The 55117-nt window shown below is 70.8% G+C and carries 59 protein-coding genes and 4 tRNA genes (2 of these 63 running past the window's edge); 17 read left to right on the top strand and 46 right to left on the bottom strand.

The genetic code is table 11. From position 1 onward, the window contains the following. The 3 genes from rplJ to DEI96_RS12370 form a co-directional block, all read right to left on the bottom strand. On the bottom strand, positions 1-200 hold the beginning of the coding sequence (rplJ, locus tag DEI96_RS12360; RefSeq protein ID WP_017888663.1) for a 50S ribosomal protein L10. 316 nt of this gene lie to the left of the window's left edge; 200 of the gene's 516 nt are visible here — the first part of the coding sequence; its start codon is at positions 198-200; its stop codon lies off the left edge, out of view. A gap of 279 nt (positions 201-479) precedes the next feature. Next, the gene (locus DEI96_RS12365; RefSeq protein WP_111022258.1) at positions 480-2000 is read right to left on the bottom strand and encodes a sensor histidine kinase; all 1521 of its coding nucleotides are present in this window, start codon (positions 1998-2000) and stop codon (positions 480-482) included. Then, positions 1997-2737 (bottom strand): response regulator transcription factor, encoded by a 741-nt coding sequence (locus DEI96_RS12370; RefSeq protein WP_017888661.1) that lies wholly within the window; start codon positions 2735-2737, stop codon positions 1997-1999. Before DEI96_RS12370 ends, DEI96_RS12365 begins: the two co-directional genes overlap by 4 nt. A 103-nt stretch (positions 2738-2840) precedes the next feature. Between DEI96_RS12370 and DEI96_RS12375 the strand changes: the two genes are divergently transcribed. The 5 genes from DEI96_RS12375 (at position 2841) to DEI96_RS12395 (ending at position 8390) form a co-directional block, all read left to right on the top strand. Continuing rightward, entirely contained in the window at positions 2841-3875 is a 1035-nt protein-coding gene (locus DEI96_RS12375) for an acyl-CoA dehydrogenase family protein (protein WP_111022257.1), read from the top strand. Continuing rightward, on the top strand, positions 3872-5227 hold the full coding sequence (locus tag DEI96_RS12380; RefSeq protein WP_258372679.1) for a bifunctional PIG-L family deacetylase/class I SAM-dependent methyltransferase: 1356 nt from the start codon (positions 3872-3874) through the stop codon (positions 5225-5227). The genes DEI96_RS12375 and DEI96_RS12380 overlap by 4 nt, the downstream gene beginning before the upstream one ends. Continuing rightward, positions 5224-5934: a glycosyltransferase family 2 protein gene (locus DEI96_RS12385; RefSeq protein ID WP_181440431.1), complete on the top strand. Its 711-nt coding sequence runs from the start codon at positions 5224-5226 to the stop codon at positions 5932-5934. The genes DEI96_RS12380 and DEI96_RS12385 overlap by 4 nt, the downstream gene beginning before the upstream one ends. Before the next feature lie 129 nt (positions 5935-6063). Continuing rightward, positions 6064-7611: an ABC transporter permease gene (locus DEI96_RS12390; RefSeq protein WP_111022254.1), complete on the top strand. Its 1548-nt coding sequence runs from the start codon at positions 6064-6066 to the stop codon at positions 7609-7611. A 101-nt stretch (positions 7612-7712) separates the two neighbouring features. Continuing rightward, on the top strand, positions 7713-8390 hold the full coding sequence (locus DEI96_RS12395) for an ABC transporter ATP-binding protein (protein WP_111022362.1): 678 nt from the start codon (positions 7713-7715) through the stop codon (positions 8388-8390). Positions 8391-8501: 111 nt separating this feature from the next. Here DEI96_RS12395 and DEI96_RS12400 read toward each other — a convergent pair whose 3' ends face one another. The 6 genes from DEI96_RS12400 to DEI96_RS12425 all read right to left on the bottom strand — a co-directional run bounded on the left by DEI96_RS12400 (position 8502) and on the right by DEI96_RS12425 (position 14910). Next, positions 8502-9455, bottom strand: coding sequence for a TolB family protein (locus DEI96_RS12400; protein WP_111022253.1), 954 nt, complete (start codon positions 9453-9455; stop codon positions 8502-8504). Positions 9456-9592: 137 nt separating this feature from the next. Then, on the bottom strand, positions 9593-10432 hold the full coding sequence (locus DEI96_RS12405) for a carbohydrate ABC transporter permease (protein ID WP_017888647.1): 840 nt from the start codon (positions 10430-10432) through the stop codon (positions 9593-9595). Beyond that, a complete protein-coding gene (locus DEI96_RS12410; RefSeq protein WP_017888646.1) occupies positions 10425-11420 on the bottom strand; it encodes a carbohydrate ABC transporter permease in 996 nt (331 codons plus the stop codon). Before DEI96_RS12410 ends, DEI96_RS12405 begins: the two co-directional genes overlap by 8 nt. A gap of 179 nt (positions 11421-11599) precedes the next feature. Next, a complete protein-coding gene (locus DEI96_RS12415; RefSeq protein ID WP_111022252.1) occupies positions 11600-12901 on the bottom strand; it encodes an ABC transporter substrate-binding protein in 1302 nt (433 codons plus the stop codon). A 114-nt stretch (positions 12902-13015) separates the two neighbouring features. Next, positions 13016-14167: a Gfo/Idh/MocA family protein gene (locus DEI96_RS12420; RefSeq protein WP_111022251.1), complete on the bottom strand. Its 1152-nt coding sequence runs from the start codon at positions 14165-14167 to the stop codon at positions 13016-13018. Next, the gene (locus DEI96_RS12425) at positions 14164-14910 is read right to left on the bottom strand and encodes a sugar phosphate isomerase/epimerase family protein (RefSeq protein WP_111022250.1); all 747 of its coding nucleotides are present in this window, start codon (positions 14908-14910) and stop codon (positions 14164-14166) included. The genes DEI96_RS12420 and DEI96_RS12425 overlap by 4 nt, the downstream gene beginning before the upstream one ends. Positions 14911-15054: 144 nt before the next feature. Here DEI96_RS12425 and DEI96_RS12430 point away from each other — a divergent pair, with 144 nt between their 5' ends. Next, the gene (locus tag DEI96_RS12430; protein ID WP_027466368.1) at positions 15055-16266 is read left to right on the top strand and encodes an ROK family transcriptional regulator; all 1212 of its coding nucleotides are present in this window, start codon (positions 15055-15057) and stop codon (positions 16264-16266) included. A gap of 67 nt (positions 16267-16333) precedes the next feature. Continuing rightward, positions 16334-17017: a YqaJ viral recombinase family protein gene (locus DEI96_RS12435; protein WP_110861533.1), complete on the top strand. Its 684-nt coding sequence runs from the start codon at positions 16334-16336 to the stop codon at positions 17015-17017. On the opposite strand, the gene DEI96_RS12440 is transcribed toward DEI96_RS12435, so the two are convergent. The 6 genes from DEI96_RS12440 to DEI96_RS12465 all read right to left on the bottom strand — a co-directional run bounded on the left by DEI96_RS12440 (position 17014) and on the right by DEI96_RS12465 (position 20633). Next, positions 17014-17622: a Pr6Pr family membrane protein gene (locus tag DEI96_RS12440; RefSeq protein WP_071406320.1), complete on the bottom strand. Its 609-nt coding sequence runs from the start codon at positions 17620-17622 to the stop codon at positions 17014-17016. The genes DEI96_RS12435 and DEI96_RS12440 overlap by 4 nt on opposite strands. Before the next feature lie 85 nt (positions 17623-17707). Further along, a complete protein-coding gene (gene rplA / locus DEI96_RS12445) occupies positions 17708-18397 on the bottom strand; it encodes a 50S ribosomal protein L1 (RefSeq protein WP_017888639.1) in 690 nt (229 codons plus the stop codon). 90 nt (positions 18398-18487) lie between these two features. Continuing rightward, positions 18488-18919 (bottom strand): 50S ribosomal protein L11, encoded by a 432-nt coding sequence (gene rplK / locus DEI96_RS12450; RefSeq protein ID WP_017888638.1) that lies wholly within the window; start codon positions 18917-18919, stop codon positions 18488-18490. 158 nt (positions 18920-19077) lie between these two features. Continuing rightward, positions 19078-20127, bottom strand: a complete 1050-nt coding sequence (gene nusG / locus DEI96_RS12455; protein ID WP_111022249.1) for a transcription termination/antitermination protein NusG — start codon at positions 20125-20127, stop codon at positions 19078-19080. Positions 20128-20261: 134 nt separating this feature from the next. Further along, positions 20262-20525 (bottom strand): preprotein translocase subunit SecE, encoded by a 264-nt coding sequence (secE, locus tag DEI96_RS12460; RefSeq protein WP_371830607.1) that lies wholly within the window; start codon positions 20523-20525, stop codon positions 20262-20264. 35 nt (positions 20526-20560) lie between these two features. Further along, positions 20561-20633: transfer RNA gene (locus tag DEI96_RS12465), tRNA-Trp, on the bottom strand. A gap of 151 nt (positions 20634-20784) precedes the next feature. Here DEI96_RS12465 and DEI96_RS12470 point away from each other — a divergent pair. After that, positions 20785-22011, top strand: a complete 1227-nt coding sequence (locus tag DEI96_RS12470; RefSeq protein WP_111022248.1) for a pyridoxal phosphate-dependent aminotransferase — start codon at positions 20785-20787, stop codon at positions 22009-22011. 117 nt (positions 22012-22128) lie between these two features. Here the strand turns inward: DEI96_RS12470 and DEI96_RS12475 are convergent, their stop codons facing one another. Genes DEI96_RS12475 through DEI96_RS12485 form a run of 3 tightly spaced genes read right to left on the bottom strand, consistent with a single transcriptional unit; the run spans position 22129 to position 24031 of the window. Then, a complete protein-coding gene (locus DEI96_RS12475) occupies positions 22129-23157 on the bottom strand; it encodes a UDP-N-acetylmuramate dehydrogenase (protein ID WP_111022247.1) in 1029 nt (342 codons plus the stop codon). Positions 23158-23159: 2 nt separating this feature from the next. After that, positions 23160-23585: a MaoC/PaaZ C-terminal domain-containing protein gene (locus tag DEI96_RS12480; protein WP_111022246.1), complete on the bottom strand. Its 426-nt coding sequence runs from the start codon at positions 23583-23585 to the stop codon at positions 23160-23162. Next, positions 23582-24031 (bottom strand): FAS1-like dehydratase domain-containing protein, encoded by a 450-nt coding sequence (locus tag DEI96_RS12485; protein ID WP_082047026.1) that lies wholly within the window; start codon positions 24029-24031, stop codon positions 23582-23584. The genes DEI96_RS12480 and DEI96_RS12485 overlap by 4 nt, the downstream gene beginning before the upstream one ends. 131 nt (positions 24032-24162) lie before the next feature. On the opposite strand from DEI96_RS12485, the gene DEI96_RS12490 reads away from it, so the two are divergent. Then, the gene (locus DEI96_RS12490) at positions 24163-24561 is read left to right on the top strand and encodes a hypothetical protein (protein ID WP_071406316.1); all 399 of its coding nucleotides are present in this window, start codon (positions 24163-24165) and stop codon (positions 24559-24561) included. A gap of 111 nt (positions 24562-24672) precedes the next feature. Next, positions 24673-26568, top strand: coding sequence for an ABC transporter ATP-binding protein (locus DEI96_RS12495; RefSeq protein ID WP_111022245.1), 1896 nt, complete (start codon positions 24673-24675; stop codon positions 26566-26568). A gap of 93 nt (positions 26569-26661) precedes the next feature. Here the strand turns inward: DEI96_RS12495 and DEI96_RS12500 are convergent. From DEI96_RS12500 to DEI96_RS12520, 5 genes are all read right to left on the bottom strand, one after another. Beyond that, positions 26662-26735, bottom strand: a tRNA-Met gene (locus tag DEI96_RS12500). A 32-nt stretch (positions 26736-26767) separates the two neighbouring features. Continuing rightward, a tRNA-Thr gene (locus DEI96_RS12505) sits at positions 26768-26839 on the bottom strand. Positions 26840-26932: 93 nt separating this feature from the next. Then, on the bottom strand, positions 26933-28081 hold the full coding sequence (locus DEI96_RS12510) for a M23 family metallopeptidase (RefSeq protein ID WP_146246837.1): 1149 nt from the start codon (positions 28079-28081) through the stop codon (positions 26933-26935). Between the two features lie 148 nt (positions 28082-28229). Further along, on the bottom strand, positions 28230-29060 hold the full coding sequence (locus DEI96_RS12515) for an inositol monophosphatase family protein (protein ID WP_111022243.1): 831 nt from the start codon (positions 29058-29060) through the stop codon (positions 28230-28232). A gap of 58 nt (positions 29061-29118) precedes the next feature. Next, a tRNA-Tyr gene (locus DEI96_RS12520) sits at positions 29119-29203 on the bottom strand. Between the two features lie 137 nt (positions 29204-29340). Here DEI96_RS12520 and DEI96_RS12525 point away from each other — a divergent pair. Continuing rightward, positions 29341-29829, top strand: coding sequence for a YajQ family cyclic di-GMP-binding protein (locus DEI96_RS12525; protein WP_017888627.1), 489 nt, complete (start codon positions 29341-29343; stop codon positions 29827-29829). Positions 29830-29868: 39 nt separating this feature from the next. Continuing rightward, positions 29869-31329: a cardiolipin synthase gene (gene cls, locus DEI96_RS12530; RefSeq protein ID WP_111022242.1), complete on the top strand. Its 1461-nt coding sequence runs from the start codon at positions 29869-29871 to the stop codon at positions 31327-31329. A gap of 36 nt (positions 31330-31365) precedes the next feature. Here the strand turns inward: cls and DEI96_RS12535 are convergent, their stop codons facing one another. From DEI96_RS12535 to DEI96_RS12550, 4 genes are all read right to left on the bottom strand, one after another. Beyond that, complete coding sequence (locus DEI96_RS12535; protein ID WP_111022241.1) at positions 31366-32481, bottom strand: heparan-alpha-glucosaminide N-acetyltransferase domain-containing protein; 1116 nt, start codon at positions 32479-32481, stop codon at positions 31366-31368. A gap of 5 nt (positions 32482-32486) precedes the next feature. Next, positions 32487-33860, bottom strand: a complete 1374-nt coding sequence (locus DEI96_RS12540) for an FAD-dependent oxidoreductase (protein WP_111022240.1) — start codon at positions 33858-33860, stop codon at positions 32487-32489. Between the two features lie 83 nt (positions 33861-33943). Then, positions 33944-35020 carry a polyprenyl synthetase family protein gene (locus DEI96_RS12545; RefSeq protein WP_111022239.1) on the bottom strand — a complete coding sequence of 359 codons (1077 nt, stop codon included), beginning with the start codon at positions 35018-35020 and terminating at the stop codon, positions 33944-33946. 31 nt (positions 35021-35051) lie between these two features. Then, positions 35052-35843, bottom strand: a complete 792-nt coding sequence (locus DEI96_RS12550) for a demethylmenaquinone methyltransferase (protein ID WP_071406309.1) — start codon at positions 35841-35843, stop codon at positions 35052-35054. 86 nt (positions 35844-35929) lie between these two features. On the opposite strand from DEI96_RS12550, the gene DEI96_RS12555 reads away from it, so the two are divergent. Then, positions 35930-37189 (top strand): isochorismate synthase, encoded by a 1260-nt coding sequence (locus DEI96_RS12555; RefSeq protein ID WP_111022238.1) that lies wholly within the window; start codon positions 35930-35932, stop codon positions 37187-37189. Positions 37190-37273: 84 nt separating this feature from the next. Here the strand turns inward: DEI96_RS12555 and menD are convergent, their stop codons facing one another. Both menD and DEI96_RS12565 read right to left on the bottom strand, forming a co-directional pair. Further along, positions 37274-39022 (bottom strand): 2-succinyl-5-enolpyruvyl-6-hydroxy-3-cyclohexene-1-carboxylic-acid synthase, encoded by a 1749-nt coding sequence (gene menD, locus DEI96_RS12560; RefSeq protein ID WP_111022361.1) that lies wholly within the window; start codon positions 39020-39022, stop codon positions 37274-37276. Beyond that, complete coding sequence (locus DEI96_RS12565; protein ID WP_071406307.1) at positions 39015-39374, bottom strand: PLDc N-terminal domain-containing protein; 360 nt, start codon at positions 39372-39374, stop codon at positions 39015-39017. The genes menD and DEI96_RS12565 overlap by 8 nt, the downstream gene beginning before the upstream one ends. Before the next feature lie 65 nt (positions 39375-39439). Between DEI96_RS12565 and DEI96_RS12570 the strand changes: the two genes are divergently transcribed. Then, a complete protein-coding gene (locus DEI96_RS12570; RefSeq protein WP_111022237.1) occupies positions 39440-39775 on the top strand; it encodes a DUF4229 domain-containing protein in 336 nt (111 codons plus the stop codon). 46 nt (positions 39776-39821) lie between these two features. Here the strand turns inward: DEI96_RS12570 and DEI96_RS12575 are convergent, their stop codons facing one another. The 4 genes from DEI96_RS12575 to DEI96_RS12590 are packed head-to-tail and all read right to left on the bottom strand — an operon-like array spanning position 39822 to position 43308. After that, entirely contained in the window at positions 39822-40823 is a 1002-nt protein-coding gene (locus DEI96_RS12575) for a 1,4-dihydroxy-2-naphthoate polyprenyltransferase (RefSeq protein WP_071406305.1), read from the bottom strand. 40 nt (positions 40824-40863) lie between these two features. After that, positions 40864-42003, bottom strand: coding sequence for an AMP-binding protein (locus tag DEI96_RS12580; protein ID WP_111022236.1), 1140 nt, complete (start codon positions 42001-42003; stop codon positions 40864-40866). After that, positions 42003-42932: a 1,4-dihydroxy-2-naphthoyl-CoA synthase gene (locus DEI96_RS12585; RefSeq protein WP_071406303.1), complete on the bottom strand. Its 930-nt coding sequence runs from the start codon at positions 42930-42932 to the stop codon at positions 42003-42005. Before DEI96_RS12585 ends, DEI96_RS12580 begins: the two co-directional genes overlap by 1 nt. A 31-nt stretch (positions 42933-42963) precedes the next feature. Beyond that, positions 42964-43308 (bottom strand): hypothetical protein, encoded by a 345-nt coding sequence (locus DEI96_RS12590; RefSeq protein ID WP_111022235.1) that lies wholly within the window; start codon positions 43306-43308, stop codon positions 42964-42966. Positions 43309-43628: 320 nt separating this feature from the next. On the opposite strand from DEI96_RS12590, the gene DEI96_RS12595 reads away from it, so the two are divergent. Continuing rightward, complete coding sequence (locus tag DEI96_RS12595; protein ID WP_111022234.1) at positions 43629-44621, top strand: o-succinylbenzoate synthase; 993 nt, start codon at positions 43629-43631, stop codon at positions 44619-44621. Between the two features lie 276 nt (positions 44622-44897). Here DEI96_RS12595 and ccsB read toward each other — a convergent pair whose 3' ends face one another. The 6 genes from ccsB to DEI96_RS12625 all read right to left on the bottom strand — a co-directional run bounded on the left by ccsB (position 44898) and on the right by DEI96_RS12625 (position 51227). Continuing rightward, positions 44898-45917 (bottom strand): c-type cytochrome biogenesis protein CcsB, encoded by a 1020-nt coding sequence (gene ccsB / locus DEI96_RS12600; RefSeq protein ID WP_111022360.1) that lies wholly within the window; start codon positions 45915-45917, stop codon positions 44898-44900. Positions 45918-45922: 5 nt separating this feature from the next. Next, entirely contained in the window at positions 45923-47647 is a 1725-nt protein-coding gene (gene resB, locus DEI96_RS12605; protein ID WP_228513215.1) for a cytochrome c biogenesis protein ResB, read from the bottom strand. Further along, entirely contained in the window at positions 47631-48329 is a 699-nt protein-coding gene (locus DEI96_RS12610; RefSeq protein WP_071247888.1) for a cytochrome c biogenesis CcdA family protein, read from the bottom strand. The genes resB and DEI96_RS12610 overlap by 17 nt, the downstream gene beginning before the upstream one ends. Before the next feature lie 45 nt (positions 48330-48374). Continuing rightward, complete coding sequence (locus DEI96_RS12615; RefSeq protein WP_258370551.1) at positions 48375-49013, bottom strand: TlpA family protein disulfide reductase; 639 nt, start codon at positions 49011-49013, stop codon at positions 48375-48377. Then, complete coding sequence (locus DEI96_RS12620) at positions 49010-49666, bottom strand: histidine phosphatase family protein (RefSeq protein ID WP_111022233.1); 657 nt, start codon at positions 49664-49666, stop codon at positions 49010-49012. Before DEI96_RS12620 ends, DEI96_RS12615 begins: the two co-directional genes overlap by 4 nt. Before the next feature lie 67 nt (positions 49667-49733). Continuing rightward, a complete protein-coding gene (locus tag DEI96_RS12625) occupies positions 49734-51227 on the bottom strand; it encodes a SulP family inorganic anion transporter (RefSeq protein WP_111022232.1) in 1494 nt (497 codons plus the stop codon). Positions 51228-51269: 42 nt separating this feature from the next. On the opposite strand from DEI96_RS12625, the gene DEI96_RS12630 reads away from it, so the two are divergent. After that, positions 51270-51671: a MerR family transcriptional regulator gene (locus tag DEI96_RS12630; protein WP_371830603.1), complete on the top strand. Its 402-nt coding sequence runs from the start codon at positions 51270-51272 to the stop codon at positions 51669-51671. On the opposite strand, the gene DEI96_RS12635 is transcribed toward DEI96_RS12630, so the two are convergent. Then, positions 51648-51875 (bottom strand): hypothetical protein, encoded by a 228-nt coding sequence (locus DEI96_RS12635; protein WP_111022231.1) that lies wholly within the window; start codon positions 51873-51875, stop codon positions 51648-51650. The genes DEI96_RS12630 and DEI96_RS12635 overlap by 24 nt on opposite strands. After that, positions 51872-52210 carry a DUF3176 domain-containing protein gene (locus DEI96_RS12640; protein ID WP_111022230.1) on the bottom strand — a complete coding sequence of 113 codons (339 nt, stop codon included), beginning with the start codon at positions 52208-52210 and terminating at the stop codon, positions 51872-51874. The genes DEI96_RS12635 and DEI96_RS12640 overlap by 4 nt, the downstream gene beginning before the upstream one ends. A gap of 171 nt (positions 52211-52381) precedes the next feature. On the opposite strand from DEI96_RS12640, the gene aspS reads away from it, so the two are divergent. Then, positions 52382-53722, top strand: coding sequence for an aspartate--tRNA(Asn) ligase (gene aspS / locus DEI96_RS12645; RefSeq protein WP_027466337.1), 1341 nt, complete (start codon positions 52382-52384; stop codon positions 53720-53722). A gap of 105 nt (positions 53723-53827) precedes the next feature. Here aspS and DEI96_RS12650 read toward each other — a convergent pair whose 3' ends face one another. The 5 genes from DEI96_RS12650 to DEI96_RS12670 form a co-directional block, all read right to left on the bottom strand. Next, the gene (locus tag DEI96_RS12650) at positions 53828-54121 is read right to left on the bottom strand and encodes a Dabb family protein (RefSeq protein WP_111022229.1); all 294 of its coding nucleotides are present in this window, start codon (positions 54119-54121) and stop codon (positions 53828-53830) included. Then, on the bottom strand, positions 54118-54372 hold the full coding sequence (locus DEI96_RS12655; protein ID WP_071247435.1) for a glutaredoxin family protein: 255 nt from the start codon (positions 54370-54372) through the stop codon (positions 54118-54120). The genes DEI96_RS12650 and DEI96_RS12655 overlap by 4 nt, the downstream gene beginning before the upstream one ends. A gap of 87 nt (positions 54373-54459) precedes the next feature. Further along, entirely contained in the window at positions 54460-54558 is a 99-nt protein-coding gene (locus tag DEI96_RS12660; RefSeq protein ID WP_003792170.1) for a 30S ribosomal protein bS22, read from the bottom strand. A gap of 109 nt (positions 54559-54667) precedes the next feature. Beyond that, entirely contained in the window at positions 54668-54862 is a 195-nt protein-coding gene (locus DEI96_RS12665) for a helix-turn-helix domain-containing protein (RefSeq protein WP_017888579.1), read from the bottom strand. A gap of 159 nt (positions 54863-55021) precedes the next feature. Then, on the bottom strand, positions 55022-55117 hold the 3' portion of the coding sequence (locus tag DEI96_RS12670) for an ArsR/SmtB family transcription factor (RefSeq protein WP_051596885.1). The gene runs 420 nt beyond the window's last position; 96 of the gene's 516 nt are visible here — the last part of the coding sequence; its start codon lies beyond the right edge, outside the window; its stop codon occupies positions 55022-55024.

A 55117-nucleotide genomic window follows, 5' to 3' on the forward strand; every position in this document is an offset into this window, starting at 1 on the left:
AACGACGAGATGCCGGCGTTGTTCGCCGCGATCTTGGTCAGCGTGTTCTTCACCACGGCGTACGTGGCGTGCTCACGGATCGAGTTGCGGAGCTCCTTGAGCTGCGCGACCGTGAGACCGCGGTACTCGGTGAGCAGAACGGCGTTCGAGCTACGGAAGGACTCCGTGAGCTCGGCGACCGCAGCTTCCTTGTTCGCCATGGTTCTCCTTGGGGGTCTTGCCGGCAGCCCCAGGTCCACGAACGAAAAAAGCTCCGGCGCAGAGGCTCGGAGCTGCTCTCACCAGATGGTGGGAGTGGTTCGGAACACCTGCGCGGGATGCCTCACGAGTGAGGACCTTCGGTCACGATGTTCACAAACACGTTGCGAGCAGCACGACATCCGGCGGTCTTTGGCTTCGAGAACTGTACCAGACGCCGTGGGCGTCACCAAACAGCGGTCGGGAGGCGCGGGGCGGGCCCGCACCGCGCCTCCCGTCCGTCAGTGGGTCCGGTCCACCGCAGCGGGTGTCGCCGACCAGTCCGCGGACCCGGCAGGGCCAGCCGACGACGACGCGACAGCCCCGGCCCCGGCCACGGCGGCAGCCGCAGCCGGGTCGCGGGGCAGGTGCACCGTGAACACGGTGTCCCCCGGCTCGCTCGTGACCTCGACCCGGCCGCCGTGCGCCTGCACGACCGCGTCCACGATGGCGAGCCCCAGGCCGGTCGACCCGACCGTGCGGGACCGCGAACTGTCCGCCCGGGCGAAGCGCTCGAACAGCTTCGGGAGGAACTCCGGGTCGATCCCCTGACCGGTGTCGCGCACGGTCAGATCCACGCCGCCGTCGACCGGGGCGAGGCCCACCGTGATGCGGGTGCCCTCGGGCGTGTGGGTCCTGGCGTTCGTGACGAGGTTCACGATGACCTGGTGCAGGCGTGCGGCGTCGCCCGTGATGGTCACCGGCTCCGGCGGGACGTCGACCTCGATGGGGTGTTCGGGCGAGGCGGCGTGTGCGTCGTTCACCGCATCGAGCACCAGGCCGGTCAGGTCGACCTCGGCGAACTGGATCTCGCGGCCCTCGTCGAGCCGTGCGAGGAGCAGCAGGTCCTCCACCATCGAGGTCATCCGGATGGACTCGGACTCGATGCGGCTCATCGCGTAGACGACGTCCTTCGGCAGGTCGCCGCCCATGCGCCGGGTGAGCTCGGCGTACCCGCGCACCGAGGCGAGCGGGGTCCGGAGCTCGTGCGAGGCGTCGGCGACGAACTGCCGCACCTTCTGCTCCGAGCGCTCCCGGGCCTGCATCGCACTGCCGATGTGCCCCAGCATGCGGTTGAACGCGCTGCCGACCCGGCCGACCTCGGTGCGGGGGTCGGTGTCGGGAACGCGGACGCCGTCGAGGGCGTCACTGCGGTCGAGCGGCATGCGCGCGACGGTCGACGCGGTCTCGGCGACGCGCTCGAGCGGCCGGAGTGACTGCCGGACCACGAGAGCGGCGACGACCGAACCGGCGACCAGTGCGGCGGCCAGAACCGAGAGGACCCCGGCGAAGAGCTTCCAGACGCTGTCGTAGACGGGGGCCATCGGGAGCCCGACGACCAGGACGGCCGGGCCGACGTTGACGGCGGCGAGGCGGTAACGCCCGACGTCCGAGCCGAGGTCGATCGTCTCCGGGTCGGCGTCCACGCGGACGGAGCCCAGCGCCTCGGCGCTGGCCTGCGGGATCCCGCTCGGACGGCCGTAGTCGTCGAGCACGTTCGCGATGACGACCTGCCCGTCGACGAAGTACGCCGTCAGGGTGCCGGCGGCCTGCCCGGACGGCCGGGACAGGTCGATGCTCGGCTGCCCCGACTGGTTCTGCTGCAGGTACCGCTGTGCCCGGTGGGTGGCGCTCGTGATCTGCTTGTCGATCGCGCTGGTCTGGATCGAGAAGAGCGCGATGAGGCTCGCCCCGCCGATCACCGCGCTGACGGCGACGACGAGGGCGACGATGCTCAGGACGAGCCGGCGCCGCAGGGTCACGAGGTCGGCTTGATGACGTACCCGACGCCGCGCACCGTGTGGATCATCGGGGTCTCACCGGCGTCGATCTTCTTGCGCAGGTAGGAGATGTAGATCTCGACGACCGACGACTTGCCGCCGAAGTCGTACGACCACACGCGGTCCAGGATCTGCGCCTTCGAGAGCACGCGGCGGGGGTTGCGCATCAGGAACCGGAGCAGCTCGAACTCGGTGGCGGTCAGTTCGATCGGCCGGCCGGCGCGGTGCACCTCGTACGACTCCTCGTCGAGCACCAGGTCGCCGACGACGATGCGGGAGTCGCCGGCCTCGGAGATCGAGATCTGCGAGCGGCGGATGAGCCCGCGCAGCCGCGCCACGACCTCCTCGAGGGAGAACGGCTTGGTGACGTAGTCGTCGCCGCCCGCGGTGAGCCCGGTCACGCGGTCCTCGACGGAGTCCTTCGCGGTGAGGAACAGCACCGGGGTGTCGTCGTTGTTCTGCCGCAGCCGGCTGAGCACCTGCAGCCCGTCGAGGTCCGGCATCATCACGTCGAGCACCATCGCGTCGGGCTTGAACTCCCGCGCGGTCGTCAGGGCGTCCTGCCCGCCGTTCGCGCTCTTGACGTCCCAGCCCTCGTAGCGGAGCGCCATGGACAACAGGTCGGTGAGGCTGGCTTCGTCGTCGACGACCAGGATGCGCAACGGGGTTCCGTCGGCACGCGTGAGGCGCGGGGCTGCTGCGGGCTGGGAGATGGTCACGTCTTCGAGTATCGAGAAGTTCCTATGAGTCGTCTGTGGCACGGCCCAGTGCGTTCTGTGGATCGAGGACACGTCCACGTCTGCCGCTCCGTACGTTGGGAGCATGTTGCGATCTGCAGCCTGGCCCCCGTCGGCTCGGCACCTGGACACCGCGCGGATCGAACGGACGACCGGGAGGCCCGGCTCGCCACCGACGGACCGCCTGACGGTGGCGCGGGCGGTCGCCGCCACCACCCCACCCCTGTCCGCCGGCACCGCCGGCGGGTTCTTCGGCACGCTCGCCGCGGTCGCCGCGGCGGACGTCGCCACCGCCCGCACCGTCGAACCGCACCTGGACGCGCTCGGGATCCTCGCGCAGGCCGGGGTCGACGCCCCGGACGGCTCGACCTGGGGCGTCTTCGCGGCCGAGGGGCCGGGCCTCCGGCTCGACGCCGCGCCCCAGCACGACGGCACGGTCCTGCTGCGCGGCACGAAGCCGTGGTGCTCGCTCGCCTCGACGCTCTCGCACGCCCTGGTCACCGCGCACCTGGGCGACGAGCGGGTCCTCGTCGCCGTGGACCTGCGACAGCCCGGGGTCACCGCGCACGACGAGGCCTGGGCCGCACGAGGCATGCCGGACGTGCCGAGCGGTCCGGTCGACTTCGACGGCGTCCGGGCACGACCCGTCGGGGCGCCCGGCTGGTACCTGCGACGCCCGGGCTTCGCCTGGGGCGGCATCGGCGTCGCGGCCTGCTGGTGGGGCGGTGCAGTCGGGCTCGCCCGGGTGCTCCGTGACACCGCGTCGGCGCACCCGGAGTCCGAGCTGCTGCAGGCCGCCCTCGGCGCCACCGTGGCCGACCTCGCCGACGCGGAGGACGCCCTCGCCGACGCCGCCGCCCGGATCGACGACTCCGACCCGGCCTCCGAGGACACCGACTGGCGGCTGCTCGCCCAGACCGTCCGGTCGCGGGTGCGCCGATCGGTCGACGCCGTGCGCGAGCGGGTGGTCTCGACGATCGGCCCGGCACCGCTGACCGCCGACCCCACCGTCGCCGCGCGGGTCGCCGACCTCGAGCTCTACGTCCTGCAGGACCACGGCGCGCGGGACCTCGCCCGCATCGGCCGGATGGTACTCGAGCGGGGCGGTGTCGCGTGGTGAGCTTCGACCACCGCGAGCCGGGCACCGACCCGGCGGCGTGGACGGGGTTCCTCGACGGCCTCGACGCACCGGCGATCGACCTGGCCGGCACCGGGTCGGTGGTGGTCGTCGCACCCCACCCCGACGACGAGACCCTCGGCGCCGGTGGGCTGATCGGGGCAGCTGCAGCGGCCGGCGTCCCCGTGCACGTGCTGCTCCTCACCCGCGGCGAGCGCTCCCACCCGGACTCCCCCACGACGACCCCGGAGGCACTCGCCACCGCCCGTGACGCGGAGTTCGTGGCGGCCCTGCGCACCCTGCACCCCGACGTGACGTCGACCTCGGTGGGGATCCCGGACGGCGCGACCCGTGAACACCGAGACCGTGTCGTCGAGAGCCTGGACACCGTGCTCGCCGATGCCGCCCGCCCCGTGCTGCTCGTCGCGCCGTGGCGTGGGGACGGGCACCGCGACCACCGCATCGTCGGCGAGGTCGCCCAGGCCGCCGCGGCGAGCGCTCCCGACGTCGAGCTGCTCGCGTACCCGATCTGGGCCTGGCACTGGGACGACCCGGACCACTCCGTCGCCCCGTGGGCCGACGTCCGGGCGCTGTCGCTGCCCGACGACCTGGTCGCCCGGAAGCGTTCCGCCCTGGACGCCTACCCGTCGCAGACCCGGCCCCTGTCGGACGCACCGGGAGACGAGGCGATCGTCGACGACCGGCACGCCGCCCACCACCTGCGGACGACGGAGTGGTTCTTCGCGCCGGGGTCCGCCGCGTCGCGGTCGCGCGAGTCGTTCGACGCCCACTACGACCGGAAGCCCGAGGGGTGGGACTTCGACGGATCCTGGTACGAGCAGCGCAAGCGTGCGGTGACGCTGGCGGCGCTCCCCCGCCCGCGCTACCGATCGGCGCTCGAGCTCGGCTGCGCGACCGGGGTCCTGACCGCTGCCCTCGCCGACCGCGCGGACGACGTCCTCGGCACCGACATCTCGGCGGCGCCGCTGGAGCGTGCTGCCCGCCGCGCCCCGACCGCTCGGTTCGTGCAGGCTGCACTGCCGGCGGAGTGGCCGGACGGACGGTGGGACCTGGTGGTGATGTCCGAGGTCGGGTACTACCTGTCACCAGCCGACCTCGACGCGACGATCGACCGTGTGCTCGGGTCACTCGACGACGACGGCGTGCTCGTTGCCTGTCACTGGCGGCACCCCGACGACGAAGCCGTGTCGAGCGGTGACGCGGTGGACGCACGGCTGACCGAACGGTGGCCGCGTCCCGCTCTGCTCCGACACGTGGAGGAGGACTTCGTCCTGAGCGTCCTGCCCGGCCCGGCGGTCACCTCGGTGGCCCGGGCCGAGGGGATCATCCGGTGACCCGACCGGAACCGCGTGCACGCATCGACGTCGTCGTCCCCGCGCACGACGAGGCGGACCGGATCGCCGCGTGCCTCGACGCGCTCCTGGTGGCCGTCGACCGGCTCGGCACGGAGCGACCCGGGGTCGACGCGGCCGTCACGGTGGTGCTCGACGGCTGCACGGACGGCACCGCTTCGGTGGTCGATCGGTACCCGGTCGACGTCCTGACCACGGACCGTGTCGGGGTCGGTCGGGCACGGACCATCGGGGCGACGCACGCGCTCCGTGTGCACGACGGCGACCCGGCTGCCCGGTGGCTCGCCCACACCGACGCCGATTCACGCGTGCACGAACGGTGGCTCGTCCAGCAGTCCGACGCCCTCGCCGCTGGTGCGCACGTACTCGTCGGCGCCGTCGTCCCAGACCCGGACGACCTGGCGCCCGCGGTGCTCGACCGCTGGACGCTGGCGCACCCGCCCGGTGCTGCCCTCGGCCACGTGCACGGTGCGAACCTCGGCCTGCTCGCCGCGGCGTACGTCAGCCTCGGCGGGTTCGACCCGGTGCCCGAGCACGAGGACGCGCGGCTGGTGGCCCGGGCGCGGGCGCTCGGCTTCCGGGTCGACGCCACCGTCGACCTGCCGGTGGTGACGAGCGGGCGCTTCGCCGGCCGGACCCCCGGCGGGTACGCGGAGCACCTGCGCCAGCGGTACGGCGACGTCGGCTGACCCGGCCTTAGTCGCCTCATAGGTGCGCGATGGGTCGGTCATCGACAGCGTGCCTAGCTTCTCCTCCGTCGGCCCCGCCGCGTGCTCTGCGCGGCCGGTGACCCCAGCCGGCCACCACCGAGGAGAACCATGTTCCTGACCTACCTCAGGCGCGAACTCACGAACCGCAAGAAGCAGACGGTCATCATCGCGATCGGGATGGCCCTGGCCATCGCCCTCGTGGTGATCGTGTCGTCGATCTCGGGTGGCGTGCAGGCAGCGCAGTCGAGCGTCCTGCAGTCCGTCTACGGCGTCGGCACCGACATCACCGTCACCAAGACCGCGACGGCGTCGACGAACGGCGGGCGTCCGAGCTTCGACTTCGGCAGCCAGGGCGACGGCGACGACGACAGCGGCTCGACCGACCTGTCGCAGTCCCGGCTCGCGGTCGCGCGCGGCACGAGCACCCTGAACGCCGCGAACCTGTCCACGATCACGAGCACCGACGGCGTCAAGGCCGCGACCGGTGTGTTGACCCTCGAGAACAGCACGTTCTCCGGCCAGGTCCAGCAGCAGTCGACCGACGACAGCAGCACGGACAGCAGCAGCGACTCCAGCAGCGACAGCACCACCCAGCAGGGCCCGCCGAGCGGGGACACCGGCGGTGGCGGCGGGTTCGGCGGTGGGTCGTTCAGCGTCGACTCGTTCACGGTGACCGGCATCCCGGTGTCCGGCGCGACGGTCGGTCCGCTCACGAGCACCGAGCTCACGAAGGGGCGCACCTTCGCCGCGAAGGACGCGGGCAAGGACGTCGTCGTGCTCGATGCGTCGTACGCGAAGAGCGAGTCCAAGGCGGTCGGCGACACCGTCGACATCGGCGGCACCGACTTCACCGTCATCGGCATCGTCAGCTCCACCGGCTCGGCCTCGACCACGGGCTCGAACACCTACATCCCGCTCGACACCGCGCAGGCGCTGGCCGACCTCGACGGCAAGGTCACCTCGATCTACGTCTCCGCCGAGTCCTCGTCCGACGTCAGCACGATCAAGTCCGCACTGCAGGCGAAGCTGACGAGCGCCACCGTCTCCACCGAGGCCGACCTGGCCTCGAGCGTGTCCGGGTCGCTCAGCACCGCCTCGAGCCTGGTCTCGAACCTCGGCAAGTGGCTGTCGATCGTCGTGCTCGCCGCGGCGTTCCTCATCGCGATCCTCTTCACGATCTCCGGCGTGACCCGCCGCACCCGCGAGTTCGGGACCCTCAAGGCGATCGGCTGGTCGAACGGCCGCATCACCCGACAGGTGGCCGGCGAGTCCCTGGTGCAGGGCCTGATCGGCGGCGTGCTCGGCGCCGCGGCCGGCCTGATCGGCATCCTCGTCGTGAACGTCATCAGTCCGACGATCTCGGCGAGCGCCTCGAGCACGACCGGCGGGGGTGCCGGTGGCGGTGGCGGCATGCCCGGCGGCGCAGCGACCGCGGCCGCGGGCAGCGGCACGACGGGCGGTGCGCCGGCCGGAGGTTTCGGCGGCGGCGCGAGCACCGCGTCGACGACCGACGTGGTCCTGCACGCCCCGGTGACCGTCGAGATCATCCTGCTGGCGATCGGCCTCGCGATCCTCGGCGGCCTCATCGCCGGCGCGCTCGGCGGCTGGCGTGCGAGCCGGCTCCGTCCGGCCGAGGCGCTCCGGAGCGTGGCCTGATGCCCAGCCGCACCGACACGACCGAACCGACGACAGGAGCAACCGTGACCAGCACCGACACCGCGACCGGCGAGGCGGAGGCGAGCCGTGCCTCCAGTCCGATGTACCGGCTGACGAACGTCAGCAAGACCTACCAGCAGAAGAACCGGACCGTCACCGCCCTGACGAACGTCCACCTGACGATCCCGCAGGGGCAGCTCGTGGCCGTGCAGGGGCCGACCGGCGGCGGGAAGTCGACCCTGCTGCAGATGCTCGGAACGCTCGACCGGCCGAGTGCCGGGTCGATCCACCTCGGTGGCGACCGCGACGTGGCGAAGCTCGGCGACGGCGCGCTGACCGACCTGCGGGCGACCGAGATCGGCTTCGTGTTCCAGAGCTTCAACCTGATCCCGACGCTGACGGCGCTCGAGAACGTCGAGACGGCGTTCGCGGGGTCGCTCGCGAACCGGTCGCGGAGCGAGGTCCGCGAGCGTGCGGTCGCCGCGCTCCGCGAGGTCGGACTGGGTGAGCGGATGGAGCACCTGCCGGCCGAGCTGTCCGGCGGCCAGCAGCAGCGCGTGGCGATCGCCCGGGCGCTGGTGAAGAACCCGAGCGTGCTGCTCGCCGACGAGCCGACGGGTGCGCTCGACGAATCGACCCGCGACGAGATCATGGCGCTCATCGAGAAGCAGTGGCGGGAGCGCGGACTGACCGTCGTCATCGTCACGCACGACTCGTGGGTCGCGAAGCGTGCCGAGCGGCGCCTGCACATCAAGCAGGGGCAGGTCCGCGAGGTCTAGCGGGGCGGGCGCGGGCGCAGGCGCGGGGCGTCCGCCCGCGTTTCGCGCTGAGCGACAGTCCACGCCTCCAGGAGCGCGTGGACTGTCGCTCAGCGCGTGAAGACGCCGCCGCTACCCCGCCACGGGGTAGTCGCAGTACGCGAACCACCTCGAGTCCGGGGCCCACGGCGGCACGTTGACCGTCCCCTGCCCGCCGTCGAGGGCCACCAGGGTCTCGGGCTGGACCGCGATCCGTGCGCCGCGGACGAGCGACCCCGGCAGCAGGCGCAGCTCGACGCGGTGGTCGGCCGGGTGACCCTGCACGCCGGGCTCGTACGACAGGTAGAGCAGGTGTGCGGCGTCCGGGGACAGGTGCGGGAACCAGTTCACCCGGTCGTCGTTCGTCAGGCGGACGGGGCTGTCGTGCCCGGGCCAGCGCACGGCCAGCTGCGCGGTGCCGGGGGTGAACCGCTCCGTGTTCCAGAGCAGGATCCCGCCGGCCGGACTGATGGTGCAGCCGTCGTCGGCGTGCTCGTCCCGCGTGACGAACGTCGGCTCGCCGGTCTCCGGGTCGACCATCGCGACGTCGGTCGTCCAGACGCCGTCCTCGGACAGCTCCCCCACGATCGCCGCGAGGGCGCTCCCGTCGGGGGCGATGCCGTGCAGGTAGAACTTCCGCTTGGTGGGCAGGGCCGCCGCGACGTCGGTGATCCGGGTCGCGGGGCCGCCCTCGGGCAGCGGGACGCGGTACAGCTCGCCGTCGCGGGCACTCACCACGACGGAACTGCCGGACGGGTCGAGCACGTGGTCGTTGTTGATCTCGTCGACGCCGTCCATCGGCACCGGCACGAGCGCCGTCTCGTCGAGCACGGTGCCGGTGCCGCTGTCGCCCGACGGCAGCCGCAGTAGCCAGAGGTCGCCGTCGCCGTTGAGCACCAGGGTCTCGGCGTCCAGGACGTTCGGCGCCTCGACGAGCACCGTCGACGACTCGAACACGAGCCGCGAGGTGCGGGACTCGACGTCGTACACGTGCACGCGGCTGGTCTGTCCGGGCAGCAGCTGCCGCCCGCGGGTCTCGTCGCTCATGGTTCCATCCTGTCGTTCATCGGGTGGTCGGGGTCGTCGGGGTCGGTGGGAAACAGCAGAACACCGGTGTTCGCGCTGCACACCCCGTGATGCGGGGGCGTCGAGCGCGAACACCGGTGTCTTGCGGAAGGGGCGACCTACTTCACGGCACCCGCGGTCAGGCCGGCGACGAACTGGCGCTGGACCACGAGGAACGCGGCCACGACCGGGATCGACACGACGAGCGACGCCGCCATGACCTGGTTCCAGTACACGTTCGTCTGCGTCGAGTACTGCTGCAGACCGACCGCCAGGGTCGAACCGAGGCCGTTCGTCATGACCGAGGCGAAGAGGACCTCGCCCCAGGCGGTCATGAACGAGTAGATCCCGACCGCCACCAGACCCGGACGGGCCGACGGCAGGATGACCCGGAACAGCGCACCCATCGGGCCCGAACCGTCGACCATCGCGGCCTCGTCGAGTTCGCGCGGGATGGTCTCGAAGTACCCGGCGAGCATCCAGATCGAGAACGGGAGCGTGAACGTCAGGTACGTGATGATCAGGCCGAGCCACGACCCGACGAGCTGGATGCCCAGGGTGTTGCCGAGGTTCGTGAAGATCAGGAACAGCGGCAGCAGGAACAGCACGCCGGGGAACATCTGCGTGGAGAGCACCGCGGTGGTGAAGGTGCTCTTGCCCTTGAAGTTCCAGCGCGAGACGCCGTAGGCGGCGAACGTCGCGATGATCAGCGAGAACACCGTCGCCACGGTGCAGACCACGAGCGAGTTGATGAAGTACCGACCGAGCGGCACCGTCGACCACATGTCGATGAACGGCTGGAAGGTGATCCGCGACGGGATCCACGTGAAGTTGTCCTGCACGTCGCCGAGGGGCTTGATGGCCGTGGTGATCATCACGTAGAGCGGCACGACCGTGAACAGCGTCAGGACGACCAGGGTGATGATCTTGAAGGACTTGGCGCCAGTTGTCTCACGCACGGACGGACCTCCGGTTGGTCACGGCGAGGTAGATGCCGGTGACGACGAGCAGGAAGAGCAGGAGCAGGACGCTCATCGCGGCACCGGAACCGAAGTTCCAGGTGATGAACGACGCGTTGTAGATGTGGAAGCTCAGCAGGTCCGCGGCGGGTGGCTGCGCGGTCGAGCCGAACAGCACGAACGGCGTGTTGAAGTCGTTGAACGTCCACAGGAACATCACGAGCACGAGCGTCACGTTGACGGGGCGGACCATCGGCAGCGTGATCGAGCGCCACTGGCGGAACGGCTTGGCACCGTCGACCGAGGCGGCCTCGTACACGTCGTTCGGCACCGACTGCAGGCCGGCCATGAGCATCAGGAACGCGAACGGCCAGGTCTTCCAGATCGCCACGACGACGACGGCGACGAAGGCGTTGTTGCCGATGAGCCAGAACGGGGCGTTGCCGCCGAACAGCCCGAGTTGGTCGACGAGCAGGTGGTTCAGGGCCCCCGAGTCCCGCTGGAACATGAACTTCCAGGTGATGACGCCGGCGTACATCGGCAGCGCGTAGGGCACGAGGAACAGGGTGCGGAAGAGCCCGCGTCCGGCGAACGGCTTCTGCAGCGCGACGGCTGCGGCCATGCCGAAGGTCCAGGACAGCCCGACCACGAGGACCGTGAAGGCGCACGTGATGAGGAACGAGTTGAGGACCCCGCGGCCGATCGCCTGGTCGAAGTCGACGACGACCTGGTAGTTCCGGAACCCGGCGAAGGGCGCGGCACCCCAGTTCGCGATGAAGTACTTGGTGAGCTGGATGAACGAGATCCAGATGCCGGTGAGCATCGGGACGATGTGGATGAGCAGCTCGAACAGGATGGCCGGCGCGACGAGCGCGTAGGGCAGCCAGTGGGTCTTGCGCTTGCGACCTGGCGGACGGCCCGACATCGTCGGGGCCTTCGTGTGCGTCAGGTCGATGCGCTCCGAGTCGGGCAGGACCGTCGTGGACATCTGGTGGGGCCTTTCGGCAGGAGGGGCGTGCAGGTGCGGTCCGCGCGGCCGTGGCAGCGGCCGGGAGGCGCGGGGTGCGTGGGGCGTGTGCCTCACGGCCGACGGGTGGTCGGCCCTGGAACGTCAGGGGCGGAGGCCCGGGCGCGTCCGTCGGACGCGACCCGGGCCTCCAGGGTGGATCAACCGGCGGCCTGGGACACCTGGTCCTGGGCGGTCTGCAGGGCCGACTTGATGTCGGCCTCGGAGACCTTGGAACCGGTCGCGATCTTGGCGAACATGTCGTTCATCGCCTTGCCGACCGTGGACTCGAACTGGTCCTCGGCGGGCACCAGCGGGAGCGGCTTCGCCTTGTTGTTGTAGATGTCGAGGAACGTCTTCGTCTGCTCGTCCGTGACGGAGTCAGCAGCCTCGGCGAGCACCGGCAGGGCCGAGTACGGCTTGTCCAGCGTCGTCTGCGTGTCCATGCTCGTCATGTACTTGACGAACTTGAGCGCGCCGTCCTTGTTCTTCGTGTTCTTGAAGACCGACAGGTTGATGCCAGCCGGGAACGAGGCGATCTGCTCGCCACCGCTCGGGGCGGGCAACGCCACGACGCCGTACTCGGACGACTTCATGCCGAGCGATTCGATGGTCGCGTTCGCGTTGTTCTGGTTGAGGATGAACGCGGCCTTCTTCTTCGCGAAGTCCGTGGTGGACTGCGTCGCGTTGTCGTACTGCGCGTTCGACGGGTTGGCGACCTTCGAGTCCTGCATCAGGTCGAGGTAGCGCTTGATGCCGTCGACGTTGGCCTTCGAGGTGAAGGTCGGCTTGCCGTCCTTGTCGAACCACTCGCCACCGTTCTGCGCCGAGTTGATGAACGCGAAGTGCGAGTTCTCGGTGTACGAACCACCCGCGAGGCTGAAGCCGTAGGTGTCACCCTTGGTCAGCTTCTCTGCGTCGGAGACCATCTCCTCCCACGTGGTGGGCGGGGTGATGCCGGCATCCGACAGCATCTTCTTGTTGTAGTACAGGCCGTAGGCGAGGCCGTAGAGCGGGACGCTCGTGACCGTCTTGTCGGGCGCGCCACCGGTGGACAGGGCGACCTTGCCGAACTTGTCCTCGCCGCCGATCGCCTTCATCTCGGCGTCACCGAACTCCTGGAAGGCGCCGGTGGCCTGGAGCGAGGTCGCCCAGGTGTTGCCGATGTTGACGACGTCCGGGCCCTGGCCCGAGGTGACGGCGGTCTGGATCTTGTTCTGCAGGTCGTTCCAGCCGATGACCTGGAGGTCGACCTTGATCCCGGTCTCCTTGGTGAACTTCTTGAGGACGGGGGTCAGCACCTCCTTGTCGTTCTGCAGGGACGTGCCCTGGTTGGACGCCCAGTAGGTGAGCGTCTTGGAGTCGCCGGAGTCGCCGGACGAACCGGAGGAGCAGGCTGCGAGGCCGGACACGGTGAGTGCGGCGGCCGCGGTGATGGCCAGTGCGCGGATGGCAGTGCGCATGACTCTCTACTTTCTCGTCGTTGAGATGGTGCAGGGGATGGTGCAGAGGTGGAGCTGGTGCTGCGGATGGTGCTGGTCGGGTGCTGCTGTGGGTTGCGGGCAGCGCCCCGGCGGTCAGGCCAGGGTGCGTTCCGCGGGGTCCCAGCCCTCGGGGAGGGTCGGGGAGGGCGACACGGTGCTCTCGACGAGCACCGCCTCGCCACGTTCTGCCGCCTCGGCGATGGAGACCATCACGTCGAGGACGTGGAAGGCGAGCGCACCGGGGACGCGGTTCTCGTCGCCGGCCCGCAGCGAGCGGGCCAGGTCGACCACGCCGGTGCCGCGCGAGTAGGTGGAGCCGACCGCGGGAATCGTCTCGGGCTCCTCGGAACCGAGGGCGTACAGCTCGGTGTCGCCGTCGAAGTTGTTCGGGTCGGGGAACACGACGGTGCCGGTCTCCCCCGCGATCTCCACGAAGCCGGTGCGGCCGCGGTCGGACTCGAACGAGAAGACGCTCTGCGCGCTCCCGCCGTTCTCGAACTCGATCAGCGCGGAGTGGTTCGTCGGGACGTCCACCGGGAACTCGGTGCCGGCCTTCGGCCCGGAGCCGATGGTGCGGGTGGCGCGCGACTTCGACGCGGTGGCCGTGACCTTCTTCACCGGTCCGAACGTCTGGACGAGGGTGGTGATGTAGTACGGGCCGATGTCGAACAGCGGACCGGCACCGTACGCGAAGAGGAACTCGGGGCTCGGGTGCCACGACTCGGGTCCGGGGCTCTGGAAGAGCGTCAGGCCGTTCAGGGGCGTCCCGATGCGGCCGTCGCGGATGGTGCGGAGCGCGGTCTGCAGGCCGGCGCCGAGGAACGTGTCCGGTGCGACGCTGACGGTCTTGCCCGCGGCGGCCGCGGCGTCGCGGAGCTCGGCGGCGCTGGCACGGTCGAGGGCGTAGGGCTTCTCGCCCCAGACGTGCTTGCCGGCAGCCAGGGCCTGCAGCGCGACCTCGACGTGGGCGGCCGGGATCGTCAGGTTCACGACGATCTCGATGTCGTCGTCGGACAGGAGCTCCTCGACGGTGCCCGATCCGGGGACGCCCCACTTCTCGGCCTGGGCGGCGGCGCGCGGCAGGTCGATGTCGGCGATGAAGCGGACCGTCACGTCGGGGAAGACGGTGAGGTTCGACAGGTACTGGTCCGAGATGACCCCGGCGCCGATGACGCCGACGCCGACGGGGCCGGTGCGGGTGGTGCTGTCGGTCGCCGTTGCAGCAGCGGTCGTGGTGTCGGTCATGCGCGGGCCCCCTCGAGGAACGTGTAGGAGTCGGCGACGGCCTGGAAGACGTCGCCCTCGTGGTCGTCGAGCTCGACGACGTGCAGTGCGTCGGGCGCGGCGGCGATGATGTCGCGGATCGGCATGATGCCGTTGCCGACGGCGACCTGCTGCTTGTCGTCGTGCGAGCCGTCGCCGTCCTTGACGTGCAGGAACTGGACCTTGTCGCCGTACTTGCCGATGACCGCGACCGGGTCGTCCCCGCCGACCTGCACCCAGTAGGTGTCGAGCTCGAGCACGACGTCGTCGGACAGGGCGTCGGCGAAGACCTCGTAGGCGCTGACGCCGTCGATGCGGTTCGAGAACTCGAACGCGTGGTTGTGGTAGCCGAGCACCAGACCGTGGTCGGCGGCGCGCGGGGCGAGGGCGCTGAGTTCGCGGGCGATCGCCTCGACGTCCTCGCGGGTGGTCCAGCGGGACTCGTCGATGTGCGGGTCGATGAGGGTCCCGAAGCCGAGGGTGGTGGAGGCGTGGAAGATGCGCTCGAGGTCCTGCTCGCCGGCGTCCAGCAGACGGGCGTGGCCGCTCGGGGCGGCGAGGCCGGCGTCGCGGAGGGCGGCGGCGAGTTCGTCGGCTTTGTCGACGAAGCCGAAGGCCTCGACGTTCGTGTAGCCGATGTCGGCGATGCGCTGCAGGGTGCCGGGCAGATCGGCACTGAGGGCATCGCGGACCGTGTAGAGCTGGACCGAGAGCGGTTGGGTCACCAGGGTTTCTCCTCGTCGAGATGGTGCGGTCGTCACTGACCGATCGTCACACTACGAGCACTTTTGTCGGCGGTCAAGCAGAAGTCGGAGGAATGTCGACGGACTTCATTGCGTGGCGCGAACGATGTGTGCTTCACTCCCCACATGGTCGACTTGAACCGGACGGCAGCGTCGCCTCCGGTCGGGACGAGCGAGCTCTTCCAGATCCTCCGCGACGGCGTGCCGCGCACCAGGGCCGAGCTCGCCGCACTGACAGGACTCGCACGCTCCACCATCGGCGTGCGCCTCGACTCCCTGATCGACATCGGGCTGGTCGGCGCCGTGGACACCGCCGTCTCCACCGGCGGCCGTCCGCCAGCACAGGTGGCGCTGAAGCCCCGCGCCCGGCTCGTCATCGCCGCCGACCTCGGCGCCTCGCACGGTCGCGTCGCCGTCACCGACCTGGTCGCGGCACCGCTCGCCACCCGCGAGGCCCGGATCGACATCGCCGCCGGTCCGGTGCCGACGCTGTCCTGGCTCGTCGAGACGATCGACGACCTGCTCGCCGAGGTCGGGCGCAGCCGACAGGACGTCATCGCGATCGGCATCGGTGTCCCCGGACCGGTCGAGTTCTCCACCGGCCGCCCGGCCAACCCGCCGATCATGCCCGGCTGGGACGGTTTCGACGTGCCCTCGTGGCTCCGTCAGCACATCGCCGCCCACGTCCTGCTCGACAACGACGTCAACATCGCGGCCCTCGGTGAGCGGGAGCACGGCTGGCCGGACGTCGACCACCTGCTGTTCGTGAAGGTCGCCACCGGCATCGGGTCCGGCATCGTCTCCGAGGGTCGGCTGCAGCGCGGCGCCCAGGGCACCGCGGGTGACATCGGCCACGTGCGGGTCTCCCGCGCCGGCGACGTCCCCTGCCATTGCGGCAACACCGGCTGCCTGGAGGCCGTGGCCTCCGGTCCGGCCATCGCCCGCGCACTCCGCGCGAAGGGGCACGACGCGCACACGGGTGCGGACGTGATCGACCTGGTGAACCGGTCGGACCTCGACGCGATCTACGCCGTGCGACAGGCCGGTCGGGACATCGGCGAGGTCCTGGCGACGTGCATCTCGCTCATCAACCCGTCCGTCATCGCACTCGGCGGATCGATCACGCAGGCCGGTGAGCACCTGCTCGCCGGCGTCCGCGAGGTCGTCTACTCCCGCTCGATGCCCCTGGCCAGTGAGCACCTCGTCATCGTGCAGTCCCGCGCCGGGTCCCTCGCCGCGCTGCAGGGGGCTGCGGCCCTCGCCATCGGTTACGCCCTCTCCCCCGCCGGGGTCGACGAGCTGGTCGCCTTCGCCGAGGGGCGCGAACTCGTCTCCTGACGCACACCCGCGGTCGCGTGAGCGCGTCGGTTTCGGTCTTGCCGGTGGTCGGGGGGACAATCGTCGGGTGACGATCGTGCAGCCCACCCTGTGGGGCGACCTGGACCCCGGTCTGGAGGCCCTTCCCGGGTCGTCCGCGCCGGTCCCGGCTGCGCGTGATGCGTTCACCGCCCTGCGTGGCCACACCGAGCGCATCGTCGCGCACTCCTCGGACCGCGTCGCCTGGCTCCGCGCCCGCGCCATGGGCATCACCGCCACCGACGTCGCCCGGCTCGCCTCGCTGCGCGCCGTCGAGGCCGTCGTCACCGAGAAGCGCTACGGCTCCCGGTTCTCCGGCAACGCGTTCACCGAGCACGGCAAGGACCGCGAACCGGTCATCGCCGCCTGGGTCGCCGCCACCCACGGCATCCAGCCCTCGGCGCACCTGTTCCACGCCGCTGCGAACCGCGCCCACCTCGCCACCCCGGACGGCGTCGGGGTCGACGAGTCGTCCCGCGTGGTGCTCGCCGAGATCAAGACCACCGGCAAGGCCTGGCGGAGCATCCCGCGGCACTACCTGCGGCAGATCTGGTGGCAGCAGTACGTGCTCGGTGCCGACCGCACCCTGTTCGTCTGGGAACGCCACGACGGGTTCGTGCCGGTCGCCGACGAACCCGAATGCCGCTGGGTCGACCGCGACGACGACCAGATCCGTGGGCTGGTGCAGCTCGCCGACCTGGTGCTCGACAAGCTGCGTGGCTTCCGCTCCTAGACCTTCACCAGCCGCAGCCGGCTCATCCCCACGACGAGGATGCCGAGCAGGGTGATCGAGACCGCGATCCCGACCACGTAGATCGCGACGACGCCGTAGCCCTGGGCCGGATCGAGGAACGGGTACGGCACCCACCCGTCGGTCGCACCGCGGACCAGCACCACGGTGGTCCAGACCGCCGGGTAGAGCAGGAACCACCACACGTGCCGGAGCAGCAGCCGTGCGCGGTCCGAGAACAGCAACCAGTCGAGCACCGCGTACACCGGGATGATCTTGTGCACGATGTCGTTCGACCACGGCACCGAGGCCGACACGTTCGCGCCCGTGAGCAGCGTGTTGTAGACGATGCCGGTCGTCGCGATGTACACCGTCGCGGCGCCACGGAGCACCGAGACGGCGAGGTCCGCGCGCTTGCGACGGGCTGCGGCGACGAGCGTCACCGCGAGGGCCACGGCGATGATCAGGTTCGACTGGATGGTGAAGTAGCCGAAGAAGTTCCAGAACGAGTAGGTCGGGGTCTGCGAGCTCTCGAGCCACTGCGCCACGACCGCGACGACGATGGCGATGACGGCGATCAGTCGGAGCGAGTTCACGAGGGTGCGCACGGCTCCACGCTATCGGGACACGCGCCCCACATGCGGAAAGGACCCGCACCGTCGCCGGTGCGGGTCCTTTCACGAGTCAGTGGACTCAGATGCTGTTGACGTCCAGCGGGATGCCGGGGCCGAAGGTCGTCGAGACGGCGCCCTTCATGACGTAACGGCCCTTCGAGGACGACGGCTTGAGGCGGTTGATCTCCTCGAGCGCGGTCGAGATGTTCTCGTCGAGCTGCTCCGGCGTGAACGAGGCCTTGCCGACGACGAAGTGCACGTTGGCGTGCTTGTCGACGCGGAACTCGATCTTGCCGCCCTTGATGTCGTTGACGGCCTGCGCCACGTTCGGGGTCACGGTGCCGGTCTTCGGGTTCGGCATGAGGCCACGCGGGCCGAGCACCTTACCGAGACGACCGACCTTGCCCATGAGCTCCGGGGTCGAGACGGCGGAGTCGAACGAGGTGTAGCCCTCGGCGACCTTCGCGATGAGCTCGTCGCCACCGACCTCGTCGGCACCGGCGGCGATGGCGGCCTCAGCAGCCGCACCCGTCGCGAAGACGATGACGCGGGCGGTCTTGCCCGTGCCGTGCGGCAGGATGACCGTGCCACGGACCATCTGGTCGGCCTTGCGGGGGTCCACGCCGAGCTTCAGCGCGACCTCGACCGTGGAGTCGGTCTTCGAGGAACCGGTCTCCTTGGCCAGGGCGACGGCCTCGGTCGGGGTGTAGAACTTGTCGGCCTCGATCTTCGCGGCCGCGGCCTGGTAGGCCTTGGACTTCTTCGCCATGGTGGTCTCCTTGCGAGATACGTGGTTGGCGAGCCGGCGAGGCTCTCCCACGGAAAGGTGTCTGGTGGTGGGCCGGAGCCCGATCGGTGCTTAGGCCTCGACCGTGATGCCCATCGAGCGTGCGGTGCCGGCGATGATCTTCGCGGCCTGCTCGATGTCGTTGGCGTTCAGGTCGGCCTGCTTGGTCTCGGCGATCTGACGGACCTGGTCCATCGAGATCTTCGCGACCTTGACCGTGTGCGGGGTCGAGGACCCCTTCTGCACACCAGCAGCCTTCTTGATGAGCTCAGCGGCCGGCGGGGTCTTCAGGACGAACGTGAACGAACGGTCCTCGTAGACGGTGATCTCGACCGGCACGACGTTGCCACGCTGCGACTCGGTCGCCGCGTTGTACGCCTTGCAGAACTCCATGATGTTGACGCCGTGCTGACCGAGCGCCGGACCGATCGGGGGGGCCGGGTTGGCGGCTCCCGCGTTGATCTGCAGCTTGATCAGGCCCGTGACCTTCTTCTTCGGTGCCATGACTTGTCTTCCTCCTGGAATCGAACACACGGGGATCCGTGCACTCTCCCGCTGGTCCGGCCGTTCCAGACAGCGGTGAAGGCCCGCTCGCACGAGGCGCGCGGGCCCAAACCCGTTCAGTGTAGTCGATCTCGGTGATCGCTACAGCTGGGTGGTTGCTAGAGCTTGGTGACCTGGTCGAAGCTGAGCTCGACCGGGGTCTCGCGCTCGAACAGCGAGACGAGGACGGTGAGCTTGCCGCTCTCCGGCTTGATCTCGGAGATCGAACCCGGCAGGCCCGCGAACGAGCCTTCCTTGATGGTGATCGTCTCGCCGATCTCGAAGTCGACCTCGGCTGCGGGCTGTGCCTGCAGGCCGCTGCCCTTCGCGCCGCCCTTGGTCGGAGCGGCCTCGGCGACCTGCACCAGGGACTTCAGCATGCCGAACGCCTCGTCGAAACGGAGCGGCGTCGGGTTGTGCGCGTTGCCGACGAAGCCGGTGACGCCCGGGGTGTGCCGGACAACGGACCACGAGTCCTCGTTGAGGTCCATGCGGACGAGCACGTACGAGGGGATCCGGACGCGGGTGACCAGCTTGCGCTGCCCGTTCTTGATCTCGACGACGTCCTCCATCGGGACCTCGACCTGGTAGATGTAGTCCTCCATCGACATCGAGACCATGCGGTTCTCGATGTTGGACTTCACGCGGCGCTCGAAGCCCGCGTAGGAGTGGATGACGTACCACTTGCCCGGCTTCATCCGCAGCTCGGCCTTGAAGGCCTCGTACGGGTCGACCTCGGCGGGCTCATCGTCCTCGTCCTCGGCGTCGAGTGCCTCGTCCGCGGCGAGCGCCTCGTTCGCCTCTGCGGCGGTCTCGGACTCGAGCTCGACTTCTTCCTCGTCCTCGACTGCCTCGACGGCGGCCTCGGCCTCGTCGGTGGAGTCGATCTCGAGGGCGTCGTCCACGACGGCGTCGGCCTCGGGGTCGCGGGCTTCCTGCAGGGCCGTCAGTGCTTCGTCGAGGCCGGCGTCGACGGTGCCGTCGTCGGGCTCGGAGCTGAGGCCGAGGGACTCGTCGTCGTCGCCCTCGATCGAGATCGCACGCTCTTCAGCGGACTCGACGGAGCGTCCTTCGCCGGTCTCGACGTCGCCTTCCTGGTTCTCCTCGACCTCGGAGGACTGCTCGGCAGCCGTCGCGAGGTCGATGTCATCGCGGGAGTTGTCAGACACAGTCGATTCTTTCCGTTCGGTGGTTCGGGTCGGGGTGGCGTTCGTTCATGGTCACGAGCGACGCCGTCACGATCGACGCCGTCTCGGGCGACCGTACTCCTCGGAACGACCGCACACGGCAGTCGACGTCGGGGTCAGGCCGTGGGCCCGTTGCCGAAGACGTACCCGACGCCGAGACCGAACACGAAGTCGAGGATCGACACCAGGATCATCATGACGACGACGAACACGAGCACGACGCCCGTGTAGCTGAAGAGTTCCTTGCGGGTCGGCGTCACGACCTTGCGCAGTTCGCCGATCACCTGGCGGATGAAGAGCACGATGGCAGCGATGGGCCCGCGGCGCTCGGCCCGGTCCTGCTTCGCCTTGGCGACGACGTCGTCCGCCGTCGTCTCCATGTCTTTGCTCGCCAACTTCTACCCTTCCAGAGTTGCAGGGCGGACAGGACTCGAACCTGCAACCTGCGGTTTTGGAGACCGCTGCTCTACCAATTGAGCCACCGCCCTTCGGACACGGTTCGTCACCGATCCGCGTTCCGGTGGACGAGTCTACGGGAGTCCGTCACACGGTGTCCACTTGGCCCCTTCCACGGCGTGCCGCGCCGGTAGGCTGGGCCCCGTGAGCACCGCAGCCCCAGGCCCCGAGTCCACCGCCCACGTGTCCGTCGACACCCTCGCCACCGCGCCGTCCGATCGTCCGCGCATCGCGTCCCGCATCGCGGCCATCGCCGAGTCCGCGACGCTCAAGGTCGACGCGAAGGCCAAGGCGCTCAAGGCCGCCGGGCGTCCGGTGATCTCGTTCGCCGCCGGCGAGCCCGACTTCGCGACCCCGCAGCACGTGGTCGACGCGGCCGTCGCTGCCGCGCAGGACCCGAAGAACCACCGCTACACGCCCGCGACCGGCCTGCCCGAACTCAAGCAGGCCATCGCCGACAAGACCGCCCGGGTGTCCGGCGTCACCGTCGACCCGTCGCAGGTCATCGTCACGAACGGTGGCAAGCAGGCGGTCTACCAGGCGTTCCAGACCATCGTCGACGCCGGTGACGAGGTCCTGCTGCCCGCGCCGTACTGGACCACCTACCCCGAGGCCATCCGGCTGGCCGGCGGCGAGCCCGTCGAGGTCTTCGCCGGCAGCGACCAGGACTACCTGGTGACCGTCGAGCAGCTCGAGGCCGCCCGCACCCCGGCGACCAAGGCGCTGCTGTTCTGCTCGCCGTCGAACCCCACGGGCGCCGTGTACTCCGCCGAGCAGACCCGGGCCATCGGCGAATGGGCGCTCGAGCACGGCATCTGGGTGATCAGCGACGAGATCTACCAGGACCTGGTCTACGACGGGGTCCGCTTCGCCGGCATCCTGGCGGAGGTCCCCGCCCTCGCCGACACCACGATCCTGGTGAACGGCGTCGCGAAGACCTACGCGATGACCGGCTGGCGCGTCGGGTGGTTCATCGGCCCGGCCGACGCCGTCAAGGCCGCGTCGAACCTGCAGTCGCACCTGTCGTCGAACGTCTCGAACGTGTCGCAGCGCGCCGCGATCGCAGCCCTCACCGGTCCGCAGGAGCCCGTCGCCGCCATGCGCGAGGCCTTCGACCGCCGGCGGAAGGCCATCGTGGAGGGCCTCAACGCGATCCCGGGCTTCCGCACGCCGACCCCGCAGGGCGCCTTCTACGTCTACCCGGACGTCACCGCACTGCTCGGTCGCGAGTGGGCCGGCACCACCCCGACGACCACCCTCGAGCTGGCAGACCTGATCCTCGAGCACGTCGAGGTCGCGGTCGTGCCCGGCGAGGCCTTCGGCCCCTCCGGCTACCTGCGTCTGTCGTACGCCCTGGGCGACGACGACATCGCCGAGGGCGTCGCCCGGCTGGCGGCGTTCTTCGCGTAGACGCTGCGCCCACGACACCCCGCAGAACGCAGAACGGGCCACCTCGTCGAGGTGGCCCGTTCTGCGTGCCGGGAGGCCCGTGGTGCGTCGTGCTCGTCCGTCCCGTCGCGTGGACGATCAGCCGAGCAGGTCCCCCACCACGACGGGTTCCGGGACGAGCGAGACACCGAAGCGGTTCAGGACGGTCACCTGCACGAACCGTGCGAGCTCGGCCACCTGCGCCGCCGTCGCCCCGCCGCGGTTCGTGAGCGCGAGGGTGTGCTTGGACGAGATCGCCGCGCGGGAGCCCGGCACCGCGTACCCGCGGTGCACGCCGGCGTGCTCGATGAGCCACGCGGCACTGAGCTTGACGTCGTCGCCCGCGGGCCAGCGGGGCGCGTCCGTCGGCAGGGTCTCGGCGAACGCCGGCGAGACGATCGGGTTCGTGAAGAACGACCCGGCGCTCCAGGTGTCGTGGTCGTCCCCGTCGAGCACCATGCCCTTCGAGCCGCGCAGCCGCAGGACCTCGTCGCGGACGGTCGTGGGCGGCACGAGCGCACCGAGCTCGACCCCGAGCGAACCGGCGAGCTGCGCGTACCGCACGGGCACACCGCGCTCACCCGCGAGCCCGAGTCGGAACTCGACCGTCAGCACGACACCGCGCCGACCGTGCTTGAGGGTCGACGTGCGGTAGCCGAGCGCCAGCTCGGCTGCGGGAACCCACGCGCGCTCCCCCGTGGCTGCATCGAGGAACTCGACGCGGGTGAGCACGTCGGCGAGCTCGACCCCGTAGGCGCCGATGTTCTGCACCGGGGACGCACCGACGGTGCCCGGGATGCCGCTGAGGGCCTCCAGGCCGGTCCAGCCGTTCGCGACGGTCGTGGCGACGAACGGGTCCCACGGCTCCCCCGCGGCGACGCGGACGGTGACGCCGTCGGCGTCACGGTCGGCGTCGATGCCCGTCGTCCGGACCAGCACGACGGTGCCGTCGAAGCCCTGGTCGGCGACGAGCAGGTTGCTGCCGCCGCCGAGGACGAGCCACTCGTGGTCGTCGAAGGCGTCGAGCGCGTCGGCGACGAGCTCGTCGGTCGTCTCGGCCGTGAGCAGCCGGGTGGCGGCCCCGCCGACGCGGAGCGTCGTCAGGTCGGCCAGCACCGGCTCGGACACGGTCAGCGGAACACCACCGTGACCTGCGCCTTGCCGAGCACGGTCTGCCCGGCGGCGGTCACGGTGAGGTCGATGCGCTTCGGCCGGCCGTCCTCGTCGACGGTGCCGACCTTCGCGACGATGCCGACGGTGGCACCCTGCTCCGGGTCGACGACGACGGGGCGCGTGAAGCGGACGCCGTAGCCCGCGACCCAGCCGCTGTCGCCGAGCCACTCGGCGACCGGCTGCACGGCGATGCCCATCGTGAGCATGCCGTGGGCGAGCACACCCGGCAGGCCGACCGAGGCGGCGACGTCGTCGCGGTAGTGGATCGGGTTGAAGTCGCCCGAGGCGCCGGCGTACCGGACGAGCGAGTCGCGCGTGATGTGCACGTCGCGCTCGGCGACGACGGTGCCGACCTCGAGCGCGGTGGCGGCTGCGGCGGTCATGCGTCGTCTCCTCGGACCACGAGGGTGGAGGTCGCCGTGACGACGTGCTCCCCCTCGGCGTCGTTCATGGTGCTCTGGGCGGTGACCATCGCGTTGCCGCCGAGGGTCTTCACGCTGGTGACCGTCAGGGTGGCGGTGAGCTCGTCACCGGCGACGATCGGCCGGTCGTAGGTGAAGGACTGCTCGCCGTGGACGACGCGGGAGAAGTCGATGCCGGCGTCGGGCTCGTTCAGGAGCTGCGCGAGCGTGGCCTCCTGCACGACGACGGCGAACGTCGGGGGTGCGACCACGTCGGCGTACCCGGCGGCACGTGCGGCGTCCGGATCGTGGTGGACGGGGTTGGTCGCGAAGACCGCGCGCGAGAACTCGCGCACCTTCTCGCGGCCGACCAGGTAGGGCTGGGCCGGCGGGAACGTCCTGCCGACGAGCTCGGGGTTCACTGACACCACGGCAGTCTACCGAGGCCGGTCCGGGGGCCGGTGATCCATGAGAACGCATCAGCTAGACTGTCTGAGACCGATTCGGGGGAATCGGGGCGTGCCGTGCGGCACGGGTTCGTTCGGGACGGGGAGGGCCGATGGACACCACGACGGAGTTCGCCGTGCACACGGGAGACCGGTGCACCGCCATGGAGGTCGCGGCCGCCGCGCTGCGCCGCACGGGCCACCACGTCGAGTCGACGGGTGGCACGATGACCGCGACGGCGGGCAGCCGGACGCTCACCATCCTGCTCGGTGCGCTCGTCCAGCCGGCTCGGGAGTACCGCCGGTACGAGCTGTCGACCGTCGTGGACGGTGCCACCACCACGATCACCCTGCGCCGGGCCGGTCACGGGACGGCCGTGTCCGGCGGCAGCATCGGGGCGAACCGTCGTCGGGCCGCCTGGCAGCAGGTCACCGCCGCGGTCGAGGACGCGTTCCGTGCGGCCGGGGTGCTCGCGACGCGGACCGACACCGGCTCCCACCGCACGCAGTAGGCGGCCGGACGGCTTCCGGCTGGTGGCCGCGCGGCGCACCATCACGGGAGCGGTCACCGGGGACCCGGTCAGCCATCTAGGTTGGGCCCGGGGCCCCGGAAAGGAACCGCCATGAGCATGGAGAGCGCAGCCTGGAGCTCGCTGTACAAGATCTCGTCCGCGCAGGGCGGCAAGCACGGGTTCTCCCGCGCGTCCGTCCGGCGGATCCTGACGTTCGCGGTGCCCTACCGGGCGAAGCTGCTGGTGTTCATCGGCCTGTCCGTCGTCGGCGCCTTCCTCGCGGTCGCGACGCCGGTCCTCGCCGGTCAGGTCGTCGACGTCATCGTCGCCCGCGGTGAGGTCTCGACGATCGTCCGGTTGGCCGTGGTCATCGCCCTGGTGGCCGTGGCCGACGCCGCCGTGTCGTTGACCACCCGCTGGTACTCGGCACGGATCGGCGAGGGCGTGATCCTGGACCTCCGCACCGCCGTCTTCGACCACGTGCAGAAGATGCCGATCGCGTTCTTCACCCGCACCCGGACCGGTGCGCTCGTGAGCCGCCTCAACAACGACGTGATCGGCGCCCAGCAGGCCTTCAGCGGCACGTTGTCCGGCGTGGTCACGAACCTCGTGGCGCTGGTCCTCACCCTGATCGTCATGCTCAGCACCTCGTGGCTCGTGACGGTGCTCGCCGTCGTCATGCTCCCGGTGTTCCTGGTCCCCGCGCGCCGGATGGGGAGCCGTCTCGCCGCCCTGCGTCGCGAGGCCGCCGACCACAACTCCGCGATGAGCACGCAGATGACCGAGCGCTTCTCGGCACCCGGCGCCACCCTCGTCAAGCTGTTCGGCCGGCCCGACGAAGAGGCCGAGGAGTTCCGCGTCCGCGCTGCCCGGGTCCGCGACATCGGCGTCCGGACCGCGATGCTGCAGTTCGTCTTCTTCACCGCGCTGATGCTCGTCTCCGCGCTCGCCCTCGCGCTGGTCTACGGGCTCGGCGGCTTCCTCGCGCTCGCCGGCCGCCTGGACACCGGCGAGGTCGTCACCCTGGCGCTCCTGCTCACCCGGCTGTACGCCCCGCTGACGAGCCTGGCGAACGCCCGGGTCGAGATCATGAGCGCCGTGGTCAGCTTCGAGCGCGTCTTCGAGGTACTCGACCTCGAACCACTCATCCAGGAGCAGCCCGACGCGGTCACCATCCCCGACGGCCCGGTCTCCGTCGAGTTCGACGACGTCCGGTTCGCCTACCCGTCCGCCGACAAGGTTTCCCTCGCCTCGCTCGAGGAAGTCGCGACGCTCGACACCCGTGGCGGCGAGGAGGTGCTGCACGGCCTGTCCTTCCGGATCGAACCGGGGCAGACCGTCGCCCTGGTCGGCTCGTCCGGAGCCGGCAAGTCCACGGTCGCGCAGCTGCTCTCGCGCCTGTACGACGTCGACAGCGGCGCCGTGCGTCTGGCCGGCACGGACGTCCGCGACGTCACGTTCGCCTCGATGCGGCACACCCTCGGCATGGTGACGCAGGACGGCCACCTGTTCCACGAGACCATCCGCTCCAACCTGCGGTTCGCCCGGCCCGAGGCGTCCGAGGACGAGGTGTGGGACGCCGTCCGCCGTGCGCGGCTCGAGCCGCTCATCCGGTCCCTCCCCGACCAGTTGGACACCATGGTGGGTGAACGCGGCTACCGGCTCTCCGGGGGCGAGCGCCAGCGGATGACGATCGCCCGGCTCCTGCTCGCCCAGCCGCGCGTCGTCATCCTGGACGAGGCGACGGCGGCGCTCGACTCGACGTCCGAGGCAGCGGTGCAGGCAGCACTCGGCGAGGCGCTCGAGGGACGGACGGCGATGGTGATCGCGCACCGGCTCTCCACGATCCGCAGCGCGGACGTGATCCTCGTCGTCGAGGACGGCTCGATCGTGGAGCGCGGCACGCACGACGAACTGCTGGCCGCGGGTGGCCGGTACGAGGAGCTGCACCGCACCCAGTTCGCCGCGCAGGAGAACGTCGCGGCCGACGTGCAGGCGGCGGACTGAACGCGCGGCGGGTGGGCCCCGGCAATCGAAGTGGGGCCGGCAACAGAGAAGGCCCCCTGACCCAGGGGATCCTGGACGAGAGGGCCTTGCGTGTAGCGAGGGCGGGACTTGAACCCGCGACCCCACGATTATGAGTCGTGTGCTCTAACCAACTGAGCTACCCCGCCAGAGATCCGGAGCGGCACGCGCACCGGGTCGGAGCCCCGAGTCAGGATTGAACTGACGACCCCCTCCTTACCATGGAGGTGCTCTACCACTGAGCTATCGGGGCGATGTGCCGCGAACGGCACCACACGAGGATAGCAGACCTCCGACGCTGCTCCGGAACCGGACGAGACGCCCGGGCGTGCCGCGTCGTGGGCCGCTAGTTCGCGTTGGTCTTGAGCCACGCCAGCGGGTCCACCGGGACCCCGTCGACGTGCACCTCGAGGTGCAGGTGCGGGCCCGTGGAGTTGCCCGTGCTGCCGACGAGGCCGAGGATGTCGCCGACCTCGACGTGCTGGCCGGTGACCACCTTGAAGGAGTTGTCCTCCATGTGGCCGTAGACGCTGACGAACTGCTTGCCGTCGACGTCGTGCTCCACCCAGACGTCGTTGCCGAAGCCGCCGTCGTTCGCCTGCACCTTGATGACGGTCCCGGCGGCGATGACGCCGATCGGGGTGCCCTCGCCCGGGGCGAAGTCGACGCCCATGTGGTTCGTCGAGCAGAACGAGCACCCGGCGACCTGGCGTCCGCCGAAGCCCGAGGTGATCGGGACGCCGGTCAGGAACGGCCACTGGATCGTGCCGGTCGGGTCGTTCGTGAAGCTGGAGGAGTCGACGTTCGCGTACTGCGTGGCGTCCGAGACCGTGAACTGGTCGCGCGCGGTCGACCCGTCAGCAGCGGCACCGACCTGCATCGACTGGGTGGCCCCCGAGCTGGCGCGGGCCGCGGTCGAGCCGGACTCGGGCACCCAGAGCGCCTGGGCCGGCAGCGAGGTCGAGACGACCAGGCCGGCCGCGAAGAGCAGGGCGCCGACCGCGGTCACACGGGAGGCCGACCGGCGGAACGACGCACCACGCTTCGGGGCCGGTGCGCTGACCGGGGTGCTGGAACGGATGTGGCGGGTCGCGCGGTCGACCGGGGTCTTCGGCGCCGGACGGCTGGTGCGACGACGCGACGCGGGGACCTGCCCGGCGACCCGACGCGGCTGCGACACCGAGGCAGCGGGAGCGGCCGGCTGCGCGTGCACGACGGGCGAGGTGGGGGCTGGCGGCGTCACGATGCGGGAGGCCGGGCGCACGGGCGACTCCGGTGCGAGGTCGATCGGCGACACGGGGGCCGCGGGGGTTCCCGGCGTGGCCGCACCGATCACGTCATCGAAGCTCGGACCCGTCGAGTCCCGCACCACGACCGCACCCCTTGCAGCTGCTCGCTCTGCCTCGATCCGAGCGCGTCGGGTCTGGTGGACGACCGGGGTGGCGGCGTCGACGGAACCGTCGGTGGGAGCGGACGACAGAGGAGTACGGGGCATGCGTGCGGTGGCGATCCTGATCGGAGAAGGGCTCACTCGTTGGTAACGAGCAGGTAACGGGACCTGAGCACGCTAGCAGGAGACGTCGCAGGTCGCCAGTCGTGGTCATGTCCTCCCGGCACCCCCAGACCTGGGGTTCGGCGCGTCCTCAGGCCCGCACGGCTCCGAGTGCACCGGCCTCGAGCCCACGCACGAGGGCCTCGAGCTCGTCGGCGACGGCGGGGCTCGCGAACAGGAAGGAGCGGGTCCCCCCGGCCTCCCAGATGCGGATCGCCGCGCCGGCCTCCTGCGCGACGAGGGCCCCGCCCGCCATGTCCCACGGGTTGATCCCGCGCTCGTAGTACGCGTCCACCACGCCCGCCCCGACGGCGCAGCAGTCGAGCGACGCCGCTCCCCCACGGCGGATGTCCCGCACCTCACCGATGAGCCCGGCGAGCACCGCGACCTGCTCGCGGCGACGGTCGGCCGTGTACCCGAACCCGGTGGCGACGAGCGTCTCGGCGAGCGAACCGGGCGTGGCGACGGACAACGGCTCCCCGTCACGGGTCGCACCCTGGCCGACGGCCGCGCGGAAGACGGTGCCCGTCGCCGGCGCCACGACGACGCCCGCGATCGGCTCCCAGGTCATCGGGTCGGGTGCTCCACGCACGACGCCGATGCTCACGCCGTACTCGGCGCTGCCGTACAGGTAGTTGACCGTGCCGTCGATCGGGTCCACCACCCAGGTGATGCCCGAGGCGCCGGAGGCCGACCCGGACTCCTCACCGTGGAAGGCGTCGTCCGGTCGGGCCTCGGCGATGCGGGCGCGGATGAGTGCCTCGACCTCACGGTCGGCGGCCGTGACCACGTCGACGATGCTCGACTTCCGGTCCGCGACCTCGACCCCCTCGGCGCGGCGCCGTGCGGCCAGCGCCGCTGCATCACGGGCGATCGACTCGGCGAGGTCGGCGAACTGGGACGGGGTGAGGTCGGATGCCATGCACCCATCCTCCCGGAAACACCATCGGCCCCGTCCGCAGTGGACGGGGCCGATCAGATGGTGGCAAGTGAGGGATTCGAACCCCCGAAGGCTACGCCGGCTGATTTACAGTCAGATCCCTTTGGCCGCTTGGGTAACTTGCCATGCGCACCCAGCCGGTGTGATCACCAACCGAAGGCGCGCACAAAAGCATAGCGGATGGCTGACGGTGGTCGTGACCACCGCGAGCCGATCCGCGCGACCGGAACCGGGCCTCCTGTCCGCCGTTAGGCTGTTCCGCATGGCAGACAGTTCCTTCGACGTGGTCAGCAAGGTCGACAAGATGGAGGCGGAGAACGCCCTCAACCAAGCGGCCAAGGAGATCGAGCAGCGGTACGACTTCAAGGGCGCCGACGCCTCGGTCGCGTTCAGCGGCGAGGACGTCCTCATCAAGGCGAACTCGGAAGAGCGCGCCAAGGCCGTCCTCGACGTGCTGCAGAGCAAGGCGATCAAGCGGAACATCAGCCTGAAGAGCCTCGACGCCGGCGACCCGTACCCCTCGGGCAAGGAGTACCGCATCGAGGTGAAGTTCAAGAACGGCATCGAGCAGGACGTGGCGAAGAAGATCGGCGCGTTCCTGCGGGCCAACGCCCCGAAGACGGTGAAGAGCCAGATCCAGGGCGACGAGCTCCGCGTCTCGTCGAAGAGCCGTGACGACCTGCAGAACACGATCCAGCTCCTCAAGGGTGAAGAGTTCGACGTCCCGTTGCAGTTCATCAACTTCCGCTGACCAGCGGCCCCTGCGAACGACACCCGACACCGGCACCCCGTGGAGCACTGGCTCAGCGTCGTCATCACCGTCCTGCTCGTCCTGCTGGACCTGGCGATCCGCGTCTTCTCGATCATCTACGTCCCGATCAACCGGAAGCCGCAGACCGCGACGGCGTGGCTGCTCGCGATCTTCCTCATCCCCTACATCGGCTTCATCGTCTTCCTGGTCATCGGGTCGACGAAGCTCCCCCGCGCCCGTCGCGAGAAGCAGACCGAGATCAACGCGTACATCCTGGAGCAGACCGATGGCATCGAGCGGGTCCGCCGTGACCACCCGTGGCCCGCGTGGCTCGAGAGCGTCACGCGGCTGAACCGCGAACTCGGTGCGATGCCGTTGGTCGGTGGCAACTCCGCGGAGCTCTACCCCGACTCCGAGGAGTCCATCGCCGAGATGACCCGGGCGATCGACCAGTCCCGCCGGTTCGTGCACGTCGAGTTCTACATCGCGACGCTCGACGACACCACGCGCCCGTTCTTCGAAGCGCTCGCGCGGGCGCAGGCACGGGGCGTCACCGTGCGGTTCCTGCTCGACCACTGGGCCAGCCGCGGCTACCCGGGCTACAAGGACACCCTGTCGTTCATGGACCAGGCGGGCATCGAGTGGCACCTGATGCTGCCCCTCCTGCCGCTGCAGGGGAAGTTCCAGCGCCCCGACCTCCGCAACCACCGGAAGATCATGGTGATCGACGGCTCGGTCGCGTTCACCGGCTCGCAGAACCTGATCGACGCGTCCTACGACATCAAGTCCCACGTCGAGAAGGGCATGGTCTACAAGGACCTGTTCGCCCGGTTCGAGGGACCGGTCGTCGCGGGGCTCAACGCCCTGTTCGTCACGGACTGGTACAGCGAGACCGACGAGCTGCTGCTGCGCGAGAGCGACCCCGTCCAGCGGGCCGACCGCGGCGACGCGCTCGACTGCCAGGTGGTGCCGTCCGGCCCGGGCTTCGACGGCGAGAACAACCTGCGCCTGTTCAACGCGCTGCTCTACTCGGCGCAGCAGAAGGTCTCGATCACGTCGCCGTACTTCGTGCCGGACGACTCGATGCTCTACGCCATCACCACGACGGCGCAGCGCGGGGTCGACGTCGAGCTGTTCGTCGGCGAGATGGGCGACCACGCGATGACGTGGCACGCACAGCGCTCGTACTACGAAGGGCTGCTCCGCGCCGGTGTGCGGATCTGGCTGTACCGTGCGCCGACGATCCTGCACGCGAAGCACTTCACCATCGACGACGAGGTGTCGGTGATCGGGTCGAGCAACATGGACATGCGCTCGTTCAGCCTGAACCTCGAGGTCTCCGTGATGGTGCGCGGTCACCGCTTCGTGGACGCCCTGCGCGAGGTGCAGGAAGCGTACAAGGAGCACAGCGTCGAGCTCACGCTCGACGAGTGGGTCGACCGTCCGCGACGTTCCAAGGTGCTCGACAACGTCGCGCGGCTCACGGCGGCGCTGCAGTAGCCGTCTGGAGGCCCGGTGCGGGTCCGCCAGGTGCGCTCAGCGCATCGGGACGAGGGACGCCAGGGCCCCGACCACCCGCTCGAGCGGGCCGCGGCCGAGGAACCGCCGCCACAGCATCGCGAAGGCCACCGAGCCGAGGGCGAACCAGCCCCAGGCCTCGACCGACTCGGGGTACGTCGGCAGCATCGCGATGACCACGAGGTGCCCCGAGTACACCGTCAGCGGCATCGACCCCACGGCCGCCAGGGGGAACGCGATCCGCTCGGCGAGGCGCCCGCGGCCGTCGAACACGAGCAGGCAGAGGGCGATCACGGCGACCGCCACCCCGGCCGTCCCCACCACGTCGACGACCGACGACGAGTGGTCGCGCGGGGACAGGAACAGCTGCGCAAGGGCCTGGCCGGGGGTCGAGCCCTCGCCCGCGTACGGGACCCCGGGGAACGCCAGGGCCGCGTCGTCGGGCAGCGGGGCGAGGACCGACCCGGCGACGTACGCGGTGGCGGCGACCAGTGCGCCGGACGCCAGGAGCGCGACCTGCCGGCCACGGTCCTCCAGGCCGACCCGGGCGACCGCGAGCCCCACCAGGACGTACGCCAGGAAGGTGACCACGGGGTAGACCAGGCCGAGCTGGACGCCGATCATGCCGGCGTCCGCGTAGGCCGGCGCGATCGTCAGCGCGGCGAGCGGCGACAGCACCGCGCAGAGCGCGGCGATGCCGAGCAGCGCCGCCGGTCGGACGCGGAGCACCGGGACCACCAGCAGGAACAGCACCCCGTAGGTCGGCAGGATCACGTACACGGGGGTGTCGAGCGCCATCAGGGCAAACCCGACGACGACGACCACCACAGCGCGGATCGCGAGCCGGGCACGGATGCGGCCGATGGTGGGCGGGCCGGGCGGGTCGGTGCGGCCGCTCGTCAGACCGATCGAGACGCCGGCGAGGACAGCGAACAGCGTGGACGGGCGCCCGTGGGCGACGGCGGTCCAGGTGGCCGGGTCGGTCCAGTCGAGCTGCTCCGCGATGCCACCGATGTGTGCGGCCATCATGCCGAGCAGCGCGACCGCACGGGCCACGTCGACGCCCTGCAGCCGCATCCCCGACGCGGACGCGCCCCGCACCGCTGTCGGCGGGACGGGGCGCGTGTCGGTCATGGTCGTCAGCTCGTCGGGGTGTCGACGCGTCCGAGCGAGACCTCGATCATCTCGTCGCGCGGCACGACCTTGATGCGCTCGCGCCCGTCGACCGCACCGAGCGCCTGCTCGTGGGTGTCGAGGTGGTGCCAGCCCTCGAGGTCGGTGTACTCGACACCGCGCTCGCGGAGCAGGGCCGGGATCGCCTCGTCGGAAGGGTCCTCCGGGGTCCACCAGCTCGCCTGGTCGTTGACGATGTGCTGGACGGTCTCCATCGCGTCGGACTTCGTGTGCCCGATGAGCCCGACCGGACCGCGCTTGATCCAGCCGGTGGCGTACACGCCGGGGATCTGCTGGTTGTCGTCGTCGAGGACCTGGCCCTCGTGGTTCGGGATGACACCGTGCCGCTCGTCGAACGGCACATCGGGGAGCGGGGAACCGAAGTACCCGACCGCGCGGTAGGCGGCCTGGATCGGGATCTCGCGGATCTCGCCGGTGCCCTCGACGCCGCCCTCGCCGTTCGGACGGGTGCGCTCGTAGCGGATGGCGGTCAGCTTGCCCTGCTCGTCGCCGACGAACTCGATCGGCTTCGCGTAGAAGTGCAGGTGGAGCCGGCGGCTGGCCTGGCCGACCTCGCGCGTGCGCCACTGCTCGAGGACACGGTTGATCACCATGACCTGCTTGTTCGTCGCGATCGCGGTCTTCGACGCCTCGTCGTGGTCGAAGTCCTCGTCGTAGACCACCATGTCGACGTCACGGACCTCACCGAGCTCGCGGAGCTCGAGCGGCGTGAACTTCACCTGCGCCGGACCACGGCGGCCGAAGACGTGCACGTCCGTCACTGGCGACGCCTTGAGGCCCTCGTAGACGTTCGCGGGGATCTCGGTCGGCAGCAGGTCGTCGGCGTGCTTCGCCAGGATGCGGGAGACGTCGAGGGCGACGTTGCCGACGCCGATGACCGCGACGCTCTCGGCGTTCAGGGGCCAGGTGCGCGGGACGTCGGGGTGGCCGTCGAACCAGCTCACGAACTCGGCGGCGCCGTACGAGCCGTCGAGGTCGACACCGGGGATGTCGAGGTCGGCGTCCTTGATCGCACCGGTCGAGAACACGACCGCGTTGTAGTGCTTCTTGAGGTCCTCGAGGGTGATGTCCTCGCCGTAGCGGACGTTGCCGAACAGCCGGACGACACCGCGGTCGAGGACGTCACGCAGGGCGTTGATGATGCCCTTGATGCGCGGGTGGTCGGGGGCGACGCCGTACCGGACCAGACCGTAGGGCGCGGGGAGCTGCTCGAACAGGTCGATCGACACGTCGTAGCCGTGGGCCTCGCGCAGCAGGATGTCCGCGGCGTAGATGCCGGCCGGGCCGGCGCCGACGATGGCGAGTCGGAGGGTGGGCACTGATCGTCTCCAGTTCGTTCGGGTGGGGGTTCCCGGGGGACCTCCCGACCGGGCCGCAGCGCGTGCGCCGTCGGGAGGGGTGTTCAGCGGCTTCGGTCGACGACGGAGTCCGCGAAGCGGGTGAGTGCCCGTTTCACGGTGCCGTCGGGGAGCGGGGCGAGGGCGGCGACGGCTTCGCGGGCCCAGGCGACGGCGACGGCGCGGGTCGCCGCGGTGGCCTCGTGCTCGCGGAGCGCGGCGACGGCCGACTGGTACGGCGCGGATTCGACCACGTCGTCGGGTGCACCGTTGACGTCGCGCTCGATGCGCTCGACCAGGTGCTGCGCGGAGGGGTCGGTCGCGGCCATCCGGCGCAGCTGCAGGACCGGCAGGGTGTCGACGCCGGCACGCAGGTCGTTGCCGGCGATCTTGCCCGTCTTGTCCGTCGCGGGGGCGAGGTCGATGACGTCGTCGACGAGCTGGAAGGCGACGCCGACCTTCTCGCCGAAGGTGCCGACGGCGTCGAGGTAGGCGCGGTCGGCACCGGAGAACATCACGCCGGCACGGGCGGCGGTGGCGATGAGCGAACCGGTCTTGTCGCTGAGCACCTGGATGTAGTGCTCGAGTGGGTCGTCGTCCGGCTGCGGCCCCGTGGTCTCGTGCAGCTGCCCCATGCAGAGACGCTGGAAGGTCTCGGCCTGCATCCGGATGCCCTCGGTGCCGAGGTCGGCGGTGATCAGGCTGGCGCGGGCGAAGAGCAGGTCGCCGGTGAGGATCGCCACGTTGTTGCCGTAGGTGATCTGCGCGGCGGGGACCCCACGGCGGACGGGCGCTTCGTCCATGACGTCGTCGTGGTACAGGGATGCCAGGTGCGTGGTCTCGATGCTCACCGCGGCCTTGACCACGGCGTCGGTCACGCCGTCACCGAGCTGGGCGATGAGGAGCGTCAGGGTCGGACGGATGCGCTTGCCACCGGCGGACAGCAGGTACCGGCTGGTGGTGTCGGCCAGGGTGTCGGTGGAGCGCATGGCGTCCTCGAGCCCCTGCTCGACGAGTTCGAGCCCGTCGTCGACCGCGGAGATGAAGCGTCGGTCGGCGGGCGTGGCGAACAACCGCTCGCCGATGCCCAGCGATGCGCGCAGGCTCGGCGCGCGACGTGCGACCGGGACGCTCGGATTCAAGTGCTGCTCCGTCTTCGGGGGTGGTGACCGGTCAGTCGGCGGCCGGGTCGACGCGCGGCTGCTCGCCGGTGTTCTGGTGGTCACGGCGGGCCTTCGCACGCCGTGCCGCGGACTCGCGCACCGTGTCGGCGACGGGCTTGCGGCCACGGTGCAGTGCGACGATACCGGCCGTCAGGTTGCGGTAGGCGACCACCGAGAAGCCGACACCGCGGAGCCACTGGGTGAGCACCTGCTGGTCGGGCCACGCGTCGATCGACTCGGCGAGGTAGCGGTAGGCGGCCGGGTTGCTGCTCGAGAGCCGCGCGATGCCCGGGAGCACGCGCTTCAGGTAGGTGCCGTAGCCGAGGCGCAGCAGGGCGCGGGGCGGCGTCGAGAACTCACAGATGACGACGCGGCCACCGGGCTTCAGGACGCGCAGCATCTCGGCGAGCGCCTGCTTCGGGTCGTTCACGTTGCGCAGCCCGAACGAGATCGTGACGGCGTCGAACGTGTCGTCGTCGAAGGGCAGCTGCTCGGCATTGCCCTCGACGAAGGTGATCTCGGGGTGGCGTTCGCGGCCGACGGCGATCATGCCGGCGGACAGGTCGAGCGCGGTGACCTCGGCGCCCTTCTTGGCGAAGGCCGCTGCGCTGGTCCCGGTGCCCGCGGCGATGTCGAGGACCTTCTCGCCGGGCTGCGGGTCGACCGCGCGGACCGTGGCGACACGCCACAGCGGGGCGTTGCCCGCCGACAGGATGTCGTTCGTGAGGTCGTACTTGGCCGCGACGTCGTCGAACATCGCCGCCACCTCGTCCGGGCGCTTGTTCAGGTCCGCTCTGCTCACACGATCAATCCTAGAGGTCCCGACCGAGCGTTCACCGGACTCGCAGCCACCCGGGCGGTGCGGGATCGGCGCGTAGCATCGGAGCCGTGACCCGAACCACCACGGCGGCGCCCCCGCTGACGGTCTCGACCCGGATCCTCGACGACCCGGGCGCCGTCCTCCGCCACACGCTCCGCGACCGTCCCCTCGCCTTCGTCCGGAACGGCGACGGCATCGTCGGCATCGGTGAGGCGCTCCGGTTCACGTTCACCGGCCCCGACCGGATGCGGGACGCCGCGGCCCTCTGGCGCAGCATCGTCGAGACCGCCGTCGTCGACGACCCGGTGCAGCTGCGCGGTTCGGGGCTCGTCGCGTTCGGGTCGTTCGCCTTCGCCGACGACTCCGCCGACGAGAGCGTGCTCATCGTGCCCCGGGTGGTCCTCGGTCGGCGTCGCGGCAAGGCCTGGCTGACCGCGATCGACACCACGCTCGGCGCGGAGCCCCTGGCCTTCACCCGGACCTCGGTCCCGGTCCCCCACGTCGGGCCGCACGTGTCCGTCGCGCTGCGTCCCGGGCACATCGACGAGGACACCTACGCCGCCAACGTGACCGAGGCGGTCCGCCGCATCGTGGCCGGGGATGCCCGCAAGGTGGTGCTCGCCCGCGACCTCGTCGGCACGCTGCCGCCGGGAGCCGATCGACGGGCGGTCCTGCTCGACCTCGCGACCGCCTACCCGCAGTGCGTGACCTTCGCGGTGGACGGACTGGTCGGCGCCACCCCCGAGACCCTCGCCCGCACCGACGGCACGCGGTTGACCGCACGGGTGCTCGCCGGCAGCGCCGCCCGGGGCACCGACGAGGTGTCCGACCGGGCCGCCGCCGAGGCCCTGGCCAGCAGCGCCAAGGACGTCGAGGAGCACACCTTCGCGATCGACAGTCTGCTCGCGGCCCTCGCCCCGCTCGCGACGGACCTGCGCGCCGACGCCGAACCGTTCCGGCTGCAGCTGCCGAACCTGTGGCACCTGGCGACCGACGTGCAGGCCACGCTGCCGCCCGACACCACGTCGCTGGACGTCGCCGACGCCCTGCACCCGACGGCCGCGGTCGCCGGGACCCCGACGGACGTGGCCGTACGGCTCGTCGCCGAGCTCGAGGGCGTCGACCGCGGCCGCTACGCCGGGCCGGTCGGGTGGATGAGCGCGACGGGCGACGGCGAGTGGATGCTCGCGCTCCGCAGCGCCCGGATCGACGACGACGGCACCGTCCGGGCCTGGGCAGGTGCCGGGATCGTGGCCGGCTCGGAGCCGGCGCGCGAGGTCGCCGAGACGGCGCTGAAGTTCCGGCCGATCACCGACGCGCTGGCCTGAGGCAGGCGCGCGACCCACGCGGTCGCGGGATCCACGTGGTCGCGCGACCCTCGCGGTCGCGCGGTCCCGACAGCCGCTGGCCGGTCAGTCGGCCAGCGGGACCTCGATCACGACCCGCTCGGCTGGGTCGGTGAGCACCCGCTCCAGGTCACCCCACGTCGCCGCCCGGCGGTACTCCCACCCGAGGCCCGTGACGACCCGTTCGACGTCGACGTGCTGCGGGGACGACATCATCCGCCGCATGTCGGCTTCGGGCGTGGTCTTCGCCACCTCGAGCCCGCGGAAGATCGCGCCGCCGTGGTCGTTGCCGACGACGACCTGCACCCGGTGGGTACGTTCCTCGGTCCCGGTGACGAAGGCTCCGAGGTCGTGCAGCAGCGTCAGGTCGCCGAGGAGCACGCGTGTGGTGCCGACGGAGGCCGAGGACTGTTCGAGCGCCGCGGCGATGCCGAGCGCGGTCGAGACGGTGCCGTCGATGCCGGCGAGCCCGCGGTTCGCGTGCACCCGGATCTTCTTGCCGAGCACCTGGGCGTCGGCTTCGCGGATGAGCTGCGACGCTCCGAGGACCAGCCGGTCGTGCGGCCAGGTCACGCCCCAGACGGCCTCGGCGAGCATGGCCCGGTCGACGGGTCGGCGACGGAGCGCGACCTCGTCACGCAGGAACTTGTTCCGCTCGGCGCGGTCGGCGGAGCGCTTGGCGTCGAGGTCCGGGCCGGCGTCGCCGTCCCCCAGTATCCGGCGGCTGGCGCCGACCCAGCGGCCGACCCACGCGCGGTGCTCCGGCCGGGGCCGCCCCGTCACGCGGACGTCGGACACGAAGGTGGTCGCGGCGTCCGGTCGGGAGGAACGGGCCGGGTCGAAGGGGTCGGCCGCCGGTCCCCGGACGACGATCGTCTCGACCCCGTCGCGCTGCAGGAGCGCGGGGACCTCTCTGCTGAGGGTCGGGTGGCCGAGCACGACGGCTCGGCGGACGGCGCCGCCGTGGTCCGCGTCGCGCAGGAGTTCGCGGTAGGCGACGACCAGGTTGCGGCCGAAGCGCGCGCCACTCGAGACCTCGGCGAGGAGCGGCGCCCCGAGTTCCCAGGCGATCCGCTCGGCGTCCTCGCCGGCATCGTGCCCGGCGATGACAACGGTGGCCGGTTCGTCGTCCGGGGTGAGTTCGGCGACCGGCAGACCCGTGTGCGCCCGGCGGGTCGCGAACGCCAGGTCGACCTCGTCCTCGGGCACGGGGCTGACGTGCTCCGGGGCGAGTCCGGCGGACAGCGGCTCGCGGAACGCGACGTTGAGCTGCACGGGACCGGGCTGTCCGGTGTGCCCGGCTGCCGCGGCGACGGCTTGGCGGGCGAGGGTGCGCAGGGTGTCGCGGACCGAGGCGTCGACGCCGTGCGCCGACGGGGCCTCGACGTCGCGGACGAAGGCGACGGCCTGGCCGAAGATCCCCGGTTGGACGGTGGTCTGGTTGCTGCCGATGCCGCGCAGTTCGTCGGGACGGTCGGCACTCAGCACGATCATCGGCACGCCGGAGTGGTGCGCCTCGAGCACGGCGGGGTGCAGGTTCGCCACCGCGGTGCCCGACGTCGTCACCACCGCTGCCGGTCGGTGCGTCTCGACCGCGAGCCCGAGTGCGAAGAACCCGGCGGTCCGTTCGTCGAGGCGCACGTGCACGGTCAGCCCGCCGGCGCGCTCGAGGGCGACCGCCGCGAGTGCGAGCGCCTGGGAACGCGAACCGGGGCTCACCACGACGTCGGTGACGCCGGCACGCACGAGTTCCTGCAGGAGGGCGAGCGCGGTGTCCGTCGCCGGGCTGCCCGAACCGGCGGGGCCGTCAGCGATCGGTGCGGCCGTCGTCGTCGCGCTCGTGGAACTGGTCTTCGAGGTCTCGGAGGGTCGCGTCGTCCTGGTCCTTGTCCGTGAGGGTGGTGCCCGGCTCCGGCGTGGTGCCGAGGAAGTCCGGGTCGTCTTCGGGTCCACGGTACCGGGCCGAAGCGCCGGGGTCGGCGGCCGGGGTGCGACCGAGCAGGAACCAGAGGACGCCGCCCAGGACGGGCAGGATGATCACGAGCAGCAGCCACACGCCGCGACGCAGGGAACGGACGCGCTGCCGGGGCATCGTGCCGCAGTCGATGGCCGCGTACACCGTGAAGGCGACGGCGGCCACGGCGACGATCAACCACAAGCGGACCATGCGGTGAAGTCTAGGTCGCGACCCTGTGATGCCCCTGCCGGTCGGCGCTTCCGTAGACTCACCGTGTGAAAGCGTGGCTCCTGTACACCCTGGCTCGGCTCGGCATCTTCGTGGTGGCGCTCGTGCTCCTCCTGCTCCTGACGCCGATGCCGTGGTACTGGGCGACGATCGTGGCCGCCCTGGTGGGCCTGCTCATCTCGTACATCGCACTGTCCGGACTGCGCACGCAGGTGGCCCTGAGCCTGGCGAACCGCCGCGGCACCCCGGAGCGGGACGCCGACTCGGACTTCGAGGACGACTTCGTCGACGCCGCCGACTCCGACGCCGCGGCCACCCCGACCGTCCGTCCGGTGTCCGACGCCGACCGGCACGAAGCGCGCCGGGACAACGACGCCGACTGATCAGACGGAGCCGGGGCGGGGCCGTCCGGTCGAGCAGCCGGAACGGCTACGGCTGGACGGCCAGGGTGATCCCGAGCACCACGCCGAAGGCGAGCGAAGCGAACGACGAGAGCTGCAGGGCCGTGATGAGCTCGCGGGGCTTCCGCGACGACACCCCGATCGCCAGTGCCGGCAGCGCCAGCAGCAGCGAGAAGTACGTGAAGCCCGTGCGGAAGTACAGCAGCACGAACCAGAGCAGCACGACGTACGGCAGCATCAGGAACAGGCCGTACAGGACGCGGGCCACCGGACGACCGACGACCACGGCGAGCGTGCGCTTGCCCGCCAGCTGGTCCTCGTCGATGTCGCGGATGTTGTTCACCATCAGGACCGCGCAGGCGAAGAACCCGGCGGCCACCGCGGCTGCCCAGCCGCTGACCGTGACCTCGCGGATCTGCACGAACTGGGTGCCGAGCACGGCGACCAGCCCGAAGAACACGAAGACGAAGACCTCGCCGAGTGCGTTGTACCCGTACGGCTTCTTGCCCCCGGTGTAGAACCAGGCGGCGACGATGGCGGCGGCTCCCACGAGCAGCAGCCACCACAGCTGGGTGAGCAGCACGATGACCAGGCCGGCGACCGCGGCCAGGCCGAAGAACGTCAGGGCGACGGTGAGCACGGTCCGTGGCTTGGCCAGACCGGCTCCGGTGAGTCGTGCCGGGCCGACGCGGTACTCGTCGGTGCCGCGGACCCCGTCGGAGTAGTCGTTGCTGTAGTTGACACCGATCTGCAGGAACAGTGCCACGGCCAGGGCGAGCAGCGCGACGGCGAGGTGGCCGTCCTTCGCCAGGTAGTCGCCGAAGTCGCCGGGCTCCCCGCTGTCGACGAACGCGACGGCGGTGCCGAGCACGACCGGGACGACACCGAGGGTCAGGGTGCGCAGGCGTGCGCCGCCGATCCAGTCGCGCGCGGTCGCCTTCCGCTTGGTGCGGGCGGGGGCAGCGGCCTTCGCCGGGTTGCCGGACCGGCCCTGCTTCTGCGTCGAGTTCTTCGTTCGTGCCACGAGCACCGATCATATTGCCGATGCGCCGCCCGGCGGCTCGCGGTCCCTACGGGCGGCCCGGGTCGACGAGCGCCTGCACGGCCCGCCGGTCGGGCTTGCCCGACGACAGCATCGGGATCCGGTCCAACACGACGACGTCCGCCGGCCGGGCGGCACGGCCCAGGGTGGCCCCGACGTGCGAACGCAGGGCATCGAGGTCGAGCGGCTGCTCGGTGACGACGACCGGGACCTCGCCCCACTCCCCTGCCGAGCGCCGGGCGACGACAGCGGTCTCCTGCCCGGGGAGCCCGCGGACGAGCCGTTCGACCGCACCGAGCTGGACCTTCTCGCCGCCGGAGATCACCACGTCGTCGAGGCGTCCGAGCACGCGGACCACGCCGTCGGACAGGGACGCCGTGTCCCCGGTCCGGTACCAGCGCAGCCCGTCCCGTTCGACGAAGGCCGACGCCGTGCGGGCGTCGTCGTCCAGGTACCCCTCGGCGAGCATCGGCCCGGCCAGGTGCAGCTCGCCGTCGACCAGCGCGGTGCGCACGGTCCCGAACGGGACGCCGTCGTACACGCAGCCGCCGCTCGTCTCGCTCGCGCCGTACGTCGTCACGACCCGGACCCCGGCGTCGCGCGCACGCTGCCGGAGCGGCGCCGGGGTGGCCTGCCCGCCGACCAGGACCGCGTCGAACCGGGCGAGCGCTCGGGTGGCGTCGGGGTCGTCGAGGACCCGGGCGAGCTGCACCGGCACCAGCGAGGTGTAGCGACGCGGCGCGGCCGGACCGGTGACGAGCCGTTCGGCCGCCGCGGTGAACGCGGCGGCCGCGAAGTGCCCGGGCGGCACGACGACGGGTTCGGTGCCCGCGGTGATCGAACGGGTCAGGACGTTGATGCCGGCGATGTAGTGCGTCGGCAGCGCGAGCACCCAGCGCCCGGGCCCACCGAGTGCCGCGTCCGCCGCGGCGGCACCGGCGAGGAGTGCCTCGGACGAGAGCGCCACGCGCTTGCCGGTGCCGGTGGACCCGCTCGTCTCGACCACCAGGGCGACCGCCTGCCGGACCTCGGCCGGAGGTGGCGTCGGCAGCGCCGGTGCCCCTTCGGCGACGGGGAGCAGTGCGGGGCCGCCGGCGAGTGCTGCCTCCAGGCCGCGCAGCACGGCCGCCGGGTCCGACGTACCGGTCGCGACCAGCGAACGGGGCATCAGTAGTGCCAGGGGAACGCGGTCCACTCGGGAGCGCGCTTCTCGAGGAACGAGTCGCGGCCCTCGACGGCCTCGTCGGTGCCGTAGGCGAGCCGCGTCGCCTCGCCCGCGAACACCTGCTGGCCGACCATGCCGTCGTCCACGGCGTTGAACGCGTACTTGAGCATCCGGATCGCCGTCGGGGACTTTCCGAGCACGATCTCGCCCCAGCGGATCGCCTCGCGCTCCAGGTCGGCGTGCGGTACGACGGCGTTCACCGCACCCATCTCGTACGCGCGCTGGGCGGAGTACTCCTGGGCGAGGAAGAAGACCTCGCGGGCGAACTTCTGCCCGATCTGCTTGGCGTAGTAGGCACTGCCGTAGCCGCCGTCGAACGAGCCGACGTCGGCGTCGGTCTGCTTGAACTTCCCGTGCTCGGCGCTCGCGATGGTGAGGTCACAGATCGCGTGCAGGGAGTGCCCACCGCCCGCGGCCCAGCCGGGGACGACCGCGATGACGACCTTGGGCATCATCCGGATCAGCCGCTGGACCTCGAGGATGTGCAGCCGCCCCATCGACGCCTGGGCGGCCGCGGGGTCCACACCCTCGGGCGGGGCTCCCTCGTCGCCGACGTACTGGTAGCCGCTCCGCCCCCGGATGCGCTGGTCGCCGCCGGAGCAGAACGCCCACCCGCCGTCCTTCGGGCTCGGGCCGTTGCCGGTGAGCAGCACGACGCCGACACGGGGGTCCTGCCGCGCGTCGTCGAGGGCGCGGTAGAGCTCGTCGACCGTGCGCGGGCGGAAGGCGTTGCGGACCTCGGGACGGTCGAAGGCGACCCGGACGATGCCCTTGGAGACGTGCTTGTGGTACGTGATGTCGGTGAACTGCTCCGCGATCGGAGCGGTGGTCCAGACGTCGGGGTCGAACAGGTCGGAGACGGGAGCAGCCATGGTCCCAACGTACCGCCGGGCGTCCGGCGGGTCAGGCGCCCATGTCGGTCAGGATCTCCGGCGCGACGAACACCATGATCACGATGAGGATCACGGGGTTCGCGAAGAACGCCAGGACGACCCCGACGGCGCCGTACCAGCGTCCGAACGAGCCGACGGCGGCGACGAACCCGAGCACGGCGGCGATGAGCGTCAGGAACACGACGACGAAGCAGATCCCGAAGGCGAAGTTCGTGTCACCGCCCATGAACACGGCGAAGGCGCTGGCGTCCACCGCTGCGGACACCACGGCCAGGCCGAGGGCGATCTTGCCGACGACCGGGTTGCGGCGCTTCGTGCCGCCCGCCTGCCGGACGTCGACGGTGTTGCGCTGCATGAGGCGGGCGAAGTCATCGGAGTCGCGCCCGGGAGCCGCCGCGGATCGAGCGCCCGCTGCCGGGCGGGTCGCCGCCGAGGGTCGCGCTGCAGCTGCCGGACGAGTCGAGGCCGCCGGGCGTGCTGCTCCGGCGCTCGACGGGTCGGACGGGCGCTGCGATGCACGCTGCTGTGCTGCGCGCTGCCGCGGATCCACCGCCACCGAGCCTCCCTCGTTCCGGGTCGTTCCCCTCGCCGACCGAGGCCGACCGATGCATGCTAGTGCCCTGCCCTGGCGGTCCCCTCCGAGGAACCGGCAGGCCCCCTGGGTGCGGTGGGAGGATGGCGGACGTGCTCCCCGACCTCGCCGACCTCCTCGCCGACGCCCACGTGGTGGCCCTGCCGATGCGCGTGCGGTTCCGCGGCATCACCACGCGCGAGGCGGTCGTGCTGCGCGGACCCGCAGGCTGGACCGAGTTCTCGCCGTTCGTCGAGTACGACGACGCTGAGGCCGCCGCCTGGCTACGGGCCACCGTCGACTTCGGGTGGACGGGCCACGAACCCGCCGCCGACTCCGTGCCGGTCAACGCCACCGTCCCGGCGATCGCCGCCGACGACGTCGCCGATCTGCTCGCCCGGTACCCCGGCTGCACGACGGCCAAGGTCAAGGTCGCCGAACCCGGAACGACCGTCGACGACGACGTCGCCCGGGTCGCCGCCGTCCGCCGGGTGATGGGGCCCGAGGCCGCGGTCCGGGTCGACGCCAACGGGCTGTGGAGCGTCGAGCAGGCCGCCGTGGCACTCGAGCGGCTCGCGCCGTTCGACCTGCAGTACGCCGAGCAGCCCTGCGCGACGGTGCCCGAGCTCGCGGAGCTCCGGTCGCGGATCGCCGGCCTCGGCGTCCGGATCGCGGCGGACGAGAGCGTCCGGAAGGCGAGCGACCCCCTCGCCGTCGCCCGGGCCGGTGCCGCCGACGTCCTGGTCGTGAAGGCCCAGCCGCTCGGGGGGATCACCGCGGCCCGTGCCGTCGTCGCCGACGCCGGGCTGCCGTGCGTCGTCTCCAGTGCGCTCGACACCTCGGTCGGGCTCGGCATGGGAGCGTTCCTGGCCGCCGCCGCGATGACGCCCGGGTACGCCGCCGGGCTCGGGACGGCCGCCATCTTCGCCGGGGACGTCACGGCCGATCCGCTGCTGCCGGTCGGCGGTCGGGTGCCGGTGCGCCGCGTCGACGTCGCTGCGGAGCTGGTCGAGCGGTACGCCGCGTCGCCGGAGCGCACGGCGTGGTGGCGCGAGCGGGTGGCCCGTGTGCACGCACTGGTCGCAGCCGCCGGGTAGCGCGTCCGCCGCTCGGTCGGGTCCGTCGAGGGTGTACGACACGCCACTCGCGTTCGCCGAGGTCTCCCGTTCCGTCGTTCGGACGGCCCCGGAACGACGGTTCGTGCGACCACGCCGCTCCGCACACGGCATGTCGTGACCGCTGGCGGGGTCCGCCGGACCGGTCGCGGCTCTCGACGCACCCCGGACGACGGACGGGAGGCACGGTGCCAGCTGGCACCGTGCCTCCCGTCCGGTCGTGGTCGCGACCAGGGCCGCGTCAGCGACCCGTGCGGCTCACAGACCCGAGTAGCTGTGCAGGCCCTTGAAGAAGACGTTCACGACCGAGAAGTTGAACATCACCGCGGCGAAGCCGATGAGGGCCAGCCAGGACGACCGCGCACCGCGCCAGCCGCGGGTCGCACGGGCGTGGATGTAGCCCGCGTAGATGACCCAGATGATGAAGGTCCAGACCTCTTTCGTGTCCCAGCCCCAGTAGCGGCCCCAGGCGCGCTCGGCCCAGATCGCACCGGCGATGAGCGTGAATGTCCAGAGGACGAAGCCGACGAGGAGGACGCGGTAGGTCAGGACCTCGAGCCGGTCGGCGTCGGGCAGCGTCGCCATGAAGCGGAGCTTGCCGGTGGCCGTGCGGCCCTGGCGGTACGTCTGCACGAGCTGCGCCACCGCGAGCCCCGCGCCGAGCGCGAAGAACCCGGTGCCGGCGATCGCCACGAACACGTGGATGACCAGCCAGTACGACTGCAGGGCCGGCTGCAGCGGGACGACGGGGACCCAGTAGTTCACGGTCGCGATGCCGAGCAGGATGATCGTCAGGCCCGTGATGAAGACACCGAGGAACTTCAGGTTCTGCCAGAACTGCACGAGCAGGAAGATCAGAGTGATCAGCGCCGTGCCGGTCAGCGAGAACTCGAACATGTTGCCCCACGGCACACGGTCGGCCGCGATGCCGCGGAGGACGACCGAGGCGACGTGCAGGACGAGCGCGAGGATCGTCATCGCCATGCCGACGCGCTCGAACTTCGTGCCGCGGCCGGCCGAACCGCCCGACGGCGGTGCGGCGACCTGCTCGAGCACGACGGTGCCGCCGCGGACGGTCGCGACCGTCTTCGCGCCGGGTGCTGCCGCAGCGCTGGCCGCGTCGGCCGAGCTGTCGTCGGCACCCGCGTTCTTCGCGGCGGCCGTGACGTCGCCGGAGCGTTTGGCCATGTCGAGGGCGAACGAGATGAACGCGACCACGTACACCGCCATCGCGGAGTACGTGAGCACGACCGAGTAGGTCGCGAGGTTCGTGGTCATGTCGTTCACTGGGGCATCCTAACTCCGAGGTCCGACGTGTGGCGCTGTGCGATGTCCGCGACGGCCCGTTCGAGGTTCGGGTCCTCGCCGCGTGCGAGTCCGGCGTACTCGAGGTCGTACTCGCCGCCCGCGGTGTCCTTGCGCGGGACGACCTTCACCCAGACGCGGCGGCGCGGGACGAACAGCGAGGTGAGCAGGCCGAGGGTGGAGAGCAGGGCGAACCCGCCCACCCAGAGCTGCGAGGGGTCGTGGTGGACGTCGAGGGAGACGTACCGCTTGACGCCGTCGAACGTGATCGACCCGGCGCCCTCCGGCAGCTTCTTCGTCTGGCCGGGCTTCAGCGCGATGCTCGCGGTGTCCGACTGCCGACCGGCGATCTGGTCGAGCCCCTTGGTGCTGAGCGTGTACACGCTCTGCGGGACTCCGCTGTCGAGCCCGAGGTCACCCGTGTAGACCTGCAGCGTCAGCAGCGGGTTCTGGGTGTCCGGGTAGGCACTCGAGTACGCGCCGCTCGCGAGCTTCGAAGCCGTGGGGTAGAAGAACCCGACCATGCCGAGCTGGTCCGGCTTCGCGTCCGGCACCTTGATGACGCCGGTGGAGGTGTAGTTCGCGTCCTCCGGCAGGAACGGCACGACGTCCTTGAAGGCCACGTTGCCGTCGCCGTCGCGCACCGTGACCTGCATCGCGTAGCCGTTGCCGAGCAGGTAGACGTTCGTGCCGCCGACGTGCAGCGGGTCGTTCACACCGAGGCGGCTCGTCTTCGGCTCGCCGCCCTTCTCGGTGCTCGTGACCGTGGCCGAGTAGTCGAGCGCCTGCCCGAGGGCGTCGAGGTTGCGCTCCTCGTACTTCGTCACGAACTTGTCGAGCCGGAGGTTGTAGCCCTTGAGGTCGGTCTGCTGGAACCAGCGCCCGGGGTTGAACGAGTCGTACGAGCCGAGCACGTTGGAGAACGTCTGGCCCTCCACCAGGAGGCGCTGTCCGGTGAAGCCGAAGCCGCCACCGACGCCGACCGCCAGGAGCACCCCGACGAGAGCCGCGTGGAACACCAGGTTGCCGGTCTCGCGCAGGTAGCCGCGCTCCGCGCTCACCGAGTCACCGAACCGCTCGACGCGGTACCCGGACCGCTTCAGGATCGCCATCGCGCGCGTCACCGCGTGCTCGGCGGACGGGAGGCCCGTGGTCGCGTCGATCCCGGTCGTCCCGTCGATCATCGCGTCCGGCTGCACCGCCACCGTGCGGAAGCCCGCCAGTCGCGTCAGGCGCGCGGGGGTCTTCGGCGGACGGGTCCGCAGTGCCTGCCAGTGGTGCTTCGTGCGGGGCACGATGCAGCCGATGAGCGAGATGAAGAGCAGCAGGTAGATCGCGGAGAACCACACCGAGGTGTAGGTGTCGAAGACCTGCAGCTTGTCGAGGACCGGGTAGAGCTGCGGGTGGTCCGCCTTGTACTGCACGACGCCGTTCGGGTCGGCGGTGCGCTGCGGGACGAGCGAGCCCGGGATCGCCGCGAGGGCGAGCAGCATGAGCAGGAACAGTGCCGTGCGCATGCTCGTCAGCTGCCGCCAGAAGAACCGGAGGTACCCGACGAAGCCGAGCTTCGGCTGGTTGATGCCGCCGTCGGTGGGGCCGGAGCCGTCGACGTGGTCGGACGGCCGCTGCGGGTCGGAGGCGCTGTCGGCCCCGTCGCCTGCGCCCGTCGGGATGTGCTCGTTCAGGTCAGACCGCGGGGACAAAGCTCTGGATCACCGCCCCGACGCTCGACATGACGGCCGACCAGATACCGGTGACCATGAGCAGACCGATGACGATCAGGATCGCTCCTCCGATGATGTTGACGGTGCGCATGTGGCGCTTCACCGCCGCGATTGCCCCCGTGGCCCAGCCGGCGCCGAGGGCGACGAGGACGAACGGGATGCCGAGCCCGAGGCAGTACGCCACCCCGAGCCACATGCCCTGCCAGGCACTGCCCGACTGGACACTGAGCAGGTTGATGGCCGCCAGGGTCGGGCCGAGGCACGGGGTCCAGCCGAGGCCGAACACGATGCCGAGCAGGGGGGCGCCGAGGAGCCCGGTGGCCGGGGTCCAGCTGGGCTTGATGGTGCGCTGCAGGAACGTGAACCGACCGACGAACACCAGACCCATCGCGATCACGACGACCCCGAGGATCTGCGTGATGAGGTCGCGCCACCGCACGAGCCAGAAGCCGAGCGCGCCGAACACCGTCGTGTACGCCACGAACACCGCGGTGAACCCGGCGATGAACAGCAGCACGCCGAGCACCACACGTCCCCGACGCTGCCCGCCCTCGGCGACACCACCGACGTACCCGAGGTACCCGGGAACGAGCGGCAGCACGCACGGGGACAGGAACGACACGAGCCCGGCGAGCGCCGCCACGGGCAGCGCCACGGCCATCTGGCCGCTCAGGATCGCGTCGGCGAAGGGGTTGGAGGTCACGGGTCAGGAGGCCTTGCCGGCGTCGAGCTCGTCGCTGACCAGGGTCTGCAGGATGCTCGTGCCGTCGATCGCGCCGAGGACCCGGGCGGCCACGCGGCCCTTGGTGTCGAGGACGATCGTGGCCGGCACCGCGTTCGGTGCGATCTGCCCGGACATCGCCAGCTGCATCGTGCCCGTGCGCTGGTCGAGGACCGTCGGGTACTGCACGTCGAAGGTGCGCTCGAAGGCTGCCGCGGTCGCTGCTTCGTCGCGGACGTTGACACCGATGAACGCGACGTCGTCGGCGTCGGCGTACTCGTCGTGCACCTTATTGAGGTACTTCGCCTCGGCACGGCAGGGCGGGCAGCTGGCGTACCAGAAGTTCAGGACGACCACCTTGCCGCGGAGGTCCTTCGACGAGACGGTGTCGCCGTTCGAGTCCTCGGCCCGGAAGGTGACCGGATCGGTGCGGTCCTTCGCGGAGACCTCGGTCACGGCGCCGTCACCGGAGATGTAGTTCTGGGTCGTGCCGTTGCCGTACTGCTTCGCGATGCCGCCACTGTCCGACGAGCACCCGGACAGGACGAGGACTGCGGCCACGGTCGTCGCTGCGAGGACCGCGAACCGCTTGCTGATGACGCGCGCACGCTTCGTGCTGTTCACACTGCTCCTTCGTCGACCGCGTTCGCGCGCAGTTCCTGCGCGGGGTCCGCGTACCCGACCTCGGTGAACCGACCGGTCGACGTGGCGGGCACACGTTCGACGGTGGTGATGCTCGACAGGTCACAGCGGCGCTTGCGCGGGTCGTGCCACAGGGGCTCCCCCGCGAGCTTCCGGTGGACCATCCAGATCGGCAGCTGGTGGCTGACCAGGACGACGTCGCCCTCGTCCACGCTCTCCCATGCCGTGGTCATCGCCGCGAGCATGCGGCTGGCGATCGACTCGTAGGCCTCGCCCCAGCTGGGACGCAGCGGGTTCGCGATCCACGGCCACTCCGACGGGCGGCCGAGCGAGCGCTTCGTGAACCCGGGGGGCTGCCCCTCGTAGCGGTTCGTCGGTTCGATCAGGCGCTCGTCGAGCGTCACGTCGAGCCCGTAGGCAGCCGACCAGGGTGCGGCGGACTCCTGGGTGCGCTGCAGCGGGGACGCCACGATCCGACGCACGTCGACGCCGGCGTCCTTCCAGGCGGTCGCGGAGGCCTGCGCCATCCGCGTGCCGAGGTCACTCAGCCCGAAGCCCGGGAGCCGGCCGTAGAGGACGCGGCCCGGGTTGTGCACCTCTCCGTGCCGGACGAGGTGGAGACGGGTCGCGGGCATGGGTTCCAGTGTAGGTCGCCCGCGGTTCCCACCGCCCCCTCAGGTGATTCACCGGATGCGGAAGCACTCAGCCGCCGAGCTCACCGGAGAGCCGCCCGTGCAGCGCGATCGACCCCGTGTCGAGGTTCACCACCTCGACGGTCGACCCGTGCTTCGCGAACCGCTGTTCGACCCCGTCGAGCGCCGCGACCGTGGACGCGTCGAACACGTGGGCGTCGGCCAGGTCGATGATCACGTGCTCCGGGTCCTCGGCGTAGGAGAACCGTGTGACGAGGTCGTTCGACGAGGCGAAGAACAGCGCCCCGCGGACCCGGTACCGCACGGTGCGGTCGTCGACCGGCTCGCGCACGACGGTCACCACGTGCGCCACCCGTCGGGCGAAGACCAGGGCCGCCACGACCACACCGACGAGCACCCCGGTCGCGAGGTTCTCGGTCACGACGACCACCACAACGGTGACGAGCATGACCGCGGTCTCACCGAGCGGCATCCGTCGGAGGGTGCGCGGTCGGATGCTGTGCCAGTCGAAGGTCGCGACGCAGACCATGAGCATGACCGCCGTCAGCGCCGCCATCGGGATCTGGGCCACGAGGTCGTGGAGCACGATCGTCAGGACCAGCACCGAGACACCGGCCGCGAAGGTCGAGACGCGGGTCCGGGCACCAGCGGTCTTCACGTTGATCACCGTCTGGCCGATCATTGCGCAGCCGCCGGTCCCACCGAAGAAGGCAGACGCGATGTTCGCGACGCCCTGACCCCACGACTCGCGCCACTTGCTCGAGCCCGTCTCCGTGATGGAGTCGACGAGCTGCGCGGTGAGCAGGGTCTCGATCAGCCCGACGATCGCGACACCGAACGCGTACGGGGCGATGATCTGCAGCGTCTCGAAGGTGAACGGCGTCGTGATGCCGCCGAAGCCCGGGAGCGCCGTCGGCAGTTCGCCCTCGTCGCCGACCGTCGGCACGGCGATGCTGAACACCATCGTGAGACCGGTGACGACGACGACCGCGATGAGCGGTGCGGGGATCGCCTTCGTCAGGAACGGGAAGCCGACGATGATCGCGATGCCGAGCGCCGTCAGCGGCCAGACGACGAACGGGACGTCGTCGCCGAGCAGGTTCGGCAGCTGGGCGGTGAAGATGAGGATGGCCAGGGCGTTCACGAACGCGACGTTGACGCTGCGCGGGATGAAGCGCATCAGCCGTGCAACCCCGAGGAACCCGAGCACGAGCTGGAACACGCCGCCCAGGACGATCGCGGGCACCAGGTACTCGATCCCGTGCTCCCGGACGAGCGGGGCGATGACGAGCGCCACCGAGCCGGCGGCTGCGGAGATCATCGCGGGGCGACCACCGACGATCGAGATCACGATCGCGATGACGACGCTCGAGAACAGGCCGACCGCGGGATCGACCCCGGCGACGACGGAGAACGAGATTGCCTCGGGGATGAGGGCCAGCGCGGTGACGATGCCGGCCAGCACCTCTCGGCTGAGCATGCGGGGCGAGCGGAGGGCGGCGAGGACGCTCGGGGCCGTCAGCGCGTGTGTGATCACGGACATCGATCGGAACTCTACCCTCACGTGAGGGTAGAGTCGTACGCCGTGAGCACCAGCGACGTCCCCGACACGATGCACATCGGCGAGCTCGCCGACCGCGCCGGCATGTCCCTGCGCACGATCCGGCACTACGACGAGGTCGGGCTGCTCGTGCCGAGCGGCCGCACCACCGGCGGGTTCCGGGTCTACACGGCGCAGGACCTCGAACGGTTGCTCGTGATCCGTCGGATGAAGCCGCTCGGGTTCACGCTCGACGAGATGGCCGAGCTGCTCCGCGTGGTCGACGCCCTCGCGACGAAGGACCCTGAGGACGAACCGGCGCTGGCCGCCCGCCTCGACGCGTACCTCGAGGACGCCCGTGCCCGGCACGCCAAGCTCGTCGAGCGGGCCGGCATGGCCGAGGAGTTCATCGGCACGCTCGGGTCACTCCGCGCGTCGCTCCCCTGAGCCCTCGAGCACGCCGGCCGCGATGAGGCGACTCCGTTCCCGCTTGGCCTCGGCCATCTCCTCCATCATCTCCCGCAGCCGATCGTGCTCGGCGATCACCCGACGTGCTCGCCATGGCCGGAACCAGTGCCGTCTGCGCACGTTCGCCTTCCACTCCTCGTCCCGCCGCACGAACAAGGCCTTCACCGGGTCCCGTTGCGTCATGTCTGCTCCTCTTCCGTCACCAGTTCCAGCACGAGCTTGCCGATGACCTCGTCGGCCTCGCGAAGAACCTGCATGTTGTACATCGCTCCCGCGACGAGTCTCCCGATCTCGGCACGGCCCACGTCCGCGTCCGTGACGTGGTCGACCACCCAGACGAATCGTGACCAAGCCCGGTCGCGCTGTTCCCGTGCGACGACCCGCCGCCACCGGATGACCGCCCACAGCCCACCGACGACCGCCACGAGCAGCGTGAACGCCGCCGTGCAGAGCGCAGCCACCACCACCGCGACCGCCGCAGGCGGCCAGGTCGCGAGCTCCCCCGTCTCCGTCCCCACCCGGTCCCCCTCTCGTCCCGCGACCCGGCCACGTCGAGAACGCTACGGATCCCACGCAGGCCGCCACGGGCCTCCCGGCCATCGGTGGAGAACGCCGGACGCAGGCGGCCCTGTGGAGGGAAGAACCCCGCCGCCCACGTCCCCGGACGCAGGCGGTTAGACTCGACCACCGTGATCGAACGCACCCGCATCGCCGACCTGGCAGCCCTCCCCGACGGTCCCGTCTCCGTGGCCGGATGGGTCGAGACCGTCCGAGACCAGAAGAAGGTGCAGTTCGTCGTGCTGCGCGACGAGACCGGCGCCGTCCAGCTCGTGAACCCGGCGACGCGCGAGGCCGAGGACGGCGACGACGCCGCACAGTCCGCCCTCGCGACCACCAACGAGATCTCCGGCCTGGCGCACGGCACCTTCGTGCACGTCACCGGCACGCTGAAGCACGACGAGCGCGTGAAGCTCGGCGGGCTCGAGGTCAAGATCGGTGCGCTGCAGGTGGTGAGCGCCGCGATCCCGGAGACCCCGATCGCCGACGACTCGTCACTCGACAAGCGCCTCGACTGGCGCTTCCTCGACCTGCGCAACCGCAAGCAGAACCTGATCTTCCGCATCCAGACGACGCTGGAGCACGCGTTCCGCACGTACTGGGTCGACCGCGACTACATCGAGATCCACACCCCGAAGCTCATGGCGTCGGCGTCCGAGTCGCGCGCCGAGCTGTTCCAGCTCGAGTACTTCGAGACGACCGCCTACCTGGCCCAGTCGCCGCAGAACTTCAAGCAGATGGCGCAGCCGGCCGGCTTCGGTGCCGTGTTCGAGATCGCCGACGCCTTCCGCGCCGACCCGTCCTTCACGAGCCGCCACGCCACCGAGTTCACCAGCGTCGACGCCGAGTTCTCGTGGATCGAGTCCCACGAGGACGTCATGGCGATGCACGAAGAGGTCCTGGTCGCCGGCATCACCGCCGTCAAGGAGAAGTACGGCAAGGACATCGCGGAGGTCTTCGGCTTCGAGCTGCAGGTCCCCGCGACGCCGTTCCCCCGCGTGACCCTGGCCGACGCGCGCAAGATCGTCGCCGACAGCGGCTACGACGTCGTCCGCGCCGACGGTGACCTGGACCCCGAGGGCGAGCGCCGCGTCGCCGCCTGGGCGAAGGAGCACCACGGCTCCGAGTTCGTGTTCGTCACGGAGTACGACGCCTCGATCCGGCCGTACTACCACATGCGCAAGCCCGGCGACCCGTCGGTCACCAACAGCTACGACCTCATCTTCAACGGCGCCGAGATCTCCACGGGTGCCCAGCGTGAGCACCGCGTCGACGTGCTCGAGGCGCAGGCCGTCGAGAAGGGCCTCGACCCGGAGGAGCTCGGCTGGTACCTCGACTTCTTCCGCTACGGCGTCCCGCCGCACGGCGGCTTCGGCATGGGCCTCGCGCGCGTGCTGATGCTGATGCTCGGTGAGCCGTCGATCCGCGAGGTCACGTACCTGTTCCGTGGCCCGACGCGCCTGACCCCGTAGGCACCAGCGAGTGAGCAGAAAAGGTCGCCTCCCGATGCGGGAGGCGACCTTTTCTGCTCACGAAGCGCGACGTGGAGCGACGAGCGCGCGGACGGGAGGCCCGGCTCAGCTCTGCCAGTCGATGGCGGCCCGCGCCGTGACCAGTTCGCGGATCTCCGCTGCCGCGGCCTGGTGCTCCGGGTGCACCTGGTACGCGTCGAGCCCGGCGAGGTCGTCGAAGGTGGCGACCACGGCGACGTCGTGGTTCTTGTCCGGGTAGGCGACGTTCTCGACGACCTCGAGCGAGCGGATCGACTCGACGGTGCCGACCAGGCCGGTCAGGAGTCCGCGGATGCGGGCGATCGACGCCGTGCGGTCGAGGTCGGTCCGCAGGGACCAGGAGACGACGTGGGAGATCATGCGCGGGCCTCGGCCTTCTCGAGCGCACGTGCGAGCCGGTCGGCGTCGACGTGCCAGTTGCTGTGGACGCGCCCGTCGATCAGCACGACGGGGATGTCCTCCGCGTACTCCTGGCGGAGGGCGTCGTCGTCGAGGATCGAGCGTTCCTGCAGGGTGACCCCCGGGTGGTCGGCGACGACGCGTTCGACCACGGGTCGGGCGTCGTCGCAGAGGTGGCATCCGGGCTTCGTCAGGAACGTCACTGCGGGCATGGTCCCAGCGTAGTCCGGGAACGCGAAAGCCCCGGCGAACCGGGGCTTTTCGTGCAGGTCCTCCGACCTGCGCAGACCTGTGCGGGTCTACTTCTTGTTGCGTCGCTGGTGACGCGTCTTGCGAAGGAGCTTGCGGTGCTTCTTCTTCGCCATGCGCTTACGACGCTTCTTGATGACAGAACCCATGTGGACCTCGCTCGGACTGATGCTGATGTACGGACACCGGGCCGAAGAGACCGCGGAAAATCAACCTGCCCGAGTCTACCGGCTGCCCGCTGGGATGTCGAACGCGCGCTCAGCCGACGTCCGCCACGCCACCGCGCAGCACGTCGGCGACGGCTGACTCGGGGACGCGGAAGGAACGGCCGAAGCGGATGGCGGGGAGCTCACCGGCGTGCACCATCCGGTACACGGTCATCTTCGAGACGCGCATCATCTCGGCGACCTCAGCGACGGTGAGGAAGCGCACGTCGTCGAAACTGCCGGTCATGGTCCGCCTTCGGGGCTCGCACGCGCGCTGCGCACGGGAGTGGTGTGACCTGTGTGGTCAGTGGCAACTGTAGAGGCGCGTGCGACCCGGTGTCCAGGATCAGTCCGCGCCACGAGCGCACCGGCCGCGCCCCGTGCTCGGAAAGCCGTGCGGCAGAGCTCAGTCCTCGTCGCCCCGGCGGGTGAAGCGCTTGCGGCTGCGGTCGACGACGCGCTCCCATCCCTGCTGCGCGCCGGAGATCGCCGCGGTGGCCCG

Origin of the sequence: Curtobacterium sp. MCLR17_031 (assembly GCF_003234775.2) — a bacterium.
Taxonomy (GTDB): domain Bacteria; phylum Actinomycetota; class Actinomycetes; order Actinomycetales; family Microbacteriaceae; genus Curtobacterium; species Curtobacterium flaccumfaciens.

What these genes read in the sequence shown, in the direction of transcription:
- DEI96_RS12580 (WP_111022236.1), bottom strand. Translation starts at nt 42,003, where the DNA reads ATGCCCCGTTCGCTGGTCGCGACCGGTACGTCGGACCCGGCGGCCGTG.
- DEI96_RS12395 (WP_111022362.1), top strand. Translation starts at nt 7,713, where the DNA reads ATGTACCGGCTGACGAACGTCAGCAAGACCTACCAGCAGAAGAACCGG.
- DEI96_RS12410 (WP_017888646.1), bottom strand. Translation starts at nt 11,420, where the DNA reads ATGTCCACGACGGTCCTGCCCGACTCGGAGCGCATCGACCTGACGCAC.
- DEI96_RS12375 (WP_111022257.1), top strand. Translation starts at nt 2,841, where the DNA reads ATGTTGCGATCTGCAGCCTGGCCCCCGTCGGCTCGGCACCTGGACACC.
- DEI96_RS12655 (WP_071247435.1), bottom strand. Translation starts at nt 54,372, where the DNA reads ATGCCCGCAGTGACGTTCCTGACGAAGCCCGGATGCCACCTCTGCGAC.
- DEI96_RS12590 (WP_111022235.1), bottom strand. Translation starts at nt 43,308, where the DNA reads ATGCAGCGCAACACCGTCGACGTCCGGCAGGCGGGCGGCACGAAGCGC.
- DEI96_RS12525 (WP_017888627.1), top strand. Translation starts at nt 29,341, where the DNA reads ATGGCAGACAGTTCCTTCGACGTGGTCAGCAAGGTCGACAAGATGGAG.
- DEI96_RS12650 (WP_111022229.1), bottom strand. Translation starts at nt 54,121, where the DNA reads ATGATCTCCCACGTCGTCTCCTGGTCCCTGCGGACCGACCTCGACCGC.
- DEI96_RS12400 (WP_111022253.1), bottom strand. Translation starts at nt 9,455, where the DNA reads ATGAGCGACGAGACCCGCGGGCGGCAGCTGCTGCCCGGACAGACCAGC.
- DEI96_RS12635 (WP_111022231.1), bottom strand. Translation starts at nt 51,875, where the DNA reads ATGACGCAACGGGACCCGGTGAAGGCCTTGTTCGTGCGGCGGGACGAG.
- rplK (WP_017888638.1), bottom strand. Translation starts at nt 18,919, where the DNA reads ATGGCACCGAAGAAGAAGGTCACGGGCCTGATCAAGCTGCAGATCAAC.
- DEI96_RS12595 (WP_111022234.1), top strand. Translation starts at nt 43,629, where the DNA reads ATGGCGGACGTGCTCCCCGACCTCGCCGACCTCCTCGCCGACGCCCAC.
- DEI96_RS12660 (WP_003792170.1), bottom strand. Translation starts at nt 54,558, where the DNA reads ATGGGTTCTGTCATCAAGAAGCGTCGTAAGCGCATGGCGAAGAAGAAG.
- ccsB (WP_111022360.1), bottom strand. Translation starts at nt 45,917, where the DNA reads ATGACCACGAACCTCGCGACCTACTCGGTCGTGCTCACGTACTCCGCG.
- DEI96_RS12430 (WP_027466368.1), top strand. Translation starts at nt 15,055, where the DNA reads ATGGTCGACTTGAACCGGACGGCAGCGTCGCCTCCGGTCGGGACGAGC.
- DEI96_RS12515 (WP_111022243.1), bottom strand. Translation starts at nt 29,060, where the DNA reads ATGGCATCCGACCTCACCCCGTCCCAGTTCGCCGACCTCGCCGAGTCG.
- DEI96_RS12565 (WP_071406307.1), bottom strand. Translation starts at nt 39,374, where the DNA reads ATGGTCCGCTTGTGGTTGATCGTCGCCGTGGCCGCCGTCGCCTTCACG.
- DEI96_RS12585 (WP_071406303.1), bottom strand. Translation starts at nt 42,932, where the DNA reads ATGGCTGCTCCCGTCTCCGACCTGTTCGACCCCGACGTCTGGACCACC.
- rplA (WP_017888639.1), bottom strand. Translation starts at nt 18,397, where the DNA reads ATGGCGAAGAAGTCCAAGGCCTACCAGGCCGCGGCCGCGAAGATCGAG.
- DEI96_RS12665 (WP_017888579.1), bottom strand. Translation starts at nt 54,862, where the DNA reads ATGACCGGCAGTTTCGACGACGTGCGCTTCCTCACCGTCGCTGAGGTC.
- DEI96_RS12495 (WP_111022245.1), top strand. Translation starts at nt 24,673, where the DNA reads ATGAGCATGGAGAGCGCAGCCTGGAGCTCGCTGTACAAGATCTCGTCC.
- DEI96_RS12390 (WP_111022254.1), top strand. Translation starts at nt 6,064, where the DNA reads ATGTTCCTGACCTACCTCAGGCGCGAACTCACGAACCGCAAGAAGCAG.
- DEI96_RS12625 (WP_111022232.1), bottom strand. Translation starts at nt 51,227, where the DNA reads ATGTCCGTGATCACACACGCGCTGACGGCCCCGAGCGTCCTCGCCGCC.
- secE (WP_371830607.1), bottom strand. Translation starts at nt 20,525, where the DNA reads ATGGAGACGACGGCGGACGACGTCGTCGCCAAGGCGAAGCAGGACCGG.
- DEI96_RS12510 (WP_146246837.1), bottom strand. Translation starts at nt 28,081, where the DNA reads ATGCCCCGTACTCCTCTGTCGTCCGCTCCCACCGACGGTTCCGTCGAC.
- DEI96_RS12420 (WP_111022251.1), bottom strand. Translation starts at nt 14,167, where the DNA reads ATGACCGACACCACGACCGCTGCTGCAACGGCGACCGACAGCACCACC.
- DEI96_RS12610 (WP_071247888.1), bottom strand. Translation starts at nt 48,329, where the DNA reads ATGGCCGTGGCGCTGCCCGTGGCGGCGCTCGCCGGGCTCGTGTCGTTC.
- DEI96_RS12480 (WP_111022246.1), bottom strand. Translation starts at nt 23,585, where the DNA reads ATGACCGCCGCAGCCGCCACCGCGCTCGAGGTCGGCACCGTCGTCGCC.
- DEI96_RS12415 (WP_111022252.1), bottom strand. Translation starts at nt 12,901, where the DNA reads ATGCGCACTGCCATCCGCGCACTGGCCATCACCGCGGCCGCCGCACTC.
- DEI96_RS12620 (WP_111022233.1), bottom strand. Translation starts at nt 49,666, where the DNA reads ATGCCCGCGACCCGTCTCCACCTCGTCCGGCACGGAGAGGTGCACAAC.
- DEI96_RS12535 (WP_111022241.1), bottom strand. Translation starts at nt 32,481, where the DNA reads ATGACCGACACGCGCCCCGTCCCGCCGACAGCGGTGCGGGGCGCGTCC.
- DEI96_RS12490 (WP_071406316.1), top strand. Translation starts at nt 24,163, where the DNA reads ATGGACACCACGACGGAGTTCGCCGTGCACACGGGAGACCGGTGCACC.